Genomic DNA, 56,177 nt, shown 5'->3' with positions numbered 1-56,177 from the left:
GCAGCTATGATCCCGATCAACGGATCTTCGACCATCATCAGCGCGGCGCGCCGGTCAGGGCCGATGGCGCGCCCTACAGCTCCTTCGGCTTGATCTGGAAGAGCTTCGGGCGCGACTATCTGTCTGCTCTCGGCATCGCCGAGCCGGATCTCGATGCCGTACATGCCGGTTTCGACGCGGGCTTCGTCCTGCCCGTCGATCTCGTCGACAATGGCGCGCTCGATCCAGCACAGGCGGGGCCGCTGGCCGGGCTGACACTGCCCGCGCTGATCGAAAGCCTGAAGCCGGTCTTCGACGATCCCGATCCAGAGGCAGATCAACGCTGCTTCGAACGCGCGCTTTCGATTGCACGCCACTTCGTCGAGGCCGAGCTCGGTCGCAGCGCCGCAAAACTGCGGGCGCAAGCTCTGGTCATGGCTGCGATCGTCAAGGCCGGAGAGAGTCCTGTCTTGGAACTGCCGCGCGGCATGCCCTTTCGTGCCGCGATCGAGAAGGCTGGCGCCGATCACCTGCTCTTCGTCGTTCACCCGCGCGATGCGGATTGGTGCGTGACCGGTATCCGCCTGCAGGAGGATGGCTTCGATCTGCGGGCCGACCTGCCGGCACAATGGGCGGGATTGACGGGGACGGCGCTCGAAGCCGTATCCGGCGTTGAAGGCGCCACCTTCTGCCACAAGGGCCTGTTCGTCGCCGCCGCCAAGACCCGCGAGGCCGTGTTGCGCATGGCCGATCTTGCGGTCAAGGATTGGCAGGCGCGCGACGTGTCGCGTCCGGTCGCGCTCGACTGACGGCCCGGCATGCCTGCCCATTCCGGCAGCCCTGCCCTATCTTGTCAAAGAGGCGGTCCTGCGGGACGGCTGCAAAGTGAGACTGTGAGGAGTGAGACGCGATGAGCGTGGCCTTCATGAAGGAGGAGAGCGCCGAGACTGCAGCGGAAACCCTGCTGCCGGACCGGCCGATCTCCTCCGAGCCGAACCTGGTGACGGATAGCGGACTGCAGGCGCTCGAAGCGCAGCTGCAGGCTGCACAGGCCGCCTATGCCGCCACAAATGCGATCGAGGACGTCAACGAGAAACGCCGGCAGATGGCCGGCCCCTTGCGCGACATCCGCTATTTCTCCGAACGGATCCGCACCGCCCAGCTGGTCCCCGCACCGACCTCGACGGAGATCGTCGCCTTCGGCGGGACCGTGACCTTCGCGCGGGAGGATGGTCGGGTGCAGACCTATCGCATTGTCGGCGAGGACGAAGCCGATCCGAAGGCTGGTTCGATCTCCTTCGCCTCCCCCGTCGCCCGCCTCCTGATGGGCAAGCGGATCGGCGACAGCGTCAGCCTCGGCGAGCAGGAGCTTGAAGTCGTGTCGATTGCCTGACAAGGACGGGGCGCCGACACGCGCATCATCCTCGACAATGGACGGCCGCAGCAGGGCCTGATGGAAACCACCCTCTATCTGCCGATCAAGGCCTTTCTGGAGCACGCTGGCTATGTGGTCAAAGGCGAGATCGCCGGCTGCGATGTGGTGGGGCTCAGGGAGGGCGAGCCGCCGGTGGTGGTGGTCTGCGAGCTGAAGCTCGCCTTCAATCTGGAGCTGATCCTGCAGGCGGTCGATCGGGCCAGCATGGCGGACGAGGTCTGGATCGCCGCCCGCATCTCGGCCAAAGGGCGCGGACGCGAGAGCGACAAGCGCTACCGCGATCTTTGCCGAAGGTTAGGCATCGGCATGCTCGGCCTGACGGATGGCGGCCAGGTCGAACTTCTCGTCAGCGCGGTCTCGCCCATGCCGCGCACCAATCCGAAGCGGCGCACGCGCCTGGTGCGTGAGCACCGCAGCCGCAAGGGCGATCCGGCCCTGGGTGGATCCACGCGCGTGCCGATCCTCACCGCCTATCGCCAGCAGGCCCTTGCCTGCGCCGCAGCGCTGGCGGCCGGGCCGTTGCGACCGCGCGATCTCGCGCCTGTCGTTGCCTCGGCAGGCCAGATCCTGCGCAGCAATCATTATGGCTGGTTCGAGCGGATCGACCGCGGCCTCTATGGCCTGACCGATGACGGGCGAAGGGCACTGGACCACTGGGCCGGATCGTGAACCCGCGAATGGCCGCCGTTCAGCGCGCCGCCACCACCACCACGCCGGCGCCGACCATGACCCCGCCTGCCGTGCGGTTCACCCGCCGCACGACGGCCGGTGTCCTCAGGAGCCGCCGACCCTGGCCGGCGAGGAGCACATGGCCGCCGATGACCACGGCCTCGACCGCCAGAATGATCGCGGCCAACACGGGAAGATGAGCGGGTGTCAGCGCGTTGCCGAGAAGGCTCGGCAGCAGCGCCAGGGCGAAAAGCGGCATTTTCGGATTGCCGAGATTGAGCGCCAGTCCGGTCGCGAAGACCGAGAGCAGGCCGCGGCGCTCGGCAAGCGGGCGATCTTCGGGCACCACCGGCGCCGCCGTCCAGAGCATGACCCCCATACAGACCAGATAGGCGGCGCCGGCGGCGCGCAGGATGGTCATCACCGTCCCCATCTCGGCGGCGATCATCGACAGGCCAAGCGTGGCGAGCGTGAGATAGATGAGGATCCCGACCACCGTGCCGGCGCCATAAGCCAATCCTGAACCTGCGCCATGCGAAAGAGTGCGGGCGAGGATCGTCATATTGTCCGGGCCGGGGCTGGCAGCGAAGACGAAGAAGGCGCAGGCGAAGGTGAGCAGCGTCGAAGCGTCCATCGGATCTCTCTTCCGGTTCGTGAGAGGATGAGCATACGCCGATCCGCGAGAAGAAAAAGTGCGTCTTCAACCAGCGGGACCGAGACGGGCAGTGCGGACAGCTTATTGCCGTCGATGAAGCTGGACGGCCGTGTACAACCGATTGCTCAACCACTAAGGTCAAGCGGTAGAGCGCCAGCGCAGGGGTTTTCCCTCCCCGATTGGGCAGGATCCGCTGCTGCGCCGGCCACTCCCGCGCAGAACCGGGCTCCTGAAAATGCCTGGAAATGGTCAGCAGCGGACGCCCGAGATACGGATCGAACCATTTGCCATTCGGTTTGTTGATTTCGGACAAGACAAGCGAAGTGGCGAAGTTGAGCGTGCGATATTATCTCTACATGATCAGGGGCGACGAGATAATCCGCGATATGGAGGGCGAGGAGTTCGAAAGCCTTGCCGAGGCGGTGGACGCCGCGCAGCAGAGCCTGCGGGATATGGCGGCCGAACATCTTACGCAGGCCACCCGGATGACGATGAAGGCGATCGAAATCTATGACGAGACGGGACGGCATCAGACCTCGGTGGAGGCGGTGACAGCCATCGCTGCCTGCCTGCCTCCTTGGTCCTGATCGTCTGGGTCGAATGGACAAAAAAATTGGCCCCGCCATTTCCGGCGGGGCCATTTTCGTCAATAGAGATAGGTGCTGAAACGGCGTACGTAAGTGCGCATGCCGGCCCTAGAACGAATAATATATACAAAAGTTTCAGCGCAGGTTTCGGTTTTTCAAGATGCGGCAAAAATGCCACAGAGCCTCGAGCCCTGCTGCATGTTCAACGTTCGAGATTCTTGGGTAAGTGCGCGATGCGGATCGGCGTAGGAGCTCTCCGGATCGCAACTCACTCAGCGATGACGCGCGATCCTCTTGTCATTTTTCGAAGGCGCCCGTGGCGGGCAGATCGTCATTCTCGACCGGACCGTTCTTTTCGAGATCCTGGCGATGCGCGTCCGCCTTCTTGGCCAGCGCCTCGCGCTCCTGATCGGCCGTCTCGCCGGTGCGGGAGGCATCGCTCGTCTGGTTGGCATTTTTCTCGGACATGGTGGTCTCCTATCAGGACGACCAACCGGGGGAGAGGCGCATTGTTCCTTCGGTCAAGGATGATTATGCCACCTCCGGGTGTGGGACACCCGCTCGCTCCCACAGTGTGGTAGCCGGCCCGCGGTTGCAGGCCGGCCCCGATCGATCAGAAGCTCTTGCGGAAGCCGACGAGCACGGCGTGGGACGAGAAGTCCGTATCCGACCGGCTGCCATCGCGCGCCGTGAAGGAGAAGCCGTCGGCCGCGGTGTAGCGATAGCCGATGTCAAAGGTGGTGTTGTCGAACAGGGCGACGGAGTTGAATAGGCCGAGCTGTTGCAGCTTGATGCCGACGCCGGCATCGAGATGATAGGCAAAGCGCGTATCGTCATCATCCATGACCACGCCGGTGCCGGAGACGCCCTGGCGCCGCAGTTCGAGATTCATGACGCCCACGCCGCCGCCGATATAGGGGGTGATCGCTGCCATGCCACTGAGGGGCATATCGAGATAGCCGTTCACATAGCCGGCGATCTGGCGGGCATCGCCGAAGCTGTCCGTTGATCCCGCGCCCGCGCCGTTGACGCGATGCTGATCGACCGAGGCATTGCCATAGCCGACTTCCAGTTCGATCCGCGGCGAAACGAAACCCATGTCGCCGAAGCTGTAGCCGGCGCGCACGGCGCTGTAATAGCCGACGTCATAATCCGTATCGATATCGGCGCCAGCAGCGTCGAAGGAAGTGTCGTCGAGGAAAGTCAGCGTGTTGACCGAGCCGAGATAGAAACCGCCGCTGGTCTCGACCACCACCGGCCCTACCGGTTCTGTCAGGTCCGCTGCAGCGGCGAGGGAGGCGGGGACAGCCAGTGCGATACCGGCCAAGAGGAGCGTGGTGAACCGCATCATGGCGATCTCCTTCAACAGGGAACGACGCACGGTTGCACGCCGGATGCCGAAGCAAATAGACCGCTTACCCAAGAGCCGACAGGGCAGAGGGCGGGATTTCGCCTCACGGGCAGCCGGCAATCTGCCGGCTGTTGCTGCAATGACACGAACGCCTGACAGACGACCGCCGGCACTTTGGGCGCAGAAACGCCTCCGCCGACAAGAGGCGAAGGCAAGACTGGGTTGTGCAGCCAAGCCCGGGCCGAACCAATACGGCCCGGATTCTGAGGCTCACCAAGGGCTAGATCATCACCTCGCCGCCGGTGACGGGAATGACGGCGCCGGTCATGTAGCTGCCGAGCTCCGAAGCGAGTAGCACATAGGCGCCGGCGAGTTCGGCCGGCTGGCCGGCCCGGCCGATCAGCGTCTGCTTGCCGAAGCTCGCCGCCTTTTCGGCCCCCATGGTGGAGGGGATGAGCGGCGTCCAGATCGGACCGGGTGCCACCGCATTGACGCGGATTCCCTTGTCCGACAGCATTTCGGCGAGGCCGGCGGTGAAGTTGAGGATGGCGCCCTTGGTCGAGGCATAGGCGAGCAGCTGCGGCGACGGCTGGCGCGACTGGATCGAGGTCGTGTTGATGATCGCGCTACCGGGCTCGAGATGCGGCGTTGCGGCCTTGGCCAGGAAGAAGGAGGCGTAGATGTTCGTGCGGAAGGTCGTATCAAATTCCTCCGCCGTTATATCGGCGATATCGTCATAGGTGCGCTGGAAGGCGGCATTGTTGACGAGAATGTCGAGCCGGCCGAGCTCATTGACCGCGCGCTCGACCAGGGCCTTGCAGAACTCCTCCGACTGGATATCCCCGGGTGCGACGATCGCCTTGCGCCCGGCCTCGCGCACCCAGCGCGCGGTCTCCTCGGCATCCTCGTCCTCGTTGAGATAGGAAATGAGGATATCGGCACCCTCGCGGGCATAGGCGATTGCCACCGCCCGGCCGATACCGGAGTCCCCGCCGGTGATCAGCGCCACCTTTCCAGTGAGCAGTCCGTTGCCGCGATAGGTCTGTTCGCCGTGATCGGGGATGGGGTCCATCTTCGCGGTCAGCCCGGGTGGGGCTTGCTGCTGCTCGGGCTGCGGCGGGATCGGGCGGCGGGCATCGGACATGGGTCTCTCCTTGGCAAGATTGCCGAGGCTAACGGGAAGCCTCCCGCAGGGTTCCCTGCCACGGCCGCTCCAACGCCGGTTCGATCATCCTTTGCACAGGCTGCAGGGGCCGGCTGACGCAGCATGTCACGCAGGAACTTTCGACGTCGCCCCCGCTTCGATGGCTCCTTGATCAACAGCCACCATGAGGCAGAGCGTGCAGGCAGACAGGACGAAGCAGGAACCGGGAGCGGGCGGCGAGGCGAGCCGCGTCGTGGTTATCACCGGTGCATCGAGCGGCATTGCACGGGCGGCTGCCCTCCTCTTTGCGCAGGAAGGCTGCGCCTTGGTCCTGGCGGCGCGCGATGCAACCGCGCTCGACCACGTCGCCGAGGACTGCCGGGGCCGCGGCGCGCGGGCTCTCGCCGTCCCGACCGATATGAGCGACGAGGCGGCGGTGAAGGCGCTTGCCAGTGCGGCCGTCGAGGCTTTCGGGCGGATCGATGTCTGGGTCAATTGCGCGGCAGTGCTGATGTATGGACGTGCCGCCACCCAGCCGATGGCCGAGTTTCGCCAGGTGATCGACACCAATCTCTTCGGCTATGTCCACGGCACGCAAGCCGCCCTGCGGGCCTTCAAAGCCCAGGGTGGCTGGGGCTGCCTGATCAATGTCGCCTCGATGCTCAGCCTGTTCGGCGACCCCTATCTCAGCGCCTATGTGACCAGCAAATTCGCCGTTCGCGGCTATACCCAATGCGTTCGCCAGGAGATGCGCGCTTATCGCGGCATCCATGTCTGCACCATTCTGCCGACCGCTATCGACACGCCGATCTACCAGAAGGGCGCCAACCGCATGGGCCGGCAGATCCGATCGATCGCGCCGCTCTACGCGGTGGAACGGGCGGCGCGCGCCATCACCACCGCCGCCCGCCGACCACGGGCCGAAATCATTGTCGGCACCTATGGATATCTGATCGCGCTCGGGCTGCGAATCTCGCCGCGTCTGGTGGAGTGGATGGTGGCGCTGCTGGCGCCGAAGATCCAGTTCTCGCGCCGCAGGCAGGCGGCGAGCCGCGGCAATCTGTTCGAAAGCACAGGGCCGAACCAGGTCAATGGCGGCTGGCGCGCCTTCTGGCTGCGCCGCCTCTGGCGACGATAGCCGGACGGACGACAGATCGCCCGACCGTCAAGCCGCAATTTGCAATCAGGCCAAGGCAAGCACAAGTGCGACGATCACCGCTGCGCCCAGCACGAAGAAGCCGACGAGCCGAAGAATGAAGCCGGGACTGGTGCCGCCCTGCGGCTTCGTTTCCATCGAACCCGGCTTGCGCATGGCCGTGTCGTAATTGTTCTGGTTCTCCTCGCGCCGCGGGCGCCGCTGCGTGTCGAGGGCCAACTGCGCCTGTTCGGGCGACATGGGGGAACCGCCCGCTTCGCCATCGGTTTCCATCGGCGCCGCCGCAGGGTCGAAGCCTTCGCGAATATCGCCGGTCTCGCCGGCCTGGATGGCGCCGCGCACCTGTGCGGCTGTCGGCTGCTTGTCGTCTCGCATTCTTTGCCCTCCTGGCGCCGGACCTTGTCCGGCATGAAGGCCAACCGCCGGCCGGTACGATCGTTCCTATGCCGTTTCGAGGCAAACTCGACGCGGCGGAGCGTGTCGGCGCGATGCAGCCCCGTTCGGCCCTTGCCGGGCTTTGCCGTCGAGGGCCTCAGGGCGAGGAGGAGGTCGCGGCGGCCGGCGGTGCGGGATCGGCACGGTTTGCCTTGGACCAGCTCACAGCGCCGGCGACGATTGCGCAGACGATGATCCCGATCAGGGTCAGGTAGAGCGCCATGTGGCGTCGGCTGCTCGGTTGATCCATGCTGTCTCTCTCCCCTGGGCCTCCCCGGCAACACGATCGAAATCCTTGCCCGGGCCCGCCTTCCCAACCGGGAACCGACGCCGCGGTTCCCGCGCCCGCCGACGCCCCTGTGGGTGCGATCGGCAAAAGCATTCCGGATGCGATACACGGCCCGAGACAGGCGCTCGTCTAGCTGGATGCGCGCTGGCGGGCGTCGCATGGCCGGGAGTCCGCGCGCGCCAGGGTCGGCTGTGTCGGGCGCTCACCAAGCGAGAAAGCTGCGATCTCGCCCGCGAGGCCTTCCTGCGCTGAGCCGCGGAGGCGACGATGCTTGCCGCGTGAGGCGAAGTGGATCCTCCACCTGCGCTGATGGAACCCGAGCGCCTTCTGCCGGTTCGAGCGCGGGCGGGCGACCGTGCATGGATGGCGGAGAGGCGACAGCGAAGGGGGATGCGATGGACGGAGAAATGAATTGGACCAGCCTGATCTTCGGGCGCCTCGGCTGGGGCGCGCTGCCGCTTCATGAACCGATCCTCGTCGCCACCTTCTGCGCCGTGGCGCTGGGCGGCGTGGCGATCATCGGCGCGCTCACCTATTACCGGCTCTGGGGCTATCTCTTCCGCGAATGGCTGACCAGCGTCGACCACAAGAAGATCGGCATCATGTATATCGTCTTCGCGGTGGTGATGATGCTGCGCGGTTTTGCCGATGCGATCATGATGCGCTCGCAGCAGGCGATCGCGGTCGGCGCCAATGAAGGCTTTCTACCGCCGCACCATTATGACCAGGTCTTCACGGCCCATGGCGTGATCATGATCTTCTTCATGGCCATGCCCTTCGTCACGGGTCTCATGAACTTCGCCGTGCCGCTGCAGATCGGCGCGCGGGATGTGTCTTTTCCCTTCCTCAACAATCTTTCGCTCTGGTTGAGCGTGGCGGGGGCCGTGATCATCATGATCTCCCTCTTCGTCGGCGAATTCGCCCGCACCGGTTGGCTCGCCTATCCGCCGCTTTCCAATGCCGACTACAGTCCGGGGGTCGGCGTCGACTATTATATCTGGGGCCTGCAGGTGGCCGGCGTCGGCACGACGCTCTCCGGCATCAATCTCATCGCCACGATCCTGAAGATGCGGGCGCCGGGCATGACGATGATGAAGATGCCGATCTTCACCTGGACCTCGCTCTGCACCAATATCTTGATCGTCGCGACCTTTCCGATCTTGACAGCTACGCTCGCGCTTCTCGCCCTCGATCGCTACGTGGGCACGCATTTCTTCACGAACGATCTCGGCGGCAATCCGATGATGTATGTCAACCTCATCTGGATCTGGGGTCATCCGGAGGTCTACATCCTCATCCTGCCCGCCTTCGGCATCTTCTCGGAAGTGGTCGCCACCTTCTCCGGAAAGCGGCTGTTCGGCTATGCCTCCATGGTCTATGCGACCGTGGTCATCACCATCCTGTCCTATCTGGTCTGGCTGCATCACTTTTTCACCATGGGGTCGGGGGCCAGCGTCAACGCCTTCTTCGGCATCACGACGATGATCATCTCGATCCCGACCGGGGCGAAGGTGTTCAACTGGCTCTTCACCATGTATCGCGGCCGCATCCGCTTCGAGCTGCCCATGCTCTGGACGGTCGGCTTCATGGTGACCTTCGTCATCGGCGGCATGACCGGTGTGCTGCTCGCCGTGCCCCCGGCCGATTTCGTGCTGCACAATTCGCTGTTCCTGGTGGCACATTTCCACAATGTCATCGTCGGTGGCGTGGTGTTCGGGGCGATCGCCGGCGTGATCTACTGGTTCCCCAAGGCCTTCGGCTTCGCGCTCGACCGGTTCTGGGGGCTCATTTCCTTCTGGTGCGCGCTGATCGGCTTCTGGGTCACCTTCATTCCGCTCTATGCCATGGGGTTGATGGGCGTCACGCGGCGGGTGAACCATCTGGCCGATACCTCGCTGCAGATCTGGACCGCGATGGCCGCGATCGGCGTGGCGATCAGCGCCATCGGCATCGCCGCCACCCTCGTCCAGCTCGTCGTCTCCTTCCTGCGCCGCGAGCAGCTGCGCGATGTCACCGGCGATCCATGGGACGGACGCACGCTCGAATGGTCGACCTCCTCCCCGCCGCCCGACTACAACTTCGCCTTCACGCCGATCGCCTATGACCGCGACGCCTGGTACGACATGAAGCTCGGCGGCGCGCAGCTCCCGACAGCGGGTTTCCGGCCGATTCACATGCCGAAGAACACGGCGACCGGCCTCGTCATCGCCGGCCTCAGCATTCCCTTCGCCTTCGGCCTCGTCTGGTACATGTGGTGGATGGCGGCCTTGAGCGCGCTGGCGATCCTCGTCGTCGCGATCGGCCATACCTTCAACTACAAGCGCGATTTCTCCATTCCCGCCGAGGATGTGGAGAAGACCGAGCGGCGCCGGCTCGAAAGCCTGCCCCAGCCGGCCGAATAGAGGCGAAACATTCCGGCGCGCCGAGGGTTGGGCTTCACACAACAAGGAGTGTGCGCATGATCACCGGAACGCAGATGATCTCCGAAGTCCGCGGCCTCGGCATCACCGTGGAATTCATCGACGATGTGGAAAATGTCGTATCCGTGCGGCTCGCCGGCCGCGACGGCGCGGTCAACCGCAACAATGCCGTGGCCGAGGCCCGGGGCCTCCTGGAGCGCCTCGTTTCGACCGGCGCCCTGCCGGGCCACCTCGACACGCCGCAGAACCAGGACGGCGAAGCTGCAAACCCTGCCTCGTCCGGGCCGCAGACTGGCGACAGCGGGGATGCGGACAGTACGGCCGAAGACGATGTGGCCCATGGCCGCCGCCCGGGCACCGAGCGCGGCGCGCCGACAAAGGAAGGCGACCGGCCGCTGAACAACGAGCGGACGGAAACCGATCCGCGCCGCAACAATGCCGACAGCACCCCCGGCACGGGCATGCTGCCCGAGCTCGGCAGCGACGACGACAATGTTTCGCCCTCGGGCTGACTCCGGCTAAGATCGGCTTTCAGCTCTGCCGGTCGCCGCTCAGGCGGCGATCGGCGTGGGATCGAGCGCGATTCGGGCGCCGTCCGGTCCGAAGAGATGCAGCCGCTCCACGGGAAAACCGACCGTCAGTCGCTCGCCGGGCGTCAGAAGAGCGCGGTCGGCGGTGAAGATCTTGAAGGCGACCCCGTGGACGGTGAGATGCAGGATGATGCCGAGGCCGGTCGGCTCGACCAGCTCGACCGTCGCCTCCACCCCGCCCGCCGCGGGGCGGATCGCCACATGCTCCGGGCGGATGCCGAGTGTCACCGGCGTGCGCTCGCTGAGCCCCGGATTGCGGCCGAGCGGCACCAGCGTGCCATTGGTCAGCCGCACGGCGCTCTGCATCTCCTGCCCGGAGATCTGTCCTTCCAGAAAGTTCATGCCCGGCGAACCGATGAAGCCGGCGACGAAGAGATTGGCCGGCCGGTCATAGAGATCGAGCGGCGCGCCGATCTGCTGCACCTCGCCGGCATTCATGGCGACGATGCGGGTCGCAAGCGTCATCGCCTCGATCTGGTCGTGGGTGACATAGACGGAAGTCGCGCCGAACTCGCCATGCATGCGCTTGATCTCGGCGCGCATCTGCTCGCGCAGCCGGGCGTCGAGGTTGGAGAGCGGCTCGTCGAACAGGAAGGCCTTGGGCTGGCGTACGATGGCGCGGCCCATGGCGACGCGCTGGCGCTGGCCGCCCGAGAGCGCCTTCGGCCGGCGAGCGAGATAGGGATCGAGCCCGAGCTTGGCGGAGGCGGCCGCCACCGCGGCGGCAATCTTCTCTTTCGGACTGCGGCGCAGGCGCAGGCTGTAGCTCATATTGTCCGCCACGCTCATATGCGGATAGAGCGCATAGGACTGGAACACCATGGCGATGTCGCGGTCCTTCGGCTTCAGGTCGTTGACCTCGCGGCCGTCGATCTTCAGCGTGCCGGAGGAGATCGATTCCAGCCCGGCGATCATGCGCAGCAGGGTTGACTTTCCGCAGCCCGACGGGCCGACGAGCACGATGAACTCGCCATCGGCGATCGACAGATCGACGCCATGGAGAACGGGGTGATCGCCATAGGTCTTGACGATGCGGCTGAGCTCGATGGAGGCCATGGATTATCCTTTCACCGCGCCGGCCGTCAGGCCCTGCACGAGATACCGCTGGATCAGGAGGAAGAAGAGGCAGGCCGGGATGAGCGCCATGACGCCGGCCGCCATCATCTGCCCGAAATCGACCGAGAATTTGGACACGAAAGTGAGCAGGCCGACGGGGAAGGTGGCGCTGTCATTGCCGGAAATCAGCATCAGCGCGAAGAGCAGCTCGCTCCAGGCGGCGGTGAAGACGAAGCCGAGCGTGGCGGCGATGCCGGGAAGCGTCAGGGGTAGAATGATCTGCCGGAAGGCGGTGAACCGGCTTGCGCCATCGATCATCGCAGCATCCTCCAAGTCCTTCGGAATGCCGTCGAAGAAGGACTGCATGAGGAAGGTGGCGAAGGGCACATTGAAGGCGGTGTAGACGATGACGAGCCCGGTCAGGCTGTTGGTGAGCCCGAGCGGCGAGAGCATCTTGAAGATCGGCGCGACCAGCATGACCAGCGGAAACATCTGGGTGATCAGCATCAGCGCCACCACCGCATATTTGCCGCGAAAGGCGAAGCGCGACAGCGCATAGCCGGACAGCGAGGCGATCAGCGTCACGGCAATCGCCGTCGAGCCGGAGACGATCAGGCTGTTCTTGAAGAAGGTCGGGAAGGCGCTGTTCTGCAGCACGAAGCGATAGTGCTCGAGCGTGGCTTCCGACGGCCAGAGCCGCACCCCTTCGCTGTAGAGCAGGGAATTCGGCGTCACCGAGACTTTCAGCAGCCAGTAGAGCGGGAAGAGCGCGAAGACGATATAGGCGAGGATGGCCAGGCGGTGGGCGATGGTGAGGAGAAGGCGCATGGTCAGTCCTTCTCGATCAGCTTCTGGCGGATGACGACAATCACCATCGAATAGGCGAGCAGAAGGACGAGCAACACGAGCGCGATCGCCGAGGCATAGCCGAAATCGAGCCGCTTGAAGGCCTGGGTGAAGATATAGCTGGCGACAATCTGCGTGCGATCCGCCGGGCCGCCATTCGTCATGACGATGATCAGATCGGCGAAATTGGCGATCCAGACGGTACGCAGCAGCACGGTGATGGCGATGGTGGGCGCCAGGAAGGGCAGCGTGATCGAGGTGAAGCGCTGCAGCGGATTGGCGCCGTCGATCGCGGCCGCCTCGTAGAGGTCGCGCGGGATCGCCTGCAGCGCGGCCAGCAGGGTGATGGCGAAGAAGGGAATGCCCCACCAGACATTGGCGATGATCGGCCCCCACATGGCAAGCTGCGGATCGGCGAGGATGTTGTTGGGCGCCGAGAGCAGGCCAAGCGCCGCCATCCAGTGCGGCAGCGGGCCGATGACCGGATTGAACAGCCAGGCCCAGTTGAGGCCGGCGAGGAAGGTCGGCACCGCCCAGGGCAGGAAGACCAGCGCCTGGGCGAGGCCGCGGCCGGCAAAGGGCTTGTCCAGCAGCAGCGCCAGGATCAGCCCGAACAGGAATTGCAGGAAGACCGACGCGCCGGTCCACCACAGCGTGTTGCGCAGCGCGCGGTAGAAGGCCTGATCCTGGGCAAGCTCGCGAAAATGCGCAAGCCCGACGAAGCCGCCGGAGAACGGGTTGAGCAGCTGGATATCGCGGAACGCATAGGAGAGGCCGAGCACCAGCGGCACCAGCATGACGGCGATGATCAGCACCAGGACCGGGGCGCTGTAGAGCCAGGGCTCGGCAGCATCGGCGAGCCGCTTGGCCAGAGGCTTGGTCGGGGGCCGGCGCCTGCCGCCGGCCGTGTCGGTCGCTGTCATCCTCGGGGGTCCTTGGGTCCGGTCCATAAGGGCGCGCCGGGGGCGCATTGAAGGGCGGGTGCGCAGCCGGTGGAGAGGACCGGCTGCGCGATGGGGTTCGGCCAAAGCGGGGACGGGACACGCCGCCGCCTCAAGCCGTTCCGCGCATTGCTTACTTGGAGGCCAGGAACTTCTGCTGGGCCTTGGTCATATACTCGGCCCACTGCTTGGCGAGCTCCTCCGGCGTGATGTCGCCGAGCAGGGCTTCCTGCGAGGTCTTGATGACCAGCGAATCCTTGAAGAAGGCGAATTCTTCCAGATAGGTCGGCATGGTCGTCGGCACGGCGTCCTTGTCGGCCAGCTCGTCGAACCAGCCCTTGAACTGCTCGCTGGCATAGAAGGGATCCTTCTCGGCCGTCGTGTGCACCGGCAGCGCCCCGGTCTTCTTGTTCCACTCGATATTGCCTTCCGGCGCTTCGAGTGTGGAGATCAGCTTCCAGGAGAGATCCTTGTTGGCGGAGGAGGCCATCATCGACCAGCCGGCAAAGCCGATGGTCGGGAAGGTCTTGCCGTCCGGGCCCTTCGGCATGGTCATGATGCCGAAATCCTCGGCCTTCATGCGCTGGGCAATCGCGATCAGCGCATCCGGATCCTGGTCGAGGAAGGCGCAGGTGCCGGAATAGAAGCCGGCGACGATCTCGTTGAAGCCCCAGTTCACGCTGTCCTTCGGCGCCAGGCCGTTCTTGTAGAGATCGACCACATAGGTCAGGCCCTTGACCCAGCCGGGGCTGTCGAAGGTCGAGGTGCCGTCCTCGTTGAAGAACGTGTTGGAGCCGGCCATGCTGGCGCCGAACATGACCCAGCCGTTGAGACCGCCCGGGCCGCCGCGCAGGCAATAGCCATATTTGCCGGGGATGGCGGCGACCTTCTTCGAGGCTTCCGCGAATTCGTCGAGCGTCTTCGGCGGCGCGGTGACGCCGGCCTGCTCGAGCAGCTTCTTGTTGTAGAACATGGCCCGCAGATAGAAGCCATAGGGCAGCATATAGGCCGTGTCCTTGACGTCGCGACCGAGTTCCAGCGCGCGGTCGCTCAGGCTCTTGGTGTGCTCCCAGTCCTTGAGATAGGGCTCCAGGCTCTCCAGCATGCCGTTATTGGCATAGAGCGACAGCCAGGTGTCGGGCATTTCCATCACGTCCGGCACGTCGCCGGCCGAGACCATGGTGGCAAATTTCTGGAAGGCGTCGCTCCAGGGCAGAGAGATGATCTCGACCTTGGTGCCCGGATTGGCGCTCTCGAACTTGGCGACGATCGACTTCAGCGTCTCCGTGCGCTCGGGGCTGGTGATGACCTCGACGAGCTTGAGGGTCGTGTCGGCGAGTGCGGTCCCGGCCATCAGCGTGGCGAGGAGGGTGGCTGCGATCAGGCGTTTCATGCTGTTCTCCCTTTTTTCCTTGGATGCAGTCTGGTCGTCTCAGGCGGCGGCGGCCGGGGTCGCCGCCGTGATGGCGTGGTCGAGATCGCGCCAGAGCGCCTCGGTGCCTTCGAGCCCCACATGGAGGCGCACCGAGCGGGCGCTGATGCCGAAGCTCTTGGCGGAATTGGGTTCGGTCTTCTGCTGCAGCACGACCTCGCCGGGCACGATCAGGCTCTCATGCCCACCCCAGGAAACGCCGAGCTTGAAGAGCGACAGCCGATCGGCGAAGGCGCGCACGTCCACGCCCTCGCGGAAGATGAAGGAGAAGAGGCCGGAGGTGCCGGAAAGGCCCGGCGGCAGACGGTTGGCGAGGCCCGGATGGCAGACCGTTTCCACCACGTCGAGCGCCTGCAGGCGCGAGGCGATGGCGAGCGCCGAGTCCTGATGCTGCTTCATGCGCAGCGGCAGGGTGCGCAGTCCGCGCAGGATCAGCCAGGCGTCGAAGGGCGAGAGCTTGCCGCCCATATAGGGATAGGCCTCGGCGCGCAGCCGGTCGATCAGCGTCTTGGAGCCGGCCACCACGCCCGCCACGACATCCGAATGACCGCCCAGATATTTCGACGCCGAATGGAGGACGAGGTCACAGCCGAGCGAGAGCGGCCGCTGGAAGATCGGCGTTGCCCAGGAATTGTCGATCACCGAGATTGCCCCGTGACGCCGGGCGATCGCCGCGAGCGCGCCGACATCATGGGCTTCCATGACCCAGCTGGTCGGGCTTTCCATGTAGAAGAGCTTGGCGCCCGGCATGGCCTTTTCGACGGCGGCCTCGTCGCGCCCGTCCACATAGGTCACCTCGACCTTCATGCGTTTGAGCAGCGTGCCGAACAGGCGGAAGGCATCGGGATAGACATGGCGGACGGCGACGATGCGGTCGCCGGGCTCCACGAAGGTGAGAACCGTGGCGGAGATCGCGGCCATGCCGCTCGCAAAGCCGAGCGCATCCTCCGCCCCTTCGAGCCGGGCAAGCATCTCCTCGAAGAGCCGTACGGTCGGGTTCAGTCCGCGCGTGTAGACCGGCCGGCTCTTCTCGCCGCGATAGGTCTCCACCATCTCGTCATAGCTCGAGAAGGTGAAGAGCGAGGTCTGCACGATCGGCGGCACCACCGCATCGAAGGCGTGGCCGGCATCATGGGCGACGATCAGCTGGGCGAGGTCGAAGGGATCCTGGCCTGAACTCATTGGGACATGTCCTTGATATCTTCCTCGACGATCGCGAGGATCTTCAGCGTTTCCGCCCGCGCCCCTTCGGCATCGCCGGCGGCGATGGCATCGAACAGGGTGCGGTGAAAGGGAAAGGAGCGGGCCGCGAAATCGGGCCGGTCGAAAGGCTTCGACCAGAACCTCTCGAACCCTCCGCGCATCTGCTCCAGAAGCTGGCGGAACAGCGGATTGTGGGTGGCGTCGTAGATCGACAGGTGAAAGGCGAGATCGGCCTTTCCGGAGGTGCCTTCGGCCAGATGCACGGCTTCCATTTCGTTCAGCCGCGCCTCGATGATGACGAGGTCCTCCGCCGTCCGCCGCCGCGCGGCCGCCATGGAGGCCTCCGCCTCGATGCCGCGACGCACCTCCAGCGTCATCAGCAGCGCGTCACGCAGGTTCGCCGCCTCAAAGGAGAGCGGCATATGCACCGTGCCGGCCGAGATCGGCTTCAAGAGATAATTGCCGCTGCCCTTGCGGCTTTCGACCACCCCCAGCGCCTGGAACTTGCCGATCGCCTCACGGATCGTCGAGCGGCCGACATTGAGCGCGCTCATCAATTCACGCTCGGCCGGCAGGCGATCCCCCGCCTTGAGGCCCGCCCGCTCCACATAATCGGCAAGCGCTGCCTCCACCTGCTGCGCCCGGTTGATCGGAGGCAGTGGCGCGATGATCGGACGATCAGCGGACGCGATAGACAAGACGAAGGCCCTAGAATTGGTCTGACATCTTGCCAATTGAGAGAAAGATGCGCGGTCTGTCAAGCGTGCTAAGTCATGTGTTCCTCTCAGAGAAACGCGAGACAATGCCTGCCTTCGCGCCCCGCGACGTTGAAGACTGCAAAGCGCGGTCCTATATTGTGCAGCGCAACATAAATCGTGCCGGGATCGGTCCCGATGTGCAGGAGACCAGCTATGCCGAGCCTCGCCGATACGATTCACCGCCTCAGCCAATTCCGCCTTGACCCCCTCCTCGATGACAACGAGGAGACGCGGCTAACGCCCTTCTCCTTCTCCGGCGCCAACCCCGGACAGCTCAAAGCCTGGAGCTATGTGCCGGACGTTGTCCGCCGCCCGCCGCTTGTCGTCGTGCTGCATGGCTGCAAGCAGACCGCGGCGCGCTATGATCGCGGCTCCGGCTGGTCGCGGCTGGCCGACGAGGCCGGCTTCGCGCTGCTCTTTCCCGAGCAGCAGCGTCAGAACAATCCGAGCCGCTGTTTCAACTGGTTCATGGAAGCCGATGCCACCCGCGGGGCCGGCGAGGTCGCCTCGATCCGGTCGATGATCGACGAGATGATCCGCACGCAGGATATCGATTCGCGGCGAATCTATGTGACCGGTCTCTCTGCAGGCGGCGCCATGGCCTCGGCCCTGCTGGCCGCCTATCCGGAACTCTTTGCCAGCGGTGCAGTGATTGCCGGCCTGCCCTCCGGTGTCGCATCGACCATTCCACAGGCCTTCGACCGCATGCGCGGCCATGGGCTGCCCTCCGCGCCCGACCTGCAGGCCCATCTCTCCGCCGCCTCGCCGCATCCCGGCCCCTGGCCGACCGTGTCCGTCTGGCAGGGCACGGCCGACAAGACGGTGGCCGAAAGCAATGCGATGGCGATCGTCGATCAATGGCGGGGCGTGCATGGCCTCGGTCCCAGGCCCGACCGGCTGGAAGAAGGCCCCCTGCGCACGCGCATGGTCTGGAAGGACCGAACGGGTCGCGAGGCGATTACCCTGCATCTGATCCAGGGCATGGAGCATGGCACGCCGCTCGATCCGGCGAGCGGCTTCGGCGAGGCCGGACCCTACATGCTCGATGTCGGCATTTCCTCAACGCTCGAGATCGCGCGCAGCTTCGAGCTGATCAAAGGGCCGCCGCGGCGCCAGGCCGCGCGTGAGGGAAGCAAACATGCGCCACAGGCTGGCGCACAGGTGATCTCCCGCGTCCAGCGGACCATCGAGAGCGCGCTCCGCTCGGCCGGCCTGCTGCGGTAGCAGCTCCCCTAGAACTGCTGGATGTCGCCCGATTCGGACTGGGCGAGCGTGAGGGGATAGCGCTCGGGATGGTGGACGAGCGTCGTCAGATTGACGGCGCGATTGTGGGTGTCGAAAGCAATCTGGTCGACAGTAAGCACGGCCGCTGGCGGCGTCATTTCCAGCCGCGCCGCTTCCTCCGTACTCGCCAGCCGCGCGCTCAGCGTGTTCTGTCCGCGCACGGGGCGGAGATGATAGCGCGCGCGCAGCTCGCCATAGAGGGAGCGGTTGCCCGTGCCCCAATCAAGCTCCAGAAGACCCGGAACCCGGGCTGCCGGCAGCCAGTCGGTCTGGATGACGACCGGCCGGCCGTCGAGCAGCCTGAGGCGCGAGAGCACGACCACCTCCGCCCCGATCGGCAAGAGCAGCGGCCGGCTGATCTCCAGCGGCGCCTCGGCGATCCGCGCCTCGATCAGCCGGTGTTCCGGCCGGCGGCCATTGGCAAGGGCGGTGGCAGTAAAGCTCTTCAAGATCTGCAGCTCGAAGCCCCGCCAGGGATCGACCACATAGAGGCCCTTGCCCGGCTGGCTCTGGACCACGCCCTGGGCCACCAGATCGCGGATGGCATGGCGCACCGTGATGCGGCTCACTCCGAAGATATCAACCAAAGTGCGCTCGGATGGGAGTTTGCCATTCCGCGGCAAGCGGCCGGCCTCGATCGCCTCCAGGATCGCCGCATGCAGCTGACGATGTAGGGGGCGCGGGTCTTCCCGGTTGAGAAGCCCTTCGCCGTCGAAGGCTCCACTCGCATCCGCCGCCATTGCGCAATCCCTGATCGACATGCCCCCGCGCGACCGTCGCATGAGAATTAGCAAGCGTCAATTTTCTGTCATAACCTATGTTGACATGACTGGATATATCCAGTCGTATGCAGAGGCAGACAAGAAGCCGAAGAGCTTTCTGCCGACCGGCGGCGCCACAGCCCCGGCGTTGCCAACCAGGGGAACTGACATGATGAAGACGATGACGCGCCTGGCGCTCGGCACCAGCCTGATTGCCGGCCTGCTGATGGGCGGTGCCGCCCGTGCCGAAACCATCTCCGCCTTCTGCGCCGCCACCGAATACGACTTCTGCGCCAAGGTGGCCGAGCAGTGGAAGGAAAAGACCGGCAACGAAGCCAAGATCAACAAGATGCCGGCGACGCTCGATGATGCGATCCCGCTCTACCAGCAGCTGCTCGCTGCCCAGTCCACCGATGTCGACGTGCTGTTTCTGGACGTGATCTGGCTCGGCATGTTCAAGGCAAACCTGCTCGATCTCAAGCCGGTCGTGCCCGAGGCCGATGTCAAGAAGCATTTCCAGTCCACCCTCGGCGCAGCCGAGCTCGACGGCAAGCTGGTGGCCCTGCCGGCCTATATGGATGTCGGGTTGATGTTCTACCGCAAGGACCTGCTCGAGAAGTATGGCATGACCCCGCCCAAGACCTGGGACGAGCTCGCCACGCAGGCCAAGGAGATCCAGGACAAGGAACGCGCCGCTGGCAAGGGCGACCTCTGGGGCTATGTCTGGCAGGGCAAGAGCTATGAGGGCCTGACCTGCGACGCGATCGAGCTCATCGCCTCGAATGGCGGCGGCACCATCATCGATCCCGATGGCAAGGTGACGATCGACAACCCGGCGGCCGCCGAAGCAATCGACAAGGCCCGCGGCTGGATCGGCTCGATCAGCCCGGAAGGCGTACTGAACTATGACGAAGAGGCCGGCCGCAACATCTTCGAAGCCGGCAATGCCGTCTTCCACCGCAACTGGCCCTATGTCTGGGGCACCTCGCAGACCGAGGGCGGCGCGATCAAGGACAAGGTCGGCATGATGCCGCTGCCGGTCGGCAAGGACGGCCAGAAGTCCTCGGGCTGCCTGGGTCCGATGTATTACGGCGTCTCGAAATTCTCCGCCCATGCGCAAGCCGCGGCCGATTTCGTCAACTTCATCACCTCCGAGCAGAGCCAGAAGTTCCGCGCCGTCGACTATGCCTTCAACCCGTCGATCTCCAAGCTCTACGAAGATCCGGACGTGCTGGCGAAGCTTCCTTTCCTCAAAGACACGGTCCAGGCCTTCGCCGATGCCGCCGTCCGGCCCTCGGGCTATACGGGGACCAGCTATAACCGCGTCTCCCAGGCCTTCTACCGATCCGTGCACGACGTCCTCTCGGGTGGAGAGGCCGCCCCGGCCTTCAAGACGCTGGCCGCCCGTCTGGAAAAGCTCAAGGAAAGCCGCTGAGGCATCCGATGCGGGGCGTCGGCGATCGGCCGATCGTACCGCTCCGGCCGGCCGCGTCTCATCGAGGCGCGGCTGATCCTGCCCATCTGACAGCCGAGAGGTCCGCATGGCTTCCGTCACACTGACCGCCGTTGCCAAGAGCTATGGCACCCATCCGGTGATCCAGGGCGTCGATCTCGACATTCGCGATGGCGAATTCGTGGTCTTTGTCGGCCCCTCCGGCTGCGGCAAGTCCACCCTGTTGCGACTGATCGCCGGCCTGGTGCCGGTGACGAGCGGTGTGGTCTCGATCGGCGGTGACGATGTGACCGACGTGCCGGCCTCCAAGCGCGGCATCGCCTTCGTCTTTCAGTCCTATGCGCTCTATCCGCATATGACGGTGGCCCGCAATATCGGCTTCGCGCTCGAAACGCTGGGCCTGAAGCGCGAGGCGATCGCCGCCAAGGTCGGGTCCGTGGCGCGCATGCTGAAGGTCGATCACCTGCTCTCCCGCCGCCCGCGGGAGCTCTCCGGCGGCCAGCGCCAGCGCGTGGCGATTGGCCGTGCGCTGGTCCGCCAGCCCGATGTCTTCCTCTTCGACGAGCCGCTGTCCAACCTCGACAGCGACCTGCGCATGGAAATGCGGATGGAAATCGCCCGCCTCCATGGCGAGCTGGCCACCACCATGATCTACGTCACCCACGACCAATCCGAGGCCATGACGCTCGCCGACCGGATCGTCGTGCTGAATCATGGGCGGATCGAACAGGTCGGCACACCGCAGGAGCTCTATCACGCGCCGGCAAACCGCTTTGTCGCCGGCTTCATCGGCAGCCCGCGCATGAATTTCCTGACACTGAAACCCACCGCGGAGACCGGCCTTATCCACGGCCCGGGCGGGCTCGATCTGCGCGTCGCCTTTGCCGAGGGTACCGCCACCGCCGCCTCACTCGGCGTGCGGCCCGAGGGCCTGCGGCTTGCCCCCGCGGGCACGGGCCGCCTGCAGGGCCGGCTGGAGCGCCTCGAAGATCTCGGCCATGAGCATTTCGCCTATGTCCGCATCGATCCGGACACGCTCTGGGTCACGCGCATTGCCGGCACGCCGCCCTATCAGCTGAAGGGGGAAGCAGTCGGGCTCGATTTTGCCGATGAGGACCTCTTTCTCTTCGACACCGAGGGTCGCCGGCTCGATCACGGCGCCAGCGAGACCCGCAACGCGCTCGCCCGTTTCGTCGGGGGCCGGGCATGAGCACGCCGGCCGAGCTCGCGCCGGCGCGCCCCGTCCCCCAAGCACCGCGCCGACGCCTGAGCCGGCTCATCATCGCCGACCGCCGCGCCGCCTGGGCCTTTCTGGCACCGATGATCGTGGTGATCTCCGCGGTGGCGCTCTGGCCGCTCGGGCGCACCTTCTTCTTCTCGATCACCGATGCCTTCCTCGACGATCCGCGCAACTATTCGATCGTCGGCATCGCCAATTTCCTCGAGATCCTCGACGACCGCTCCTGGTGGGTAGCGGTGCGCAACACGCTGGTCTTTACGGCCATCTCCGTCAGCCTCGAAACCGTGCTCGGCTTGGCGATCGCGCTCCTCGTCAACCAGGCGATCCCCGGCCGCGGCTTGGTGCGGGCCGCGGTGCTGGTGCCCTGGTCCATTCCCGTCGTCGTCTCCACCAAGATCTGGGACTGGATGCTGAACGACCAGTTCGGCATCATCAACACGCTGCTGGTCGGCATCGGCATCCTCGACAAGGGTGTTGCCTGGACGGCCAATGACGGGCTGATCATGGGTGTCGTCATCTTCATCGATGTCTGGATGACCACGCCCTTCATGGTGCTCCTGATCCTTGCCGGCCTGCAGATGATCCCGGGCGAGCTGTCGGAAGCGGCGGAGGTGGACGGCATTCCGGCCTGGAAGCGTTTCTGGTCGATCACCTTGCCGCTGCTCCGCCCGGCGCTTGGCGTCGCCATCCTCTTCCGCGTTCTCGACGCACTGCGGATGTTCGATCTCGCCTATGTGCTCTCCGCCAGCAACGAAAACATCATGACCGTCTCGATCTATGCCCGCGACCGGCTGATCGCCTTCCAGGAACTCGGCACCGGCTCGGCCGCCTCGAGCCTTGTCTTCCTGCTGGTGGCGCTGATTGCCATCCTCTTGATGGGACTGCTGCGGCTCGACCGGGCGGCGGGAGGCTAGAATGACCGAGATGACCGCTGCAGCCGCCCTCCTCAGGACCCGCCGCCGATCCAGCGCCTATTACCGGACCATGCGCCGCCTTCGCCAGGTCCTGCTCGGCCTCGCGACGGTGCTTGTGCTCCTTTACATGCTGTTCCCCTATTATTGGGCGATCGTTTCCTCAACGAAGCCCGGCGCGGCGCTGCATAACGGCTCGATGCTGCCGCAATGGGACTTCACCTATTACCGCCAGCTTGCCGACAACACCGTCTTCATGGGCTCGCTGCTCAATTCCGCCTTCGTTGCCGGCTGTACAACCGTGCTGTCGCTCGCGCTCGGCATCAGCGCCGCCTATGCGCTTGGCCGCATCGATTTTCCGCAGAAGCCCCTGATGCTGACGGCGGTGCTGATCGTCTCGATCTTCCCGCAGGTTGCCGTGCTCTCGGGCATGTTCGAACTCATCTCCTTCCTCGGCCTCTACAACAGGCCGAGCGGTCTGGTGCTCACCTATCTTCTCTCCACCGTCCCCTTCACCACCTGGATCCTCACCGCCTTCATCCGCGAATTTCCGCGCGAGCTCGAGGAAGCGGCGCGGATCGATGGCTGCTCGCACTGGCGAATCCTTACGAGGATCCTGCTGCCGCTGATGGGACCCTCGCTCGCCTCGACCGGCATTCTCGCCTTCATTCTCGCCTGGAATGAGTTCCTCTTCGCGCTCACCTTCACGCTGACCGACGAGAACCGCACCGTGCCGGTGGCGATCAGCATGATCACCGGGGCGAGCCGCTACGAATATCCCTTCGGCCAGATCATGGCAGCGTCCGTCTCCGTCACTCTTCCGCTGGTGGTGCTCGTGCTCATCTTCCAGCGTCGCATCGTCGCGGGCCTGACGGCCGGTGCCGTCAAGGGCTGAGCCCTCCCTTTTCCTGAAGTTTTCACAAGGATCAAACTCATGGACATGCTGGTCAAGCTCTACGAGCTTTCGCCCGATCCCAAGGTGGCGGCGCGCATGGAGGCGGAAGGGGTGACCATTCGCCGGGTTCTCGCCCCAGAGCTGAAAAGCCTGACAGACTGGCTGGTGCCGCGCTTCGGCCATGGCTGGGCGAGCGAGGCGACGGTCGCCGTCACCCGTTCGCCGCCGACCTGCTTCATCGCCATCAAGGATGGCGAGCTTGTCGGCTTTGCCTGCCACGATGCGACGGCCAAGGGCTTCTTCGGCCCGACCGGCGTCGACGAGGCGGCACGTGGCAAGGGCATCGGCCATGCGCTGCTGCTTGCCACCCTGCTCGATATGCGCGACCAGGGCTATGGCTATGGCATTATCGGCGGTGCCGGCCCCATGGGCTTCTACCGGACGGCGGTCGGCGCCATCCCGATCGAAGGCTCGATCCCCGGCATCTATAAGGGCATGCTGCGCACCGCCGTGCCGGACGGCGTCGATCACTCCGACTGACAGCCTTCCGCATGCGACGTCTGGCCGCCCGCTTTTTGCGCCCACCGGCATGGCCTTGCCCCACGGGGGCTGGTAAGGCCTGCCGCACAGCGCGAAGGAAAGTGAGCCCATGGCAGACCCACGCAAACCGGAAGACGAAGGACGACAGTTGCCGAAGAGCGCGATGATCGTCGCCGTCGCCCTCGTGCTGCTCGGCACGATCGGCAGCCTGTTCGTCTCGGTCGTCCTCTATCTGAAGAGCCCGTGAGCGGCTGATCCGGCGCGGGACAGGAAGGGCGCTACTTCGCCTTTCCCCGTGCCAATGCCGCAATGCCGGACATCGCGTCGGCAACCGCCTTGGCCTGGACGCGGATATCCGGCACGGCGGTGATTTCCCAAAAGCGGCCGGCGGTCAGCGCACCGACGGCAAAGAGGCCCGGTTGCGGCTGCCCCGCCGCATCCAGCACCTGCGACCGGTCGTCGACGGCAAGGCCGAGGCCGAGCGGATCGAGGCTGATCATCGCGCGCGCCGCCATGTCGCTCAGCAGCGGCGAGTGGCCGAGGCCGGCCCGCTCCATGCCGGTGCAATTGATCACCCAATCGACTGGAAGCCGCATCTGCCCACGCCCGCCGCGCGGGCGGTAGCGCAGCGTCACGCCTTCATGTGCCGGCTCGATCGCCGAAAGGAACCCCGCATGCACCGTCACCGTCCCGTCCTCCATGAGGGCGGCGAAACGCCGGTGAACGGGCGGGGCGATGCGGTGGCGGTGGATGTTCCACCAGGCCAGCGCATGGCGCAGGAAGCGCGCGCGTTCGGCCTGCGGCAGGCGCTGCCACAGCGCCTGGGTCTGCGGCCGCAACCCATCCATGACCGCCCGCCACTCCGCCCCGCCGCGCACTTGGGCCCGCAGGGCGGAAAGCAGGCGGGAGAGCGTCAGGCTTCCTTCGGGCAGGGCAGGCTGAAGGGGCGGCACCGGATCGGCCGCGTGCGAATGCGGCACCAGTCCACGGCGCGAGAGAACATGGATCTGCCCGCGATGGCCTTTTGCTCGGAGCGTCAGCACCTGATCGACCATGGTGAGGCCGGAGCCCAGGATGCAGATTTCGTCCTCCGGTTCGATCTGCGACAGCCAGCCGAGCCGCCAGGGATTGGCGATGATGCGCGGCATGGCCGCCGTGCTGCAGCGTTCGGGCGGCAGCGGCAGGTCGGCATTGCCGAGCCCGAGACAGAGCGCTACGGCGCTGGCCTGCAGCCGCTCTCCCGTATCAAGCGCGAAGGTGGGACCACCAGACGCGCAGGTGACGCAATCGACCGCTTTGGCCTTGACGAAATCGAGACGCGCGCGCTGGCCGCGGGCGCGCAGAAGGCTTGCCAGCGTGTCGCGCAGATAGAGTCCGTAATCACCCCGCGCAGCGAAATCGCCAGCCTTGACGGCGCGGCCCTGGCGCGCCAGCCAGTCCAGAAAATGATTGGGCTCGTCCGGAAACAGGCTCATCCGCCCGGCCGGCACGTTCAGCCGGTGCAGGTGAAATTCGGTGCGGTAGGCCGTGCCGCGGCCGAAGCCCGGATCATCGCTGATGACGGCGATCGACGCCTCCGGCGGCAGGCTCCGCAACAGGTGAACCGCCACGGCAATCGCAGAAAACCCCGCGCCGACGATGGCGACATCCGCTTCCATCAACAATTCCCCCGCTCATTTCCGCCGCATCCAATCTATCGTGCCGATAGACTAAATCCAGTGAAGATCGTTGCGAGAGCGACTAGCCAAGGCGGTCCCTGACAAGGGCATAGTAGCGTGAAAGACCGGGCAAGCGGGCGGGAAGGACCGCAAAGCCCGGATCGTCGGGGCTTAATCCCAGCTCGTATTTGCGGTGGAGGAAGGCGGCGTGATCGAGGAGTGCCGCCGGATCGGCGTCGGGCAGGACGGTGAAGACGGGCGACAGGATGGTGCGGCCCTTGACCTTGATGCTGTCGAGTTCGGCCACCGGCAGAGCGTGCGCGATCGCTTCCGCCGTGCTGGCGCCGATCAGCAGCGGCACGCCATAATTCTTCGATTCCCCTTCGAGCCGCGAGGCGAGATTGACGGAATCGCCGAGCACCGAATAGTCGAAACGGCGCGCCGAGCCCATATTGCCGACCACGCACTCGCCGGTGTTGATGCCGATCCCGATCTTGAGCGGCGGTGGCGCCGGTCGCCCGGCAGCAGCAGCCTCGGCCGCCAGATCGCCGTTCAGCACCTCGATCGCCTCCAGCATGGCGAGTGCCGAGCGAACCGCCTGCAGTGCATGGTCGGGCACGTCGAGCGGCGCGTTCCAGAAGGCCATGATGCAATCGCCGATATATTTGTCGATCGTCCCGCCCGACGCGAGCACGATTTCGGAAAGCGGCGTCAGCAGCCGGTTGATCAGCGTGGTCAGTTGCTCGGGATCGTCCTTTAGCGTTTCGGAAATCGTGGTGAAGCCGCGCACGTCGCAGAAGAGGATGGAGAGCGTGCGGCGCTCGCCGCCGAGCTTGAGACTGGTCGGATCGGCGGCCAGCCGCGCCACCACGGCGGGGGAAAGGTAGCTTGCAAAGGCGGCGGTGATATCGCGCCGCCGCCGGCGCTCGGCGGCGAAGTCGAGGCCGGACTGCGCGCCCATCACCAGGAGATAGGCCCCGACCGGCCCGGCCGGAGATACGAACACGCCGCCGATCCGCATCATGAGCAGGCATGCGGCCACCAGCATCGGCAGGAAGAGGATGGTCAGCGCCGTGCTCTGCCAGCCTGTGGCGCGGAAGGCGACGAGGGCGGCGAGCAGGGCGCCGAACAGGATGGAGAGGATGATCGTCGGCCGATCGCCCTCGCGGATGAACAGGCTGTTGGCAAGATTGTCGTAAATCGTCGCCTGAACCTCTACCCCGGCCGTCAGCAGACCGGTGCGGATCGTGTCGGCGGTGACGAAGGTATCGGCGCCGCCGGCATCGATGCTCGGCGCATTCTGCAGGCTGAGGCCGACCATCACCACCCGGTCCTTGAGAAAGCCGGGCGGCAGGAAGAGATCCGGCTCCAGCGCCTGGTAATAGGAGATGGTCTGATAGGTGCGCGGCGGGCCGAAGGTCTGGATCAGCGCCGTTCCCCCGGGCACAACCGGCCTGCGGCCGGCGGTTTCGACCAGGCGCCGCGCGAAGCCGTCCTCGAAAGCGGGGAGATGACGCAACACCCCGTCGGCGCTGATCTGCACCGAGGCAATACCGATCTTTGCGCCGGTGGAAACGAGCGCCGGCAGCGGCTCGGTGCGGATGAACTGGTCGGCCTGCGGCGAACGGATGGTGGTTTCGTCGCCGGCGAGAACCACGTCCGGCCCAAGCACGGCCGCGAGCGCCGTATCATTGGCCGGATCGGCGGAGCGTTCGGCAAAGATGATGTCGAGGCCGATGGCCTTGGCCCCTGCGGCCCTGAGCGCCGTGACGAGGCGCGCATGCAGAGCGCGCGGCCAGGGCCATTGCGCGCCGACCTCCGACATGGACGGCTCGTCGATCGCCACCACGACCGGCCCGTCGGCCGGCCGGTCGGGCGCGCTCAGAGTCGAGATCAGATCATAGCTCCTGAGTTCGATCAGCCGCCAGGCCGGCGTCAGTGAGGCGAGCGTCAGCAGAAGCACGACGACCGGCAGCAGCAGGAGCAGGCCCAACCGGCGCCGGCGTTGATCGCTGCCACTGACATCCGGCGCGCGGGCCGCCTTCAGCACCTTTGCCTCGGTGACCGCCATCAGAACCGCACCTTGAGCATCGCCCGGACGGAGCGCCCGGCGCCGGGCGCCCCGGGCTGAAGCGACAGGTCCGGACCGATCACCCCGGGCACGCCACGCGAGAGCGTGATATCCTCATTGAGCAGGTTGAAGGCGGCGACTTCCAGGGAGACGCGCTTGTCGAGCGGCTCCCAGACGAAATTGGCGTCGAGCGTCCAATCATCGCCGACCTTGCGGGCCTGGCTGTCCTCGCGCGGGCCGAAGTAATTGGCGGCGATCTGCGCGCGATAGTTCCAGTCGCTCACATAGGTGAGCGCAATCTGACCGGCGCTTTCCGCCACATAGGGCACCGCCCGGCCATCCGCCGGGCTCGCGGGATCGTCGACCTTGGAAAAGACCCGCGCGATCGTGCCCGACAGGCCGAAGCCACCGCCCAGCCAATAATTGGCAGTCAGCGCCGCCCGGTCGATGCGCGCCTTGGCGACATCGCTCGAGAGCGGCGATGGCAGGCTGGCCGGATCGTCGATCGATAGGCCATGCGCGGTCTGGTGTTGAAAGTCGAGCGCGGTGAAGAGGCGGTCCGTCCACTGCGCATCCCAGCGCGCCGCCCAGGTATCGAGCCGGCCGTCGAGCGCCAGATCCACGGCGTTGGGCTGGATGCCGACCACCGCCGTCGGCGCCAGCGTCGGAATGTCGAAGCCATAGCTCTGGCGCAGGAAGGCGGCGCGCAGCCATTGCCCCTCCGCCGGCGCCCACGCGATGCCGGCGCGCGGTTCGGCGCGCTCGACCTCGGTCGCATCCGAATGGATGAGCGTGCCATAGAGCCCGTACTGCGCCTGCAGCGTGGGACTGATCTCCTGGACGCCGTCCAGATAGAGCTTGCCGATCCCCAGGCGACTGTCGAGGCGCTCCGGCGGCAGCGGTAAGAGTTCGGACCGTGTCTCGATATCAAGCCGGCCGCCTTCCACGCCATAGCGCCAGGTCACGTCGCCGGCCGAGACCATGTGGTTGAGGGCCAGCACCGTCGCCCTCTGGTCGACATGCTCCCTCGTCTCAGCGCGGGAGCCATCCGCCAGACCAACCGCCTGCGCCTGGCTGCTGCGTGCCCCTGCATGAAAGAGGGCGAGATTGACGACGTTCCGGTCGCCAAGGCTGTGGCTCCAGGCAAGGCCGGCCGATGTCGCGATTGCATCCGCTTTGCGCGCCGCAAGAACATCCAGCGCGTCACCGCTGAGAGAGGCGCTTAAGAGCGAGTCGGTGTCGAAATAGGACCCATAGGCGACCAGCCGGTCGTCGGCGGTCGGGCTCGCGGTCACATAGGCCGTGCCACCAAGAATGCGGGCCGACTGGTCGAAGATGCCGCCATCATCCCCGTAAAGGCCGCCGCCCGGCACCTGCTCATATTGGAAATTGGCGAAGAGGCTGATCGGGATCGGCGAGATACCGAGCGCCTGGACCTCCGCCGTGCCGATCGTCTTCGTCTCGCCATCGATATCCGACACGCCGATGCCGAGCGAGGTCTCGATGAATGGCGTTGGGATGATCCGGCGGCGGCGCTCGCTGCTGGCCAGCGCCTGCGGATCGAGCAGCAGCCCCTGGATGAGCGAGGAAGTGCTGGTGGGCGAGGAGACGACATCGACCGCATTCACGCCAAGACCCGCACCGGTGACAAATGGGTTAACCGTGCCGCGGATCGCTTGGTCGAAATAGGCGGTCGACTGGAAGGGGTCGAAGACGACATCGCCGTAATATTGGCCCCAGGCGTCGAGGCCCTGAAAGCGGAAGGCATCGTTGAGCACCGAGCCCGCATCGCGGTTGGCGCTGACCGCGCCGAAATCGCCGCCGCGAGCCTTGCCGCGTTTGAGGAATTCCTGCGCCTGGCGGATCGCCTCATCGGACTGGTAATCATCGATGGCGGCGGCAGCGCGGATCTGCGGGATCAGCGGATCGTTCGGATCCAGCCGGTCGGCATTGTCCAGCGCCTGCTCGAAGGGCTCGCGGTCACCGCGCTCGAGATGAGCGGCCGCCAGCAGCGCCTGGCCGAAGCTGACGCCCGGATTGGCGACCGACGCGGCAAGCAGATCCTCGAGCGCCTGGTCACGCTTGCCCGTCTGCAGATTGTAGCGTCCTCGGGCAAAGAGAACCATGTCGAAGCCCGGATCGGCCGCCATCGCAAGATCGATTTCCGCCTTCGCGGCGGAAAAGCGCATCTGCTCCAGGTAGAAGATCGCGAGATTGGCGTGGTAGAGCGCGCTTTGCGGGTCGAGATCGCGCGCGGTCTTCAGAGCCTCGAGGGCGGCATGGCTGTTGCCACGCGCATCTTCGAGAAGCCCGAGCGTATTCCACGCATTGGAATCGCCCGGCTGAGCCGCCACCGCGGCGCGCAGGTCGGCCACCGCAGCGTCGAGCCGCCCCTCGACGCTGGCGATATAATCGCCGCGCGTATCGAGCGCGAGCGACTGGGTGGGGTCAAGCGCCAGCGCCCGGGCATAGGCCTCTTGCGCCTGGGCCCGGTCGTTGATGACCAGGGCGATCTTCGCCCGAGCCGCCGGCAGAAGCGGATTGTCGGGATAGCGCACTTCGGCGCGCTTGAGAGACGCTGCCGCGTCGCGGATGCTGGTCCGAAAGCCGATCGTATAGGCCTCAGCCAAGGCGCCATAGGCGCCGCGCGGGCCTTTGGGTGGCGCTTCGACATGCGCAGGATCGGCGAGCGAACGGGCGAAATAGGCTGCATGATCGGCGACCGACCGCCGCTCAGCATCGAGCCCTGGCCGGGCGCGCGCAAAGAGCGTGAGCGCGACATCGAAGCGGTTTTCCGAGGCGGCGATCATGGCCTCCAGGAAATCCGCCCGTGCCGTCTGCGCTGTGCCGAGCCCTTTTGCCCGGGCGGAGGAAAGGGCCGAAGCGGCGGCGGCGCGGCCGGAGAGGGTCAGCTCCACTTCGGCAAGCGTCAGCCAATCCTCCGCCGTGCGGGCGTGCTCCGGCAGGGCGGCGATGCGGTGTCTCGCCGTCTTCATCGCCTGCGTCGTCAGCGTCGAGGCCGGCAGAAGCGGAAAGGCATCGCGCAGCGCCAGGTAATAGAGCATCTGCTCCCGATCGTCGGAAGTGACGAGGAAGATCTTGCGCGGCGCCTGACCGATGGCCGCGACCGCGCCCTCCCCGCGCCGCACCCGCACGCTGCCTTGCGCATTGGAAAGCTCGACCTCGCCATCGAGAACGGTCAGCGAGGTCTGGCCGCCCTTCCCGATCGAGAGCGTCCAGTCCGTGCCGCGAATCGCGGCGGTGGCGGCGGGCGTTGCGACTGTCAGCCCCTGCCCGCCGCGCTCGGCGCGCGCCCAGATCGTTCCGGATTCGAGGCTGAGGGCGGAGTTGGCCGCACCCGCCCGCATGTCCTTGACGCGAAGCGCCGTGTTGCGCCCGAGCCGGATCTGCGTGTGGTCGTCGAAGAGAAGGGCGAGCTGGCCGGTGGCATTGGTGCGCAGCACATCGCCCGCCACCACATCCTGGCGAAGATCGACGACGCGCCAGTTGCTGACATCGACGAAGCGGATCTCCTCGCCGGACTTGCGGGCGATCACCGCGCCCACCCTTCCCTCGCCACGTGCCACGGGATCGGCCGCGGCCGGCCGGATCAACGCCAGCGCCGCCAGAACCGCCCCCGCGGACCGGATCTTCCACCCCATGACAGCCCCCGCTTGCCAGGCTCCTAGTGGAGCGCGCGACCCTCGAAAGTCAAGCGGGGCCCTGATCCGTAAGCGTTTTCATACGTTCTTTCCGGCGCGGATGTTGCTTTCGAACCCCGTTCATGGTGAGAAAATGCGTGACCGTTTGAGGGGAGTGACGGATGGAGGTTGATCTGATGGGCGAGGCGCGGATCGGGGCGGCGATGCCGCCTTCCGCGGCGGGGCGGGAATATTTCGACCACATCAAGACGGTCAACGACATCTTCTACGACCAGATCAAGATCTCCGACCAGAAGGCCGCCTATATCTTCACCTTCATGCTGGCCTTCCTGATCTCCTCCAGCGAGGGGCGCGGGGTCTTCACGCTCTCGCGCTATTTCACCGCCGCCTGGCTGCCGGCAACGGTCTCCGGCCTTCTCGCCATCGCCTCGGTCTTCTCGATCATCTGCGCCATCCTGGTCATCCTGCCGCGCCATGCGGCCAAGACGACGACGCTCTTCTGGGGCGGCTGGCCGCGCCATCGCGATGCCTTCCGCGAGGCGGCACTGCGCACCGATCTCGATTACCTTTTCGAGCAATATATGGACAATGTCGACGTGCTCTCGGTGATCGCCCGCCAAAAGTACCGCTTCGTCGGCTTTGCCTTTCGCGGCCTGGTCGTCACCGTGCTCGCCTATGTCTCTCTGCTCGTCGTCTCCTGATCAGGCAGGCTGCAGGCGAGGTGAAGGCTGCTGAGCGCCGAACTGCGGATCCTGCCGCGACAGCCGCTTGTGCAGATGCACCATCAACCCGGCGGCGAAGAGTGGCGTGGTGAGGTTAAGGAGCGGCACGGCCAGATAGGCGGCAAGCAGCAGGCCCGCCAGGAACACCCGGCCCTTGTGCTTTTCGCGGAAGAGCCGCGCCTCGGCGGGGCTGCGGTGGCGCATGGCGGCGAACTCGAAGAATTCCCGGCCGAGCAGATAGCCGTTGACCAGAAAGAAGGCGACGAGATTGACGCCCGGCACCAGCAGCAGGAAGAGCGCCAGGATGTTGCCGGCGAGCACGACGCCCAGGAATTTCAGGCCTTCGAACAGAGCCGTGCCGAAAGGCAGGGCTCGTCCCGGCGGATCGGTCGGAAAGTCGCGCCGCTCGATCACCTCGGCCACATCGTCCAGGAAGAAGCCGGCAATCAGCGCCGTCACCGGGGCGAGAACGAGCGCCAGCGCCAAGGCAAGACCGATGCTCGCCAAGAGGCCGATGAAGAAGGTGAGCCACCCTGCCCAGTCCGGCGCGGTCGGGATCATCTGCGTGACCCACGGCGTTACGACATAGAGAATCGTCTCCCGCAGCGCCAGCCAGAGAAGCAGCAGGGCGGCAAGCGTCAGCCCCAGCACCTTCCAGAAGGTGGAGCGCGTTTCCGGCGCGGTGAGATTGGCAAGACCGGCGCGCGCAGAATCGAAGATCATCGGCAGCTATCCCTGGTGGCCATCGCCCACTCTCCACGCGCCTGCGCGCTCCGTTCGCCGGGACTTGCGGGCTTGTTGCGGCGTCGCCCAGCATGTATGTCGCCTGAGGCGGCGCCGCAAGAATGGCAGCGCTGCGGGCCTCCCATCAAGACGACGAGCCACGCCATGCCGCATTCGATCCGAGGTCTCTCCGCCGCCAGCTTGTCCGTCCTGCTGCAGTCCGGCCATCTCGATCCGGTCGCGCTGCTGGACGCCACCTTCGACGCGGTCGCGGCGGCCGATCCGGCGATCTTCACCGCGCTCAGCCCGGAGCGCGCCCAGCGCGAGGCGGAGGCTGCGCGTCGGCGGATTGCCGAAGGACGCTCGCTCGGCCTGCTCGACGGCATTCCGCTCGCCTGGAAGGATCTTTTCGACATGGCCGGCATGGCAACCGCCGCCGGATCCGCTCTGCTGCGCCATGCCCCGCCGGCGGAGGCGGATGCGCCGGTCGTCGCAGCCCTTGCCGCGGCCGGCATGGTCGCGGTCGGCCGCACCAATATGAGTGAATTTGCCTTTTCCGGCCTCGGACTGAACCCGCATTACGGCACGCCGGAGAACCCGCGGGCGACCGACGCGCCGCGCGTCACTGGGGGCTCATCGTCGGGTGCCGCAGCGGCGGTTGCGACCGGTCTCGTTCCGGTGGCGATCGGCAGTGACACCGGCGGCTCGGTGCGCATCCCCGCCGCCTTCTGCGGGCTGGTCGGCTACAAGGCCAGCCGCGGCCGCTATCCGATGGCCGGCGTCTTCCCGCTGTCGACCAGCCTCGACACGCTGGGGCCGCTGACCCGCACCGTGCAGGATGCGATCTGGGTCGATGCCGCCATGCGGGGGAAGACCGCGCCGACGGTCGAGCGATCTCAGCTTGCAGGAAAGACCCTGATCGTGCCGACGAGCGTCGTCTTCGATGGCGCCGAGCCGGGCGTCATCGCCGCCTTCGAGGCCGGGCTCGCCCGCCTGGGCGCCGCGGGCGCGCGGATTGAGCGGCGGCCGTTCCCGCTGTTCGATGAGGTGCTGGCGCTCGGCGCCCGGCACGGCGCGCTTGTGACAGCGGAGGCCTATGCGCTCCACCAGGCACGGCTCGAGAGCCATGCCGGCGCCATGGATCCACGCGTGGCAAGCCGCGTTGCCCTCGGCAGCCGGATCGCCATCGCCGACTACATCGCCCTTCTATCCGCCCGCCAGCGGATGGTCGCAGCCTTTGCCGAAGAGATCGGGCCGGACAGCCTGCTCGTTCACCCGACGGTCGCTCATGTCGCGCCGAAGATCGCGCCGCTGATCGCTGATGACGAGGCCTTCGTCGCCACCAATATCCGCACGCTGCGCAACACGATGCTGACCAATTTTCTCGACGGCTGCGGCGTTTCGCTGCCCTGCGGGCAGGGCGAGGCGGGCCTGCCGGTCGGGCTGCTGCTCTCCGCGCCGCATGGGGAAGACGAGCGGCTTCTTTCCACGGCACTAGCCGCAGAATCTCTGCTGATGGAGTCCTGATGATCGTCTGTTTCGATATTGGCGGATCGGCGATCCGCGGCGCGGTCGCGGCCTCGCCCGAAGACATCCGCCCGCTGTCGCGCCGTCCGACGCCGCTCCATGATTTCGATGCCTTCGTCGCCGTCCTCGCTGACCTCATCGCCGAATCCGGCACGCAGCCGGAGCGGATCGCGCTCTCGATCGCCGGCGTCGTCGATCCCGACACCCAGGCCGGCAAGGTCGCGAATATCCCCTGCATCGACGGGCGCGTCCTTTCTGCCGACCTGCAGGCGCGGCTGGGGCCTCAGGTTCTGGTGGCCAATGATGCCGATTGCTTTGCGCTCGCCGAAGCGGGCATCGGCGCAGGCCGCGGCCATCGCATCGTCTTCGGCGCCATCTTCGGCAGCGGCGTCGGCGGCGGGGTCGTGGTCAATGGCCGGCTGATCAACGAGGCCGGCGGCTTTGCCGGGGAATGGGGCCATGGCCCGGTCGCCGCCGCCTTTGCCGGCGATCCGCCGGTCGCCATTCCCGCCTTTGCCTGCGGCTGCGGCCAGAAGGGCTGTATCGATGCGGTCGGCAGTGCCCGGGGCATGGAGCGGCTTTACGAGATGCTCTTTGGCCAGCGGCTGGAAAGCCGCGAGATCACCCGCGCCTGGGAAGAGGGCGACGAGAAAGCGGCGCGCACGATCGAGATTCTGGTCGATCTCGTCGCCTCGCCCTTGGCGCTTGCCATCAACATCACCGGCGCAACCATCGTGCCGACCGGCGGCGGCCTCTCCTCCTCGGCACGGCTGATGGCGGCGATCGATGTCGCGACCCGGGCCCGCACGCTGCGCCGTTTCGACCGGCCGCTGGTGGTGCAGGGCCTCTGCCCGACGCTCTATCCCGGCATCGAACCGGGCTTGATCGGCGCGGCGCTGCTGGCGCTCGGGGCCTAGCGCATGGGCGCGGTTCTCCTCGAAGTCTGCGTCGACGATGCCGAGGGGCTAGACGCGGCGGTCGCGGGCGGCGCCGACCGGATCGAGCTCTGCGCGGCGCTGGCGCTCGGCGGCCTGACGCCTTCGATCGGGTTGATGAAGCGGGCCGCGGAAGCGCCGATCCCGGTCTTTGCGATGATCCGGCCCCGCGCCGGCAGCTTCGTCTTCAGCGAGACGGAGGTGGCGATCATGGAGGCGGAGATCGACGCCGCGCGCGCCTCAGGTCTCGCCGGCGTGGTGCTCGGGGCCAACCGAGCGGACCATAGCCTGGACGAAGCGACGCTCGCGCGCCTCCTGCGCCGGGCCGAAGGCCTCGGCCACACGCTGCATCGCGCCTTCGACCTGACGCCGGACAAGGCCGCGGCACTCGAACAGGCGATCACGCTCGGCTTCGACCGCATCTTGACGTCCGGCGGCGCGCTGAAGGCGATCGACGCCCTGCCGGCTCTCGCCGCCTTGGAGAAGCAGGCGGCGGGCCGCATCCGGCTGATGCCCGGCTCCGGTGTCACCGCCGCCAATGCCGCGGCGCTGCTCGAGACCGGGGTGCGCGAGCTTCACGCCTCCTGCGCCCGGCCGATCGGGGGCGAAGACCCGTTGCTGCTCGACTTCGGCTTTGCTTCCGAGGCCATGCGCCGCACCGATTGCGAGACAGTGCGGGCGCTCAAGGCGGCGATCTCAGGTTGAGAAGACCGGCTCGCCGCCGATATAGGTGGCGATCATGTCCAGATCCTCGCTCAACAGCAGGAAATCCGCATCAAGACCCGGCATCAGCCGACCTTTCCGCGCGGAGACGCCGATCGCATCCGCAGGATAGGCGGATGCCATGCGCAGCGCCTCTTCGAGCGGCAGATCCAGCGTGCGGTGGGCGAAGCGCACCGAAGACAGCATGTCGATATCCGCACCGGCCAGCGTGCCATCCGCCGTCGTCAGCCGTCCGTCCTTGCGGAAGACGGTGCGGCCATTGAGCGTGAAGCCTTGCAGGTCGGAGCCGATGGTCGACATGGCATCGGTGACGATGAAGATGCGCCCCGGCCCGGTCTTGGCGCGCAGCGCGATCGACATCGTCACCGGATCGACATGGTAACCATCGGCGATGATGCCGGCATGGAGCGTGCCGAGATCGAGCGCCGCACCGACCGTGCCTGGCTCGCGCGACCCGAGCGGGCTCATGGCGTTGAAGAGATGCGTGACCATCCGAGCACCGGCCAGCGCATAGGTGGCGATCGTCTCGTAATCGGCATCGGTATGGCCGAGGCTGACGGTGATGCCAGCGCGCGTGAGCGCCGCGACCTGTTCCAGTGTGACGTTTTCCGGCGCGACGGTTGCCAGCACCGCGTCGAAGAAGGAGGCACAGGCGAGGTGGGCGTCGAGATCGTCGGCCTGCATCGGCCGGATCAGCGCCGGATCATGCACGCCCTTGCGGGCGATCGACAGATGCGGCCCTTCGAGATGCAGGCCGAGGAAGCCAGGCACCGCCGCCAGCCGCGCTTCGCGCGCCGCCGCGATCGCCGCCGTGCGGACGTCCGGCGTGTCGGTGATCAGCGTGACCAGGAGCGCCGTCGTGCCGAAGCGGGCATGAGCGGCGCAGATCGCCTCGATCGCGTCCAGCTCCGGACGGTCGTTGAAAAGCTCGCCGCCGCCGCCATTGACCTGGAGATCGATGAAGCCCGGCACCAGCAGCGCCCCCTTGGCCGCCTTGCGCTCCAGCCCCTCCGGCAGATCGGCGGGCGGCAGGAGGCCGGTGACGAGGCCTTGATCCACGAGAAGCGCGCGATCCTCATGCCAGTCCTGGCCGTCGAAGATGCGGGCGCCGGTGACGGCGAAGGCGCGGCTCATCGGGTTTCCGTCACTTTCTTCAGCGCTACCGGCTGATCGGGATTGAGGCCGCGGGCGCGCGAGAAGGCTTCCACGAAACCGTAGAAGGGCAGGACGAGCGCCAGCGCGTCGGTGAGCGGATGGCCGGTCTCGACAAAGGGCAGACGCGCGGCCCGGCCGGCCTTGTCGGAGGTGGCAAAGGCGCGAGCGCCCTTGCCCGCCAGATCGTCGAGAATGGCGGCCACCGAGCTTTCGGCCTTGTCGCGGGCGGCAAGGCCCAGAACCGGGAAGGTCCGCTCGACCAGCGCCACCGGCCCATGCAGCACTTCCGCTGCCGAATAGGCCTCGGCATGCAGGCCCGAGGTTTCCTTGAACTTCAGTGCCGCCTCGCTGGCAATCGCCAGCGCCGGTCCGCGGCCAAGCACGAAGAGCGAATCCGCCTCGCCAATGCCATCGGCGAGCGGCTGCCAATCGAGCCGGACGGCGCGGGCGAAATGTTCGGGAAGGGCATGAACCGCCCGGCCCAGCGCCTCGTCCCGCGTCCAGGCAGCGAGGATGGCGAGGCCGGCGACGATGGAGTTGACGAAGGACTTGGTAGCGGCGACCGCAATCTCCGGCCCGGCGGCAAAATCGATCGCATGGCGACTCGCTTCGGCGATCGGCGACGGCAGCGTGTTGGTGAGCGCGATCGAGACGGCGCCGGCCTCGGTTGCAGCCTGCGCCATGGCGACGATGTCCGGGCTCTTGCCCGATTGCGAGATCGCGATGGACGCCGCACCGGACAGCCGGATCGGCGCGGCGTAGATCGAGGCGAGAGATGGCCCGAGCGAGGCGACGGGCCGACCGGTGCTGAGCTCGATCGCATATTTGAGAAACAGCGCCGCATGGTCGGAAGAGCCGCGGGCGATGGTGACGAGGAAGGCGGGGTCCGCCTCGCGCAGCGCCGCACCGGCCGCATCGAGCGCGCCGCGCGCGCCCTCGAGAAGCCGGGCTGCCGCCTGCGGGATCTCGTCGATCTCGCGGCGCATATGGGTGATGTCGGTCATGCTCTGTCCAATCCTGCTATCAAGGCATTTCGCTGAGTGTGAGTTCCGCGACGAAGTCATAGGCATCGCCGCGAAACAGCGAATGGGTGAATTCCACCGCCCGACCCGAGGCGAGATAGGCGACCCGCTCGATCGACAGGCAGGCCGAGCCCGGCGCGATCCCGAGCAGGGCCGCATCGGCCGGGCGGGCAGCGCGGGCCGAAAGACGCTGCACGGCGCGCACCGGCCGTGCCCCAGCCTCGGCCAGGGCTGTATAGAGCGAACCTGTCACGCGATCGGGATCGGGCAGCAGCACGGCAGAGACGCTGGCGCGTTCGACGGCGAGCGGAACATCGTCGGCGATCCGCAGCCGGCCGAGCCGGGCCACCAAGGCGTCCGCCGAAAGACCGAGGGCCATCATCTCCGCCGGTGAGGCAGGAAAAAGGCCGCGCTCCAGCCATTCGGCGCGCGTGGCCAGACCGCGGCGTGCCATATCCTCGGAAAAGGAGGTTAGCCGGGAAAGCGACTGCTCCATGCGGGCCGGCGGCGCGGCAACGAAGGTCCCCGAGCCATGCCGGCGCACCAGAAGCCCGTCGCGCACCAGATCCTCCACGGCCTTGCGCACCGTCACCCGGCTGATGCCGGCGCTGAGTGCAAGGTCGCGCTCGGGCGGCAGCGCGTCGCCGGCCCTGAGCCGCCCTGCACGGATCGCCTCTTCCAGCGCCTGGCGCAGCTGCAGATAGAGCGGCCCGCCGGAAGCGGGAAAGCCTCCGCTCGGCAGGCAATCGATCAGCGAGACCGTCATCGGCATGCGCTCCTCCGCAGCCCCGCATCGTGCGTCAGCTGCTCATGACATATGCAATACCAAATAAGGACCAATTCGCCAAGATGAGATTTCAAGAAGCCGCATAGGACAGAATTGGTATGAACCATTCCTACCATGAGCGCTCTTGGCATTGGGCTGCAGATTGGCTAATTCTCGTTCTCTGGAGGGGATGCCATGACCATTTCAAATCTCATCGCCTATGCCGGTGCGCTGTTCGTCGCCGCTGCCATTCCAGGCCCTGGAATGACGGCGATCGTGGCGCGCGCGCTTGGGTCCGGCTTTCGCGAAACCTTTCTGATGGGGCTCGGCCTGACGCTCGGCGATCTCGTTTATCTGACCGGTGCCGTGCTCGGCCTCTCCTTCCTGGCCCAGAGCTTCGCGACGCTGTTCCTGATCATCAAGATCATCGGCGCTCTCTATCTTCTCTTCATCGCCTGGAAGCTCTGGACTGCAGGGCTGATCAGCGAGCGGATCGAGGCGCGGCCGCCGGCGGGCGGCGTCTCGGCTTTCCTCTCCGGCCTTTTTGTGACCCTCGGCAATCCGAAGACCATGCTCTTCTACCTGGCGCTGCTGCCGACGCTGATCGACCTTCAGGCCGTGACGCTCAAGGACTATCTGGCGCTGGTCGTCATCACCTTCATCACGCTGCTGGCGGTGCTGCTGCCCTATATCCTGCTTGCGACGCGCGCGCGCCAGCTGCTGGGCAGGCCCTCGGCGCTGAAGGCGCTCAACCGCAGCGCCGCCAGCGTCCTCGGCGCCACCGCCGTCTACATCGCCTTCCGTCCCGCCTGATTGGCCCTCAAGCGGCCGATCGTGGGCGGAACCCATCGAGCAGGATGAGCAGCAGGATGCCGAGGGCACCCGCGACGCCGCCGATGATCGAGGCGATGGAATAGGTGCCGACGGCGGTGCCGAGCGCAAAGAGCAGGGCGCCGAGCCCGGCGCTCAGGAACATGTTGACCGAAATCAGCGCGCTGCCGAGCCCGGGGCGGTCGGCGATCAGATCCTGGAGATAGGTGATCGGAATGCTGATCAGCGCCGCGGCGCCGGCGCCGCTGATCAGCGTCAGCGCATAGAGGTGCCAGGGCGCCGAGGACAGACCGAGCAGCACGAGATAAAGAACGTAGAGCCCCGTTCCCGCGGCGAGAACCGGCATGGCGCCGTAGCGGCGCACGATCCGCCCGAGCACGAGGATGAAGGCGACTTCCAGCAGCGCGACGATGCCGACCAGGACGCCGATATCGCTCACCTGCCCGCGGGCCGGCCCGACGACGATCAGCGGCTGCACCACGCCATTGACATGCAGCATGCCGGTGACGAGCGCGACGGCAAAGACTCGCACGGCGATACGCGGCGAGAGGACATGGGCAAGCGCCGCCCAATAGCTCAGATGGTTGATCACCAGGGCCTCGCCCGGCTCGACCTTCGGCATGGCGAGCGCGATGAGGCCGAGACAGGCGACCACCGCCAGCGCCGCGAACAGATAGGCCGGCAGCATGGTGGGCGATTGGGCGAGCAGGACGCCGGTCAGGCCCGGCACCAGCACCCAGGAGAGCGAGATCATCGCCCGCACGCCGGAATTGACCTCCGCGATCGTTTCACTGGGCATGTCCCGCGTGACCGCCCGCACATTGGCGAAGAGCAGGGAATTCAAAGCCCCATAGACGGGTAGGACGAGCAGCGCCGCGCCGACGAAGACCGCCTGCCGCGGCACGAGATAGATCGCCCCGAAGCCGACAATGCCGAACAGGCAGACGATCAGCATCATCCGCCTGTATTCGCCAAGGCGATCGGCAAAATTGCCGACGAGCAGGCTCACCAGCACATTGACGGCGGCAGCTGACGCCATGATCGCCGAATAGGCGCCATCGCTCAGCCCCAGCTCGCGGATACCGACCACCGACTGGTAGGGCGAAGTGGTGGCGCCGGAAAAGCCAAAGGCGAAGATGGCGAGCATGCTGGTGCGCACGGTCGGGTGGCGGTAGACATCGGGGATATGGAAAGCCATGGGACGCTGTCTGTTGCGGGCAAAGCCATCGGCAGCGCCGTCCTGGTCCCTCGTCGGTCCGGATCGGATGTTCTGCAGGACGGGCCGGAGAACGGGAATCACGCGCAGCCCATCGGCTGCGCGCACCATTAAGCAGAAGCGCCTCCGCCGCACAATCGACCGGAAGACACGCGGCCCCCGCGAAATCCAGCCCTGGCCGGCTCGACGCTCAGCTCCAGCGGGCGGAGAAGCGGACGTCGGGGCTGTAGTCGAAATCGCGGTCGAAGGGGAAAGCGGGGCGGCTGCGGCGATGGCTGGCGAGCGCCGGAATATCCTGGTTCACCACGCCCTCGGTCAGGGCCATGAGGTTGGGATTGGCGATCGGCGCCAGATCCGGCGAGAGATAGCCGGACTTGACGACGAGAAGCCGCACCGTCTTCGGATCAAGACCGAGCCGGGCGAAGTCCGAGAGGTTGTGGTAGGGCCGGCGCCGGGCCGAGAGCACGATGGTGATCCCGCCGGTCCGCACCACCGCCTGCCGCTCCGCAGCATCGCCCGGATCGTCGAGCCTCAAGACCACGGCCTCGATCTCGGCCGGCCGGCTGGACGGGTCGAGACTGCCGCCCACCTTGAGATCGATCACCGCCCCCTCACCCGCCGCAAAACAGGCCTCCACCGCCGGCCGGTCGCAAATACCGGCGATGAGCCCATCTTCAAAGCCCCGCGCGATCAGGGCGTTCAGCACATCCGCCCGATCCCCGACGCCGCCGCCGGTCGGGTTGTCGGCGGAGTCTGCGAGGATGATCGGGCGGGTCGTCGCCTGCTCCGCCGCATCCAGCATGGCCGGCAGCGGACCCGTGACCGGACCGAAGGAGAAGTTTTCGCGCGCGGCCCAGTAGCCCTCGGCGATCTCGCGGGCAGCCTCGGCCGCAGCCTCTTTCTCCGTACCCGTCACGACGGCGCAGGCTGTGGCGCGCGGCTCGTCCGCCCAGACATAGCCGACCATGAGATTGGCATCGCGGACACCCGGCCGCCGGTCATAGGCCGGCAGCGCCTCGTAGAGCGACTTGGCCGGCTGATCCTCGGTCGAGGTGCGCTCGCCGGGCAGAAGCACCGGCACCTTGGCCCAGGCGACGCCCGGCCTTGGCCCGCCTTCAAGCGCCTCGACGAGCATGGTCCAGGCGCGGACCATGGTCTCGCGCACATCGATATGCGGCGCCGTCCGGTAGGCGGCGAAGATATCGAGCTGGTCGATGATCCGCTGGCTGACATTGCCGTGCAGGTCGTAGCTGGCCGAGACCAGGCAGTCGGGCCCGACCACGGCGCGGGCGGCCGAGATCCAGTCGCCCTCCGCATCGTCCATGCCCTCGACATTCATCGCGCCATGCATGGCGAGATAGAGACCATCAAGCGGCAGGCTGGCCTCTAGCCGCTGCAGAAAATCCGCCTTGAAGTGCTCATAGGCCTTCCGTGACACCGGTCCGCCCGGAACAGCGCGGGCGTGAAGGAGCGGCAGGAGCTGGACGCCCTCGGTCGGCAGGAAGTCGAAATAGTCGAAGGAGAGCAGACCCTCTCCGCGGATGAGACGGAAATCCTCGACCGCCATCAGCACCGGCGAATAGGTGCTGCATTCGGTATGGATGCCGCCAAAGGCGATGCGCAGCATGGTCTTTCCTCAGAGCTTCGGGCAGAGGGGCACGATGGCGGCAAAGCGCTGCCAGTCCTTGTTGGCCCGCGGCGTCCAGGCGGCTTCCGCGATCGCCGGCAGGCGCGGGAAGACCAAACGGTTAAAATAGCCGCGCGAGAGGAAATGCTCGCTCCAGATACAGGCCTGCACGCCCTTCAGCCGGTCCTGAAGCGTCTCGGGGAACTCGCCCGCTGCTTCATAGGCATAGGTATGGGCGGGCGGCACCGTGCCGGCCCAGCTGGCACCCGGCTCCTGAAAGGCATCGTCCTGCACCATGTCGAGATAATAGGCCTGGCCCGGCGTCATCACCACCTCATAGCCCTGTTCGGCGAGCTCGATGCCGACGTTGGGGTTCTCCCAGGCCATCAGCAGCGTGCCCTCCGCGCCGACGCCGCCGCCATGGGCGACCTCGTTCCAGCCAGCGAGCTTCTTGCCGCGCGCCGTGAGCATGCCCTTGACCTTCTTCAGGAAATAGGACTGCAACGCGAAGGTGCCTTCGATCCCCTCGCGCTCCATCAGCGCCTTGGCCTTGGGCGAGGCGAGCCAGGAGCCGTTGGCCACCTCGTCGCCGCCGACATGCAGGTAATCGCTCGGAAACAGCGTCACCATCTCGTCGAACACCGTTTCGAGGAAGGTATAGGTGAAGTCGATCGCCGGGTTCAGCGCATTGTTGGGGAAGCCCTGCACCGAATGATAGCTGTCCGGCGCCTCCTGGCCGTCGACAAGATCCGGCAGCGCCACCAGCGTCGCGGCATTGTGGCCGGGAATGTCGATCTCCGGCACGACCTCGACCGAGAGGCTCGCCGCATGCGCGACGATGGCGCGGATATCGTCCTGCGAATAGAAGCCGTCGACCGGCGCTGCGCCATTGCCGAGTTGCGGCAGCAGCGGGCCTTGCGGGGCCCGCACCACGCCTGTGGTGGTCAGCTGCGGATAGGCCTTGATCTCCAGCCGCCAGGCCTCGTCATCGGTCAGGTGCCAATGGAAGATATTGAGCTTCAGCCAGGCGAGGATGTCGATGAGCCGGACCACGTCCGCGACCGGATAAAACTGCCGCGACACATCGAGATGGCAGCCGCGCCAGCCATAGCGCGGGCGATCGGCAATGGTGCCGGAGGCAGGGAAGCGGAAGGTCTTGGGCCGCGCGCGTGCGCCCTCCAGAAGCTGGGCGAGCGTGGTGAGGCCATATTGCCGGCCGGCGGCATCACCGAAGGCCAGCGCCACCGCATCGCCCGAGAACTGCAGCCGGTAGGCTTCCTTGCCGAGATCCGCCTGGTGGGTCAGCGACAGGGGCAGGCCACCGGGCGCCTTGACGAGCGAGAAGGGGGCATGGGCGCTCTCAAACAGGCGGCGGACGAGATCCGTGACGGCGGAAATGGCCTTGAGCGATTCCGTCGACGTCCCCTCCGCCGGGTAGAGCACCACCGGAAAGCCTTCGCCCGGCACGGCATCGATTTCGGCCGGCCAGGGTTGCAACGCGAAGGGCAGGTCGAGCTTGCCGTCCGGCAGCAGCACCGGCGGCGGCAGGCTCGGCGCATCGGCCAGCAGCAGGTCGGACACCGCCACGTCGACGAAGCTGCCGTCAGACAGCGTCAGATAGGCGGACTTGGCGCCCTCGGTGCAGTGCTTGGCCGGTCGGTGCAGGCCAGACACGGTGAAGGTCCAGCCCTCACCCGGCGAGAGTGACAGGCCCTCCGGCGGCGCGAATTCATGGAAATTGGCATTGCGCCTCAGGAAGCGGGCATTGGTCACGGCGTCTGCATCGATGACGCGGGTAAGCGATGTGTAGGCAAGCGAGAAGCCGGACAGCGGCTCATCGGACAGATTGAACAGGGTGAAGGTGAAAGCGCCATTGGCGCCGCCCTTGGGCGACCAGGTACCGTCCAGACGGTAGAGAGCGGGGGTCGGGGCCATGTGTCTGTTCCTTGCTGCTTGGATGCGATGATCAGTAATCGTCGGATTGCGAGAAGGTGCGGGCGAGTTCGGCCGAGCCGGCGGTCAGTCCGCAATCGACCGGCAGGCAGACGCCGGTAATGGCGGCCGCCAGCGGCGAGGCGAGGAAGCCGACCGCCTCCGCCACGTCCTTCGGGTCGACGACGCGGCCGAGCGCATACCAGCGCTTGGCTTCCTCGAAGACATTGGGATTGGCATCGGCCCGTGCATTCCAGGCCTGGGTACGCACCGTGCCGGGCGCCACCGCATTGGAACGGATGCCATAGCGGCCATATTCGACCGCGGTCAGCCGGGTGAAATGCAGAAGCGCGGCCTTGGCGGCGCTATAGGCGGGATGGCCGAAGACCTGCAGGCCATTGACCGAGGCGATATTGACCACCGATCCCTGCGTCTCCTTCAGCATATCCTCCACCGCCCGGAGGCAGAGAAAGGCGGCTTCCGAATTCAGCCGCGTATCGCGCCGCCAGCTCTCGGCCGTCGTCGCCTGCAGGCTGACGGAGAAGGCGGCACCCGCATTGTTGACCAGCGTGCGGACCCGGCCGAGCGCGCGCGCCGCCCTGGCCATCTCGGCCACATCCGCCTCGTCCGTCACGTCGCAGCGAAGGGTGAAGAAGCGCTCGGCAGGACCGAGCGTCATTGCCGCCGCCTGCGCCGCCTCAAGGTCGAGATCGACGAGGAGGACCATGTCGTGATCGGCCGCAAGCCGGGCCGCGATCGCGCGACCGATATCGCCGGCACCGCCGGTCACGATGGCGAGAGTCTTCATCAGTGTTCCAAGGTCCTGTGGATGGGAAGAATGGGCACGGCCTCAGTCTCCAAGCGGCTGGCGGTCGTCGCCGTCGCGGTGCTTGACGAGCTGTTCCTTGATCCGGCGCAGCGTGGTGGCGGCCTGAGCCTGGACGCCATAGGCGACAAGGCTCGCGACGATGTCGACCAGCGCCAGATAGGCAATGCGGGTGGAGGTGGGGCGGAAGATGTTCACCCCCTCGCTGAGGTCGATCGCCAGAACCGTATCTGCAGCCTCGGCCACCGGACTGCCGGTCTGGGTGATGACGATGGTGGGAATGCCGAGTTCCGAGGCGAGCTTCAACGAGCGGACCAGCTCGGCATTGCGGCCGGACAGCGAGGAGCCGATGATGACGTCGCCCGGCCGGGCCGCGGCGGTCAGCATCAATTGCATGCTATGGTCGGCACTTGCCGTCACACGGATGCCAAGCCGGAACAGCCGGTTCTGCAGCTCGGTTGCGACCATGGAAGAATTGCCGCCCGAACCAAAGGCGTAGACCATCTCCGCCGAGACGATCCGTTCCACCGCCCGCTCCACGGCGGCAATGTTCAGCTGGTCGTGCAGGAGGAACAGCGCGTTCTGGGCCTTGGTAATGATCTCCTGCGCGACATCGCCGGCATTGGAGCTCTTCGGCTCCGGCTTGAGATAGCGCATGCCGACATAGGCGGTGCGGGCGAGCCGGATCTTGAAATCGGAGAAACTGTCACAGCCGAGCCTTCGGCAGAAGCGGGTGACGGTCGGCGGCGACACCGCGGCGCGCTCGGCGAGTTCGATGATCGAGGCGCTGACGGCGAATTCGAAGTCGTTCAGGATGATGTCGGCGATGCGGCCCTCGGAGGGCGAGAGCTTCGCCTTCTCCGCCTGGAGATTGGAAAAGAGATCCATGCCGTCCGCCAATCCCTGCCCGAGCGCCGCCATGATCGACCGCTAGCCTTCCTTGGGCTTGAAGGCGATGCAGTCGATCTCGACCTTGCAATCGACCATCATGGCGGACTGGACGCAAGCGCGCGCCGGCGGATGAGCTCCGAAATAGCTCTGATAGACCGCGTTGAAGCTCCAGAAGTCGCGCGGGTCGTCCAGCCAAACGCCGCAGCGGACCACATGCTCCACCCCATAGCCGGCCTCATGCAAAATGGCGATCAGGTTCTGGATGGCCTTGTGGCTTTCGGCGACGATGCCACCGCCGATGATCTCGCCCTTTTCCATGGCCACCTGGCCGGACACGTGCAGCCAGCCATCCGCCTCCACCGCACGCGCGAAGGGTAAGGGCTTGCCACCGGCACCGGCTTGCACGTCACCATAGCGCTTAATGGTCACTCCCGCTCCCTTTCGCAAATTATTTTCGTGATCCGTTGACAAGTCACCATACAAGACGGATTTTGGCCAGTGAAAATCGAGGATGATGAAAAGAATTTCAATATGACAGGCAGTCGAGACCCTTTCGCCAATCCCTTTCCGGCGAGCGACGGCGATCGCCGTGCCATCTGGGACATGCTGGTCGAGCGCGACATCACCGCTTTCCTCGCAGCCGACTGGTCGATGGTGGCCGACGATTTTGTCGCCGATGCCTTTCTCGGCATTGATGGCCAGAAGTCGGTGAGCCCTGCCGGCTGGCGTCTCGCTTTTCCAACACTCGAATCCTATCGTGACGAATGGCTGCGCCAGGCGCGCGACTTCGCCGAGACCACCTTTGCCGAGGATCCCCGCCAGGCGATCTTCTGGACGACGACGCTGGAGGAGATCGAGATCTCCGGCGGGGCGGCGCTCGCCCGAAAAATGTTCGACGGCACGATCGAAAAGGCGGACGGCACGCGCGACGTCCTGAAATGGCAGACGCTCTATCACTGCCGGTTTCATGAAGGACGCTGGAAGATCTGCGGCTTTACGGGCTATCTGCCCAATCCGATGGAAGCGAAGTGACGGCTCACGCCGCGGGGGGACAAGTGCGGATCTTTACGGCAGCGCTGGCGACGGAAACCAATACGTTTTCGCCGATCTGCATCGATCGCCGCGCCTTTCTCGCCTCGCTCTACGCTCCACCCGGTGAGCATCCGGACACGCCGACCCTCTGTTCGGCGCCGATTACGGTTGGCCGGCGCGTCTGCCGCGAAAAGGGTTGGACGCTGATCGAGGGCACCGCCGCCTGGGCCGATCCCGCCGGTCTGGTGGCGCGCAGCACCTACGAAACGCTGCGCGACGAAATCCTCGACCAGTTGCGGGCCGCCCTCCCCGTCGATGCCGTGGTGCTCGGCCTGCACGGCGCCATGGTGGCCGCGGGCTACGAGGATACGGAGGGAGACCTGCTCTCCCGGGTGCGCGACATCGTCGGCCCCGAGATCCTCGTCTGCGCTGAACTCGACCCGCATTCGCACTTGACCGAGAAGCGCCGCCAGGCGGCGGACTTCTTCGTCTATTTCAAGGAATTCCCGCATACCGACTTCGTCGACCGCGCCGAAGACCTCTGGCGCATCGCCGTCGATACGCTGGAAGGACGGGTCCGCCCGGTCATGTCGGTCTTCGACTGCCGAATGATCGATGTCTTCCCCACCTCGCGCGAGCCGATGCGCAGTTTCATCGATCGCATCGCGGCGCTCGAGCAGACGGAAGACAGCGTGCTGTCCATCTCCGTCGTCCACGGCTTCATGGCCGGCGACGTGCCGGAAATGGGCACGAAGATGCTGGTCGTGACCGACGATGCGCCGCAGAAGGGCGAGGCGCTGGCCCGGCGCCTCGGCCTGGAGCTCTTTGCCCGCCGCGGCACCTTCATCATGCCGCAGATCGATGAGCGGGAGGCGGTATCGCGCGCATTGGCTGCCAAGGCCCATCCTGTCGTCATCGCCGATATGTGGGACAATCCGGGCGGCGGCACGGCAGGCGACGCCACCGTGCTGTTGGCCGAGCTCCTCGCCCGAGGCGCCAAGGATGTGGCGATCGGCACGATCTGGGATCCGATGGCGGTGCAGATCTGCATGGCGGCCGGCGAAGGCGCGGAGATCCCCTTGCGCTTCGGCGCCAAATCCGCGCCCGGCACCGGCCAGCCGATCGATGGACGGGTGACCGTGGTCCGGCTGGTCGAGAATGCGCAGATGCGATTTGGCGAGAGTTTCGCCCCCTTCGGCGATGCGGCCCATATAAGGCTGGAGGGGATCGACATTATCCTCAACTCCACCCGGGCCCAGAGTTTCGACCCCAGCCTGTTTTCCGCCCTCGGCATCGACCCGATGGCGATGAAGATCCTGGTCATCAAATCGACCAATCACTTCTACGCCTCCTTTTCCCGGATCGCGGCAGAGATCCTCTATTGCTCGGCGGGCACCCCCTATCCGAACAATCCCGCCCGCACACCCTATCGCCGTGCGCCCCGCACCATCTGGCCGATGATGGCCGATCCGCACGGGCTGGAGACGAAACCCGCCGCGCGCGGCGTCGCCTGAGGTTCACCCTCAACCGAGCGCGCGCAGCCGGCTCTCGCTCAAGAGCCCGCTCGCATCCATGATCGGATGGGCGACCGAGACGATATGCGCATTGATTCGCTTCAAGTCGCGCAGCATGTCGAGATGGAGCGAGCTCGTCTGCAGGCTGGCGGCCTGCCCCTCGCGCAGGCGGGCGAAGTGGCGCTCGGCCGATTGCTTCTCGAGATTGCGCACCTCCACCTTCACCTCCATCAGCCGCCGCGCCAAGTGAATGTCGCCGGTGACGAAGATCGTCTGGGCGATGCGCAAATTGTCGATGGTCAGCTCGAAGAAGCGCGACAGTTCCTCAAACCCCGCTTCGGAGAAGCTCAAGCCCTGGGAGACCTTCTTCCTCACCTGCGCGACCAGGCCCTTCTCGATGATGTCGCCGACATGCTCGAGATTGATCGCATAGTCGATGATGGCGATCGAGCGGCGGGCATTGTCTTCGGCAAGACCGTTGCGCCCCAGGCGCGAGAGATAGAGCTTGACCTCCTGCTGCAGCCTGTCGACCCGCTGCTCCAACATCGGGATGTCCTGCAGCGCCGCCAGATCGCCGGTCTTGAAGGCGTCGGCCGCGTTGAGCAGCATGCGTTCGATCAAATCGCCGACGCCCAGCACTTCGCGCGTCGCACTGGTAAGCGCCACCACCGGCGTCGAGAGCTCTTGCGGATCGAGATAGCTCGGCCCCTGGTTCGTGCTCGCCTCCTCCGGCACCAGCCGCGCCATCAGACGGGTCAGCCGGCGGGTGAGCGGCCAGGCGACAAGGGCGAGGACGAAGTTGAAGAGAAGATGGGCGTCGACCGGCAGCTTGGTCCCCGGCAGCCGCGAAAGAAGGTCGGCGACCTCGCCGGCAAAGGGCAGCACGATGAGGCAACCGCAGGCGCGCACGATCAGATTGCCGAGCGTGATGCGCCGCGCAGCCGGCGCCGCCCTTAAGGTGGCGACATAGGGTGGGATTGCCCCACCCAGATTGGCCCCCAGCACCAGCGCCACCAGCAGCCCGCCCGGCAGAACGCCGGTCGAGGCAAGCGACAGGATGAGCACGACGATCGCGAGGCTGGAGGAGCAGGCAAAGGCCAGCGCCGCCGAAAAGGCGAAGGCGACCGCCCAGGCGCCGTCGAGCAGCCGGATGAAGGTGGCAAGCGCCGCCGAATGGCGCATGGGTTCGCTGGCGAGATCGAGCAGATGAAGCGAGAGCAGCATCAGGCCGATGCCGATCAGCGCCACGCCGCCGCCCTGACGGGTGGTCGCCTGGCTGCGGGTGAGCGCGAAGCCGGACAGGATGAGGAGCGGCGAGAGCCACTCGATCCCGGTCGAGACGATCCACGCGGTCAGCGCCGTGCCGAGATTGGCGCCGAGCAGTACGATCTGCGCCATGCGCGGCTTGACCAGGCTGCGCTCGACGAACGAGGACACCATCAGCGCCGTCGCGGTGGAGCTCTGCAGCGCGAGCGTCGCGACGAGGCCGGAGAGAAAGGCCCGCCAGGATTGCCGCGTCGCCGTGGCAAGTCCCGTCCGCAGCCGCGCGCCGAAGGCCCGCGACACCCCGTCCTTCACCTGCGCGAGCCCGACGAGCAGCAGGGCCACGGCCCCGAACAGGTTGATCATGACGATGGTGGACTGCATGGCCGATCCTGACTGACGCACCGCCGCTGGAGCCTTACCGACTGGCCTCGGCAAAATGGGGCTCACGCTCACAGAGTGTCACGCTTTTCGACATCGTGCAGCGAAAAAAACGACATGAATCCTTCGCTTTCGCCAGAAATTTCCCTTAGCCGGCGCAGAAGAGCGGGCGGCGGCTTCGGCCGCCCTTTCCGGCGTCTGCCACGCCGCATCGACTGGCCGGGCAAGAGGAGACGGTCCTCGGCTTTGACAGGAGCATCTGACAATGACGGTCGTAGCGTCGCGCGGCCGCCAGCCCGCGAGAGAAATGATACGAATGGACATATTCGAAATTTAGGTTGCAATGATGCAGCACTGTGCAATGCTGATCAGGTTGGTCCCCCTGGCGACGGAGAAACGAGGGCTGCCGCAAGGCATGAAGCAGAGCGTGTTCACCTGGCTCTTCCTGGCCATGTCCAACCGCTGGCGACCTGAGAGAGGGGAAAGATCAGCCGGGCGCGACAGTCCTGAAAGAGAGAGACGGCATGGTCCTTCCTTTTCGGTCCAAGACGGATGTCACGCTCGGCGGCGACGTCGCCAGCTTTCGCGAACTCTGCATCCGGTATGGGCAGATGATCGGCCACAGCTACTCAGCGCTTGCACCTGAAGACGAGGGACGGGTCGATCGTTTCTCCAATATCTCCCTGCCGGAGGCCTGCGCCACGGTCTTCGATCGGGGCCTGTCCCGCTTCGTCATGTCGCCCAATCTCAACGGTCTCGATCTCGTGATGTTCTCCATGCCCTTCGGCGAGAGCACTTTGACCTACGAACAACGCGGTCGCGTCGAGACCGCCGAGGCAGGAGAGATCCTCGTCCATTCGACGGCCGAGGTCCTGCAATCGCATTCCCGACAGGTCGGACGAACCCTCGCCATCGCCCTGCCCCGTGCCAAGATCCTGCCGCTGGTGATGAGCGAAGACCGCTTCGACATGACCCGCCTCGGCCGCGACAATCCAGCCTGCACCCTGCTGCGCAGCTACGCCGATACGCTGATCAGCCAGGACATCCAGCCGGACTTCGCGCTGGCGGACAAGATCGGCGACCAATTATGCGATCTCGCCGCGCTGGCACTCGGCGCCAGTGCGCGGGGCAGGGAACGGCGCCTTGCCGGCCGGGCACTGAGCGATGCACGCCTGCACCGGGCAAAGCAGTTCATTTCCCGCAATCTGAACAGCGGTCACCTCAATGAATCGCAGCTGTCCGCCCATCTCGCGATGAGCGAAAGCGCGGTGCGCAAGCTGTTCGCCGAAAGCGGAACGCCGCTCGCTCGCTACATCCGAATGCAGCGCCTCGAACGAGCGAGCCGCCTGCTGGCCCAGAAGCACAGCACCTCGCAGCGCGTCGTGGACATCGCGTTGGATTGCGGTTTCGAAAGCCTGTCCGCCTTCTACCGCGCCTTCCGGCAGGCCTATGGCACGACACCGTCCCAGCGCACCGACGACGCCGTTGAAGCGTGAGCCACTGATCCTCCCTTGCATCGGCTGCCTGTCAGGAATGGCACATGAGCCTGTCGAAATAGCGACGCGCTGATCCGTTTACCGGTGCAAGAAGCCTCTCGGACCACCAACCGGAGCGAGAGGCGGAGATGAGTGCCATCGGAACGATCGGGAACGACTATATCTACGACGAATTCGCGCTTTCCTATGAGGGTGGCCAGGGCGACGACGTGCTGGGCTCGAGTTCATTGTCCTTCATCGGCTATGGTGGCGAAGGCAATGATGTCGTCGTCTTCGACTACGGACGCAACAACAACACCGCCTATCATCTTCTCATCGCCCATGGCGGCGGCGGCAATGACTGGTTGATCAATCGATCGCTGTCGTCCGGCGGTGACTCGCTGTCCGGCGATGGCGGGCGCGATGTGATCGAGGGCGGTCTCGGCAATGATACGCTGGACGGCGGCGGCGACTGCGACTCGCTTTGGGGCAGACTCGGGGACGACCACCTGGACGGCGGCGACGGGGACGACAGCCAGATCACCCTGGTGGTGGCCGGCTCCACCGCCCTCGGTGACGGTTTCGAAACGTCCAAGCTCGGCGGCCTCTATGGCGGCGAGGGCAACGACGTGCTCGAAGGCGGCGCCGGCAGCGATTCGCTCGACGGCGGTGTCGGTGACGACGATCTGTTTGGCGGCACCGGCCTCGACGTCCTGTCCGGGGGCGATGGTAACGATACGCTGGACGGCGGCAGCGGCAGCGACTGGCTCTATGGCGGCAATGGCGACGATACGCTGACGGAGAGCCGCGGCAACGACGCGCTCTACGGCGAGAACGGCAACGATATCATCGCGACGGCCAGCTTCCTCGGCACGGCCAGCAGCGGCAAGTCGAGCGTCTATGGTGGCGACGGCGAAGACCGGATCTATGCCAATGGCAAGGATCTCGTCTATGGCGGCGACGACGCCGACCACATCGTCGGCAATGCCGCCGATCAGCTGCTCTCCGGCGATACAGGAAACGATGTCATTGCCGGGGGCGGCGGCAACGACAAGATCTGGGGCGGGGACGGTCTGGACATCCTCACCGGCGATGCAGGCAAGGATGTCTTTTACTTCGACTGGACCCTCTCGGCGGAGACCAATGTCGACACCATCACCGATTATCAGGTGAAGGACGACGCGATCTCGCTCGATAAGACCGTCTTCTCGGCGCTCGGCTCGGGATCCAAGCTGAAGAGCGCCCAGTTCATCGCCGGCAGCGACGGCAAGGCCCATGATGCCTCGGACCGGATCATCTACGAGACCGACACAGGCAAACTCTTCTACGATGCGGACGGCACGGGCGGAAAAGCGGCCATTCTGTTCGCGCAGCTGGACGCGAACCTGGCCATGAAGGCTGGCGAGTTCATTCTGGTTTGAGGCTGCGCGATAACAGGCGCGAGAAATCGTGTCGTATTCCCAATTCTAACCACACGCCTGCCCAGGCCGCAGGCGCGTTTCCGATCATCTGAGGGTGTGGCGCGGCCTGCTGTCAGTGGCCGGCATAGATCCTGTCAAGCAGGGCCGAGACAGTGACCAGGTTTTCGCAGGCGGGATCGTAGGTCCGGCGTTCCGCGAGCTGGCGCGCCCAGGCGGCAGCCGCGCGACCGCCCCAGTCGTCCGGCGGTGCGGCCAGGAGTTCGCGGGAGGTGCCGTGGAAGCGTTCGGCGGTGAAGTCGTAGAAGGAACCGGCGACATTGCGCAGGCTTGCGCCGCCTTGCGTGCCGTAGAGGCTCGCCTCGATCACCGCATCTGCGCCGGCCTGCAAGCGCCAGGAACACGCCAGCCGCACCACCGTGCCGGAGGCAAGCGTCACGGTCGCGACTGCGTAGTCCTCGACATCGCCGGCCTTGAGCGGTGCGCCTTCCTTCATCAGCGTGCTGGTGACCGAGACAATCTCGGTTTCGCCGAGCAGCCACAGCGCCAGGTCGGCCAGGTGCACGCCGAGATCCATGACGCAGCCGCCGCCGGCGAGCGCCTTGTCGTAGAACCAGGGCTTGTCCGGCCCATAGGCATTGTGGAAGGTAAGGTCGGCGGCAAAGACATGGCCGAGCGCGCCGTCGGCAAGAAGAGCGCGGATCTGTTTCAACCCCTCCGTTTCCCGATAGGAGAAATCGACGCCGAGCAGCCGGTCGGCAGCGCGCGCCGCCGCCACCACGGCCCTGGCCTCCTCCGCCGAGCGGCCAAGCGGCTTCTGGCAGAAGACGGCGATGCCCTTTTCAAGCGCTGCGATCGACTGGGCGGCATGGCCGGCGCTCGGCGTAGCGATGACGATGCCGTCGAGATCTTCCGCGAGCAGCTGGTCGAGCCCTTCGAGCCGGCGCGCAGCCGGAGCTTGGACGAGCGCCTCCTCGGCCATGTCCGGCGAGGGGTCAGCGATCGCCACGGCCTCCGCCACGCCGGTCGCAAGGATTGCCTGCATCCGGTGGCGGCCGATCCAGCCGGTGCCGAGAAAGCCGAGGCGCAGCGGGCGGGTCGAGGGCTCGAGTTGAAAAACGCGCGGCATCTCGGTCATGCGAAGCTCACCCATCCCTTGAGGAAGCCATCCGGCCGGTCGCGCGTGTCGTCGAGCGCCTTGCCCAGCGCCTCCAGCGGATAGCGGTGCGTGTAAAGGGCGCTCGGATCGAGGCGGCCGTCGATGACGGCGGCGACCGCCCGGCGCATTCCGTCCATGTAGATCTCGGGGTCGCGCTCATGGGCGTTGATGACGTCCAGGCCCCGCCAGTTCCAGAGCTGCATGTTGATCTGGCGGGGGCCATCCTGGTGATAGCCGGCGATGATCAGACGGCCACGCTCGGCGGTGAGTTCGGCGGCGAGGTCGAGCGGCCAGGACTTGCCGACCGCCTCGATCACCCGTTCGCAGAAGCTCCCGTCTGTCAGCGCCTTGACCTGTTCGATAATTTGCCAGTGATCCTCCATCGCGATCACCTCCGCCGCGCCCATGCGCCGCGCCACGTCGAGAGAGAAGGCGCGGCGCGAGATGACGATTACCCGCGCGCCGGCGCGGGAGGCGAGCTGGGTGAGCAGCGCGCCCAGAAAGCCGCCGCCGACGATCGCCACCGTTTGTCCGGCCTGGATGTCGGCGCGCGTAAAGATGTTCATGGCGCAGCCGAGCGGCTCGCCGGGAAAGGGCTGGCCGTCGAGCTCCGCTGGCAGCGCGACCACACGCTCGGCCGGGGCGATGTCATGCGTGGCATAGGCATGGTAGCTGAGCGCGGCCACCCGGTCGCCGATGGCGAGCTCGGTCACGCCCTCGCCCAGCGCATCGATCACCCCCCAGCCCTCATGGCCGAGTCCGCCGGGTTCCGTTGGAAACTGCATCCAGTCCGGCCCCGACCAGGGCACCAGATTGGACGCGCAGACGCCGCAGCCTTCCAGACGGATCCGCACCTCGCCGGGGCCGGGCTCTGGCGCCGGCCGCGTGTCGATCTCGACCCTGCCCGGCCCGGTGACGATTGCGGCGCGCATCAGCGCCTCGGCCGCGTCCGGCTCTCTGGCCATCTGGTTCATCGCGTGTCTCCTTCGATTCCGCCGCGGGCAGCCCCGCTCGTCTAGGCCCGCCGAACAGCCCGGGACGCGATCGGTTCCTCAAGAAGTCGAAGAAGATGAAGATGGCAGAGGGGGCCGAAGCGATCGGCGCTTGTTCCCGTCTCTCTCAATCACCCGCGCGCGCGGGGCGGCTGGGTCAGCCGATAGGGTGGAAGAAGTCGAAGAAGAAAAAGATGACATTGAAGCGGCAACTTTCGCCGCAGGGTCTTGTTCGGCCGCCGATGACGGATGCGCTTTTCCTGACCTTTTGGGAGCCAGTGATGACAAAGATCTTAGTAACGGGTGGCTGCGGCTTCATCGGACGCCACGTCATCGAGGAACTCCTGAATGCCGGCTATTCGGTCCGCATTCTCGACGCCATGATCGACCAGGTCCATGCCGATGCCGAGGCCGGCGTGCCGGAGGCAGCCGAGCTGATCCGCGCCGATGTGCGCGACAAGGCCGCTGTCAGTCAGGCGCTGGAAGGGGTCGAAGGCGTCATCCATCTGGCGGCCGAAGTCGGCGTCGGCCAGTCCATGTATGAGATCGCCCGCTATGTCGGCGGCAATGATCTTGGCACCGCGGTCCTCCTCGAATCGATGATCGGCCTGCCGATCCGCCGCATC

The 56,177-nt window shown here is 66.0% G+C and carries 53 protein-coding genes (2 of these 53 cut by a window edge); 24 read left to right on the top strand and 29 right to left on the bottom strand.

The annotated features are described in order from the left end of the window. The 3 genes from ACLE20_RS14270 to ACLE20_RS14260 form a co-directional block, all read left to right on the top strand. Positions 1-788 carry the 3' portion of an MYG1 family protein gene (locus ACLE20_RS14270; RefSeq protein ID WP_410940967.1) on the top strand. It extends 163 nt beyond the left edge of the window, so 788 of the gene's 951 nt are visible here — the last part of the coding sequence; the start codon falls outside the window, past its left edge; the stop codon is at positions 786-788. 101 nt (positions 789-889) lie between these two features. Beyond that, entirely contained in the window at positions 890-1,372 is a 483-nt protein-coding gene (greA, locus tag ACLE20_RS14265; RefSeq protein ID WP_410940966.1) for a transcription elongation factor GreA, read from the top strand. Positions 1,373-1,432: 60 nt separating this feature from the next. Beyond that, positions 1,433-2,083: a DUF2161 domain-containing phosphodiesterase gene (locus ACLE20_RS14260; protein ID WP_410940965.1), complete on the top strand. Its 651-nt coding sequence runs from the start codon at positions 1,433-1,435 to the stop codon at positions 2,081-2,083. Positions 2,084-2,102: 19 nt separating this feature from the next. On the opposite strand, the gene ACLE20_RS14255 is transcribed toward ACLE20_RS14260, so the two are convergent. Next, complete coding sequence (locus ACLE20_RS14255; protein ID WP_410940964.1) at positions 2,103-2,717, bottom strand: LysE family translocator; 615 nt, start codon at positions 2,715-2,717, stop codon at positions 2,103-2,105. A gap of 344 nt (positions 2,718-3,061) precedes the next feature. Here ACLE20_RS14255 and ACLE20_RS14250 point away from each other — a divergent pair, with 344 nt between their 5' ends. Beyond that, entirely contained in the window at positions 3,062-3,325 is a 264-nt protein-coding gene (locus tag ACLE20_RS14250; protein WP_410940963.1) for a DUF6894 family protein, read from the top strand. Positions 3,326-3,622: 297 nt separating this feature from the next. Here the strand turns inward: ACLE20_RS14250 and ACLE20_RS14245 are convergent, their stop codons facing one another. From ACLE20_RS14245 to ACLE20_RS14235, 3 genes are all read right to left on the bottom strand, one after another. Next, a complete protein-coding gene (locus tag ACLE20_RS14245; protein WP_410940962.1) occupies positions 3,623-3,793 on the bottom strand; it encodes a hypothetical protein in 171 nt (56 codons plus the stop codon). 145 nt (positions 3,794-3,938) lie between these two features. Then, positions 3,939-4,676 carry an outer membrane protein gene (locus ACLE20_RS14240; RefSeq protein WP_410940961.1) on the bottom strand — a complete coding sequence of 246 codons (738 nt, stop codon included), beginning with the start codon at positions 4,674-4,676 and terminating at the stop codon, positions 3,939-3,941. A gap of 280 nt (positions 4,677-4,956) precedes the next feature. Next, complete coding sequence (locus ACLE20_RS14235; protein ID WP_410940960.1) at positions 4,957-5,820, bottom strand: SDR family oxidoreductase; 864 nt, start codon at positions 5,818-5,820, stop codon at positions 4,957-4,959. A 196-nt stretch (positions 5,821-6,016) separates the two neighbouring features. On the opposite strand from ACLE20_RS14235, the gene ACLE20_RS14230 reads away from it, so the two are divergent. After that, positions 6,017-6,958 (top strand): SDR family oxidoreductase, encoded by a 942-nt coding sequence (locus ACLE20_RS14230; RefSeq protein WP_410940959.1) that lies wholly within the window; start codon positions 6,017-6,019, stop codon positions 6,956-6,958. Positions 6,959-7,003: 45 nt separating this feature from the next. Here ACLE20_RS14230 and ACLE20_RS14225 read toward each other — a convergent pair whose 3' ends face one another. Both ACLE20_RS14225 and ACLE20_RS14220 read right to left on the bottom strand, forming a co-directional pair. Then, the gene (locus tag ACLE20_RS14225) at positions 7,004-7,351 is read right to left on the bottom strand and encodes a hypothetical protein (protein WP_410940958.1); all 348 of its coding nucleotides are present in this window, start codon (positions 7,349-7,351) and stop codon (positions 7,004-7,006) included. A gap of 157 nt (positions 7,352-7,508) precedes the next feature. Further along, on the bottom strand, positions 7,509-7,661 hold the full coding sequence (locus tag ACLE20_RS14220) for a hypothetical protein (RefSeq protein WP_410940957.1): 153 nt from the start codon (positions 7,659-7,661) through the stop codon (positions 7,509-7,511). A 446-nt stretch (positions 7,662-8,107) separates the two neighbouring features. On the opposite strand from ACLE20_RS14220, the gene cyoB reads away from it, so the two are divergent. Together cyoB and ACLE20_RS14210 are read left to right on the top strand one after the other, a co-directional pair. Then, entirely contained in the window at positions 8,108-10,102 is a 1,995-nt protein-coding gene (gene cyoB / locus ACLE20_RS14215) for a cytochrome o ubiquinol oxidase subunit I (RefSeq protein WP_410940956.1), read from the top strand. A gap of 56 nt (positions 10,103-10,158) precedes the next feature. Then, a complete protein-coding gene (locus tag ACLE20_RS14210; protein WP_410940955.1) occupies positions 10,159-10,632 on the top strand; it encodes a hypothetical protein in 474 nt (157 codons plus the stop codon). A gap of 39 nt (positions 10,633-10,671) precedes the next feature. On the opposite strand, the gene ACLE20_RS14205 is transcribed toward ACLE20_RS14210, so the two are convergent. From ACLE20_RS14205 to ACLE20_RS14180, 6 genes are all read right to left on the bottom strand, one after another. Next, complete coding sequence (locus tag ACLE20_RS14205) at positions 10,672-11,766, bottom strand: ABC transporter ATP-binding protein (RefSeq protein WP_410940954.1); 1,095 nt, start codon at positions 11,764-11,766, stop codon at positions 10,672-10,674. A gap of 3 nt (positions 11,767-11,769) precedes the next feature. Then, complete coding sequence (locus ACLE20_RS14200) at positions 11,770-12,594, bottom strand: carbohydrate ABC transporter permease (protein WP_410940953.1); 825 nt, start codon at positions 12,592-12,594, stop codon at positions 11,770-11,772. Positions 12,595-12,596: 2 nt separating this feature from the next. Continuing rightward, on the bottom strand, positions 12,597-13,535 hold the full coding sequence (locus ACLE20_RS14195; protein ID WP_410940952.1) for a carbohydrate ABC transporter permease: 939 nt from the start codon (positions 13,533-13,535) through the stop codon (positions 12,597-12,599). 151 nt (positions 13,536-13,686) lie between these two features. Next, positions 13,687-14,946: an ABC transporter substrate-binding protein gene (locus ACLE20_RS14190; RefSeq protein WP_410940951.1), complete on the bottom strand. Its 1,260-nt coding sequence runs from the start codon at positions 14,944-14,946 to the stop codon at positions 13,687-13,689. A 39-nt stretch (positions 14,947-14,985) separates the two neighbouring features. Continuing rightward, positions 14,986-16,167, bottom strand: coding sequence for a PLP-dependent transferase (locus ACLE20_RS14185; RefSeq protein ID WP_410940950.1), 1,182 nt, complete (start codon positions 16,165-16,167; stop codon positions 14,986-14,988). After that, a complete protein-coding gene (locus ACLE20_RS14180; RefSeq protein ID WP_410940999.1) occupies positions 16,164-16,856 on the bottom strand; it encodes a FadR/GntR family transcriptional regulator in 693 nt (230 codons plus the stop codon). Before ACLE20_RS14180 ends, ACLE20_RS14185 begins: the two co-directional genes overlap by 4 nt. A 243-nt stretch (positions 16,857-17,099) precedes the next feature. On the opposite strand from ACLE20_RS14180, the gene ACLE20_RS14175 reads away from it, so the two are divergent. Then, on the top strand, positions 17,100-18,170 hold the full coding sequence (locus ACLE20_RS14175; protein WP_410940949.1) for an alpha/beta hydrolase family esterase: 1,071 nt from the start codon (positions 17,100-17,102) through the stop codon (positions 18,168-18,170). An 8-nt stretch (positions 18,171-18,178) separates the two neighbouring features. Here ACLE20_RS14175 and ACLE20_RS14170 read toward each other — a convergent pair whose 3' ends face one another. Then, on the bottom strand, positions 18,179-18,970 hold the full coding sequence (locus ACLE20_RS14170) for a GntR family transcriptional regulator (protein ID WP_410940948.1): 792 nt from the start codon (positions 18,968-18,970) through the stop codon (positions 18,179-18,181). 193 nt (positions 18,971-19,163) lie between these two features. Between ACLE20_RS14170 and ACLE20_RS14165 the strand changes: the two genes are divergently transcribed. The 6 genes from ACLE20_RS14165 to ACLE20_RS14140 all read left to right on the top strand — a co-directional run bounded on the left by ACLE20_RS14165 (position 19,164) and on the right by ACLE20_RS14140 (position 24,277). Next, positions 19,164-20,426, top strand: a complete 1,263-nt coding sequence (locus ACLE20_RS14165) for an ABC transporter substrate-binding protein (protein ID WP_410940998.1) — start codon at positions 19,164-19,166, stop codon at positions 20,424-20,426. A gap of 106 nt (positions 20,427-20,532) precedes the next feature. Continuing rightward, positions 20,533-21,654, top strand: coding sequence for an ABC transporter ATP-binding protein (locus ACLE20_RS14160; RefSeq protein ID WP_410940947.1), 1,122 nt, complete (start codon positions 20,533-20,535; stop codon positions 21,652-21,654). Positions 21,655-21,764: 110 nt separating this feature from the next. Then, complete coding sequence (locus ACLE20_RS14155; RefSeq protein WP_410940997.1) at positions 21,765-22,598, top strand: carbohydrate ABC transporter permease; 834 nt, start codon at positions 21,765-21,767, stop codon at positions 22,596-22,598. A gap of 10 nt (positions 22,599-22,608) precedes the next feature. Then, on the top strand, positions 22,609-23,490 hold the full coding sequence (locus ACLE20_RS14150) for a carbohydrate ABC transporter permease (RefSeq protein ID WP_410940996.1): 882 nt from the start codon (positions 22,609-22,611) through the stop codon (positions 23,488-23,490). 39 nt (positions 23,491-23,529) lie between these two features. Next, a complete protein-coding gene (locus tag ACLE20_RS14145; protein ID WP_410940946.1) occupies positions 23,530-24,030 on the top strand; it encodes a GNAT family N-acetyltransferase in 501 nt (166 codons plus the stop codon). Between the two features lie 109 nt (positions 24,031-24,139). Further along, a complete protein-coding gene (locus ACLE20_RS14140) occupies positions 24,140-24,277 on the top strand; it encodes a hypothetical protein (RefSeq protein ID WP_410940945.1) in 138 nt (45 codons plus the stop codon). Positions 24,278-24,308: 31 nt separating this feature from the next. On the opposite strand, the gene ACLE20_RS14135 is transcribed toward ACLE20_RS14140, so the two are convergent. The 3 genes from ACLE20_RS14135 to ACLE20_RS14125 form a co-directional block, all read right to left on the bottom strand. Next, the gene (locus ACLE20_RS14135) at positions 24,309-25,688 is read right to left on the bottom strand and encodes an FAD/NAD(P)-binding protein (protein WP_410940944.1); all 1,380 of its coding nucleotides are present in this window, start codon (positions 25,686-25,688) and stop codon (positions 24,309-24,311) included. A gap of 82 nt (positions 25,689-25,770) precedes the next feature. Continuing rightward, positions 25,771-27,759, bottom strand: a complete 1,989-nt coding sequence (locus tag ACLE20_RS14130) for a CHASE2 domain-containing protein (protein WP_410940943.1) — start codon at positions 27,757-27,759, stop codon at positions 25,771-25,773. Continuing rightward, positions 27,759-31,421, bottom strand: coding sequence for a FecR domain-containing protein (locus ACLE20_RS14125; protein ID WP_410940942.1), 3,663 nt, complete (start codon positions 31,419-31,421; stop codon positions 27,759-27,761). The genes ACLE20_RS14130 and ACLE20_RS14125 overlap by 1 nt, the downstream gene beginning before the upstream one ends. A 176-nt stretch (positions 31,422-31,597) precedes the next feature. On the opposite strand from ACLE20_RS14125, the gene ACLE20_RS14120 reads away from it, so the two are divergent. After that, entirely contained in the window at positions 31,598-32,122 is a 525-nt protein-coding gene (locus ACLE20_RS14120) for a Pycsar system effector family protein (protein ID WP_410940995.1), read from the top strand. On the opposite strand, the gene ACLE20_RS14115 is transcribed toward ACLE20_RS14120, so the two are convergent. Next, complete coding sequence (locus ACLE20_RS14115) at positions 32,123-32,866, bottom strand: sulfate transporter family protein (protein ID WP_410940941.1); 744 nt, start codon at positions 32,864-32,866, stop codon at positions 32,123-32,125. It abuts the gene before it with no gap. A gap of 165 nt (positions 32,867-33,031) precedes the next feature. On the opposite strand from ACLE20_RS14115, the gene ACLE20_RS14110 reads away from it, so the two are divergent. The 3 genes from ACLE20_RS14110 to ACLE20_RS14100 are packed head-to-tail and all read left to right on the top strand — an operon-like array spanning position 33,032 to position 36,033. After that, complete coding sequence (locus tag ACLE20_RS14110; RefSeq protein WP_410940940.1) at positions 33,032-34,393, top strand: amidase; 1,362 nt, start codon at positions 33,032-33,034, stop codon at positions 34,391-34,393. Beyond that, positions 34,393-35,310 carry an ROK family protein gene (locus ACLE20_RS14105; protein WP_410940939.1) on the top strand — a complete coding sequence of 306 codons (918 nt, stop codon included), beginning with the start codon at positions 34,393-34,395 and terminating at the stop codon, positions 35,308-35,310. Before ACLE20_RS14110 ends, ACLE20_RS14105 begins: the two co-directional genes overlap by 1 nt. Positions 35,311-35,313: 3 nt before the next feature. Continuing rightward, positions 35,314-36,033, top strand: a complete 720-nt coding sequence (locus ACLE20_RS14100; RefSeq protein WP_410940938.1) for a copper homeostasis protein CutC — start codon at positions 35,314-35,316, stop codon at positions 36,031-36,033. On the opposite strand, the gene nagA is transcribed toward ACLE20_RS14100, so the two are convergent. Genes nagA through ACLE20_RS14085 form a run of 3 tightly spaced genes read right to left on the bottom strand, consistent with a single transcriptional unit; the run spans position 36,025 to position 38,994 of the window. After that, positions 36,025-37,185 (bottom strand): N-acetylglucosamine-6-phosphate deacetylase, encoded by a 1,161-nt coding sequence (gene nagA / locus ACLE20_RS14095; RefSeq protein WP_410940937.1) that lies wholly within the window; start codon positions 37,183-37,185, stop codon positions 36,025-36,027. The two genes, ACLE20_RS14100 and nagA, sit on opposite strands and share 9 nt — an antisense overlap. Then, the gene (locus ACLE20_RS14090; RefSeq protein WP_410940936.1) at positions 37,182-38,210 is read right to left on the bottom strand and encodes an SIS domain-containing protein; all 1,029 of its coding nucleotides are present in this window, start codon (positions 38,208-38,210) and stop codon (positions 37,182-37,184) included. The genes nagA and ACLE20_RS14090 overlap by 4 nt, the downstream gene beginning before the upstream one ends. A 19-nt stretch (positions 38,211-38,229) precedes the next feature. Continuing rightward, the gene (locus ACLE20_RS14085) at positions 38,230-38,994 is read right to left on the bottom strand and encodes a GntR family transcriptional regulator (RefSeq protein WP_410940994.1); all 765 of its coding nucleotides are present in this window, start codon (positions 38,992-38,994) and stop codon (positions 38,230-38,232) included. A 195-nt stretch (positions 38,995-39,189) separates the two neighbouring features. Here ACLE20_RS14085 and ACLE20_RS14080 point away from each other — a divergent pair, with 195 nt between their 5' ends. Beyond that, entirely contained in the window at positions 39,190-39,807 is a 618-nt protein-coding gene (locus ACLE20_RS14080; RefSeq protein ID WP_410940935.1) for a LysE family translocator, read from the top strand. Between the two features lie 7 nt (positions 39,808-39,814). Here ACLE20_RS14080 and ACLE20_RS14075 read toward each other — a convergent pair whose 3' ends face one another. From ACLE20_RS14075 to ACLE20_RS14050, 6 genes are all read right to left on the bottom strand, one after another. Next, positions 39,815-41,023 (bottom strand): MFS transporter, encoded by a 1,209-nt coding sequence (locus ACLE20_RS14075; protein WP_410940934.1) that lies wholly within the window; start codon positions 41,021-41,023, stop codon positions 39,815-39,817. 208 nt (positions 41,024-41,231) lie between these two features. Next, positions 41,232-42,665, bottom strand: a complete 1,434-nt coding sequence (locus ACLE20_RS14070) for a M81 family metallopeptidase (protein WP_410940993.1) — start codon at positions 42,663-42,665, stop codon at positions 41,232-41,234. Between the two features lie 12 nt (positions 42,666-42,677). Continuing rightward, complete coding sequence (locus ACLE20_RS14065) at positions 42,678-44,603, bottom strand: beta-N-acetylhexosaminidase (RefSeq protein WP_410940933.1); 1,926 nt, start codon at positions 44,601-44,603, stop codon at positions 42,678-42,680. Between the two features lie 31 nt (positions 44,604-44,634). Beyond that, positions 44,635-45,408 (bottom strand): SDR family oxidoreductase, encoded by a 774-nt coding sequence (locus ACLE20_RS14060; protein ID WP_410940932.1) that lies wholly within the window; start codon positions 45,406-45,408, stop codon positions 44,635-44,637. A gap of 42 nt (positions 45,409-45,450) precedes the next feature. Then, positions 45,451-46,314, bottom strand: a complete 864-nt coding sequence (locus tag ACLE20_RS14055; RefSeq protein ID WP_410940992.1) for a MurR/RpiR family transcriptional regulator — start codon at positions 46,312-46,314, stop codon at positions 45,451-45,453. Positions 46,315-46,356: 42 nt separating this feature from the next. Further along, complete coding sequence (locus tag ACLE20_RS14050; RefSeq protein ID WP_410940931.1) at positions 46,357-46,746, bottom strand: RidA family protein; 390 nt, start codon at positions 46,744-46,746, stop codon at positions 46,357-46,359. A gap of 69 nt (positions 46,747-46,815) precedes the next feature. On the opposite strand from ACLE20_RS14050, the gene ACLE20_RS14045 reads away from it, so the two are divergent. Together ACLE20_RS14045 and ACLE20_RS14040 are read left to right on the top strand one after the other, a co-directional pair. Then, complete coding sequence (locus ACLE20_RS14045) at positions 46,816-47,349, top strand: hypothetical protein (protein ID WP_410940930.1); 534 nt, start codon at positions 46,816-46,818, stop codon at positions 47,347-47,349. Between the two features lie 23 nt (positions 47,350-47,372). Further along, complete coding sequence (locus ACLE20_RS14040) at positions 47,373-48,863, top strand: M81 family metallopeptidase (RefSeq protein ID WP_410940991.1); 1,491 nt, start codon at positions 47,373-47,375, stop codon at positions 48,861-48,863. Between the two features lie 9 nt (positions 48,864-48,872). On the opposite strand, the gene ACLE20_RS14035 is transcribed toward ACLE20_RS14040, so the two are convergent. Beyond that, positions 48,873-50,510: a Na/Pi cotransporter family protein gene (locus tag ACLE20_RS14035; RefSeq protein WP_410940929.1), complete on the bottom strand. Its 1,638-nt coding sequence runs from the start codon at positions 50,508-50,510 to the stop codon at positions 48,873-48,875. 521 nt (positions 50,511-51,031) lie between these two features. Between ACLE20_RS14035 and ACLE20_RS14030 the strand changes: the two genes are divergently transcribed. Beyond that, entirely contained in the window at positions 51,032-52,003 is a 972-nt protein-coding gene (locus ACLE20_RS14030) for a helix-turn-helix transcriptional regulator (RefSeq protein WP_410940928.1), read from the top strand. 128 nt (positions 52,004-52,131) lie between these two features. Next, a complete protein-coding gene (locus ACLE20_RS14025) occupies positions 52,132-53,403 on the top strand; it encodes a calcium-binding protein (protein ID WP_410940927.1) in 1,272 nt (423 codons plus the stop codon). 112 nt (positions 53,404-53,515) lie between these two features. On the opposite strand, the gene ACLE20_RS14020 is transcribed toward ACLE20_RS14025, so the two are convergent. Next, positions 53,516-54,538, bottom strand: coding sequence for a Gfo/Idh/MocA family protein (locus ACLE20_RS14020; RefSeq protein WP_410940926.1), 1,023 nt, complete (start codon positions 54,536-54,538; stop codon positions 53,516-53,518). Next, a complete protein-coding gene (locus ACLE20_RS14015) occupies positions 54,535-55,533 on the bottom strand; it encodes an MDR/zinc-dependent alcohol dehydrogenase-like family protein (protein ID WP_410940925.1) in 999 nt (332 codons plus the stop codon). Before ACLE20_RS14015 ends, ACLE20_RS14020 begins: the two co-directional genes overlap by 4 nt. Before the next feature lie 299 nt (positions 55,534-55,832). Between ACLE20_RS14015 and ACLE20_RS14010 the strand changes: the two genes are divergently transcribed. Continuing rightward, positions 55,833-56,177 carry the beginning of an NAD-dependent epimerase/dehydratase family protein gene (locus ACLE20_RS14010; protein ID WP_410940924.1) on the top strand. 762 nt of this gene lie beyond the right edge of the window, so 345 of the gene's 1,107 nt are visible here — the first part of the coding sequence; its start codon is at positions 55,833-55,835; its stop codon lies beyond the right edge, outside the window.

Source organism: Rhizobium sp. YIM 134829, from assembly GCF_046546455.1.
The sequence above is the reverse complement of the archived record's forward strand: the minus strand, read 5'-3'. Positions and strand labels throughout refer to the sequence as shown.

Bases quoted from the DNA above. Each gene is read 5' to 3' on its own strand.
- greA (WP_410940966.1), top strand. From the start codon at position 890: ATGAGCGTGGCCTTCATGAAGGAGGAGAGCGCCGAGACTGCAGCGGAA.
- ACLE20_RS14260 (WP_410940965.1), top strand. From the start codon at position 1,433: ATGGAAACCACCCTCTATCTGCCGATCAAGGCCTTTCTGGAGCACGCT.
- ACLE20_RS14255 (WP_410940964.1), bottom strand. From the start codon at position 2,717: ATGGACGCTTCGACGCTGCTCACCTTCGCCTGCGCCTTCTTCGTCTTC.
- ACLE20_RS14245 (WP_410940962.1), bottom strand. From the start codon at position 3,793: ATGTCCGAGAAAAATGCCAACCAGACGAGCGATGCCTCCCGCACCGGC.
- ACLE20_RS14240 (WP_410940961.1), bottom strand. From the start codon at position 4,676: ATGATGCGGTTCACCACGCTCCTCTTGGCCGGTATCGCACTGGCTGTC.
- ACLE20_RS14235 (WP_410940960.1), bottom strand. From the start codon at position 5,820: ATGTCCGATGCCCGCCGCCCGATCCCGCCGCAGCCCGAGCAGCAGCAA.
- ACLE20_RS14225 (WP_410940958.1), bottom strand. From the start codon at position 7,351: ATGCGAGACGACAAGCAGCCGACAGCCGCACAGGTGCGCGGCGCCATC.
- ACLE20_RS14220 (WP_410940957.1), bottom strand. From the start codon at position 7,661: ATGGATCAACCGAGCAGCCGACGCCACATGGCGCTCTACCTGACCCTG.
- cyoB (WP_410940956.1), top strand. From the start codon at position 8,108: ATGAATTGGACCAGCCTGATCTTCGGGCGCCTCGGCTGGGGCGCGCTG.
- ACLE20_RS14210 (WP_410940955.1), top strand. From the start codon at position 10,159: ATGATCACCGGAACGCAGATGATCTCCGAAGTCCGCGGCCTCGGCATC.
- ACLE20_RS14205 (WP_410940954.1), bottom strand. From the start codon at position 11,766: ATGGCCTCCATCGAGCTCAGCCGCATCGTCAAGACCTATGGCGATCAC.
- ACLE20_RS14200 (WP_410940953.1), bottom strand. From the start codon at position 12,594: ATGCGCCTTCTCCTCACCATCGCCCACCGCCTGGCCATCCTCGCCTAT.
- ACLE20_RS14195 (WP_410940952.1), bottom strand. From the start codon at position 13,535: ATGACAGCGACCGACACGGCCGGCGGCAGGCGCCGGCCCCCGACCAAG.
- ACLE20_RS14190 (WP_410940951.1), bottom strand. From the start codon at position 14,946: ATGAAACGCCTGATCGCAGCCACCCTCCTCGCCACGCTGATGGCCGGG.
- ACLE20_RS14185 (WP_410940950.1), bottom strand. From the start codon at position 16,167: ATGAGTTCAGGCCAGGATCCCTTCGACCTCGCCCAGCTGATCGTCGCC.
- ACLE20_RS14175 (WP_410940949.1), top strand. From the start codon at position 17,100: ATGCCGAGCCTCGCCGATACGATTCACCGCCTCAGCCAATTCCGCCTT.
- ACLE20_RS14170 (WP_410940948.1), bottom strand. From the start codon at position 18,970: ATGGCGGCGGATGCGAGTGGAGCCTTCGACGGCGAAGGGCTTCTCAAC.
- ACLE20_RS14165 (WP_410940998.1), top strand. From the start codon at position 19,164: ATGAAGACGATGACGCGCCTGGCGCTCGGCACCAGCCTGATTGCCGGC.
- ACLE20_RS14160 (WP_410940947.1), top strand. From the start codon at position 20,533: ATGGCTTCCGTCACACTGACCGCCGTTGCCAAGAGCTATGGCACCCAT.
- ACLE20_RS14155 (WP_410940997.1), top strand. From the start codon at position 21,765: ATGATCGTGGTGATCTCCGCGGTGGCGCTCTGGCCGCTCGGGCGCACC.
- ACLE20_RS14150 (WP_410940996.1), top strand. From the start codon at position 22,609: ATGACCGCTGCAGCCGCCCTCCTCAGGACCCGCCGCCGATCCAGCGCC.
- ACLE20_RS14145 (WP_410940946.1), top strand. From the start codon at position 23,530: ATGGACATGCTGGTCAAGCTCTACGAGCTTTCGCCCGATCCCAAGGTG.
- ACLE20_RS14140 (WP_410940945.1), top strand. From the start codon at position 24,140: ATGGCAGACCCACGCAAACCGGAAGACGAAGGACGACAGTTGCCGAAG.
- ACLE20_RS14135 (WP_410940944.1), bottom strand. From the start codon at position 25,688: ATGGAAGCGGATGTCGCCATCGTCGGCGCGGGGTTTTCTGCGATTGCC.
- ACLE20_RS14130 (WP_410940943.1), bottom strand. From the start codon at position 27,759: ATGGCGGTCACCGAGGCAAAGGTGCTGAAGGCGGCCCGCGCGCCGGAT.
- ACLE20_RS14125 (WP_410940942.1), bottom strand. From the start codon at position 31,421: ATGGGGTGGAAGATCCGGTCCGCGGGGGCGGTTCTGGCGGCGCTGGCG.
- ACLE20_RS14120 (WP_410940995.1), top strand. From the start codon at position 31,598: ATGGGCGAGGCGCGGATCGGGGCGGCGATGCCGCCTTCCGCGGCGGGG.
- ACLE20_RS14115 (WP_410940941.1), bottom strand. From the start codon at position 32,866: ATGATCTTCGATTCTGCGCGCGCCGGTCTTGCCAATCTCACCGCGCCG.
- ACLE20_RS14110 (WP_410940940.1), top strand. From the start codon at position 33,032: ATGCCGCATTCGATCCGAGGTCTCTCCGCCGCCAGCTTGTCCGTCCTG.
- ACLE20_RS14105 (WP_410940939.1), top strand. From the start codon at position 34,393: ATGATCGTCTGTTTCGATATTGGCGGATCGGCGATCCGCGGCGCGGTC.
- ACLE20_RS14100 (WP_410940938.1), top strand. From the start codon at position 35,314: ATGGGCGCGGTTCTCCTCGAAGTCTGCGTCGACGATGCCGAGGGGCTA.
- nagA (WP_410940937.1), bottom strand. From the start codon at position 37,185: ATGAGCCGCGCCTTCGCCGTCACCGGCGCCCGCATCTTCGACGGCCAG.
- ACLE20_RS14090 (WP_410940936.1), bottom strand. From the start codon at position 38,210: ATGACCGACATCACCCATATGCGCCGCGAGATCGACGAGATCCCGCAG.
- ACLE20_RS14085 (WP_410940994.1), bottom strand. From the start codon at position 38,994: ATGACGGTCTCGCTGATCGATTGCCTGCCGAGCGGAGGCTTTCCCGCT.
- ACLE20_RS14080 (WP_410940935.1), top strand. From the start codon at position 39,190: ATGACCATTTCAAATCTCATCGCCTATGCCGGTGCGCTGTTCGTCGCC.
- ACLE20_RS14075 (WP_410940934.1), bottom strand. From the start codon at position 41,023: ATGGCTTTCCATATCCCCGATGTCTACCGCCACCCGACCGTGCGCACC.
- ACLE20_RS14065 (WP_410940933.1), bottom strand. From the start codon at position 44,603: ATGGCCCCGACCCCCGCTCTCTACCGTCTGGACGGTACCTGGTCGCCC.
- ACLE20_RS14060 (WP_410940932.1), bottom strand. From the start codon at position 45,408: ATGAAGACTCTCGCCATCGTGACCGGCGGTGCCGGCGATATCGGTCGC.
- ACLE20_RS14055 (WP_410940992.1), bottom strand. From the start codon at position 46,314: ATGGATCTCTTTTCCAATCTCCAGGCGGAGAAGGCGAAGCTCTCGCCC.
- ACLE20_RS14035 (WP_410940929.1), bottom strand. From the start codon at position 50,510: ATGCAGTCCACCATCGTCATGATCAACCTGTTCGGGGCCGTGGCCCTG.
- ACLE20_RS14030 (WP_410940928.1), top strand. From the start codon at position 51,032: ATGGTCCTTCCTTTTCGGTCCAAGACGGATGTCACGCTCGGCGGCGAC.
- ACLE20_RS14025 (WP_410940927.1), top strand. From the start codon at position 52,132: ATGAGTGCCATCGGAACGATCGGGAACGACTATATCTACGACGAATTC.
- ACLE20_RS14020 (WP_410940926.1), bottom strand. From the start codon at position 54,538: ATGACCGAGATGCCGCGCGTTTTTCAACTCGAGCCCTCGACCCGCCCG.
- ACLE20_RS14015 (WP_410940925.1), bottom strand. From the start codon at position 55,533: ATGAACCAGATGGCCAGAGAGCCGGACGCGGCCGAGGCGCTGATGCGC.